Here is a 45,217-nt window from a genome sequence, read left to right as displayed (position 1 = left end):
ATGGGATATCACGATTACTCCAGTTTGATTGGGATCTTATTTTCTTGCAAGTCCCTAAGTAACGATAAGATTGACGGTGGATCTGGCGACGATAGCCTTGTAGGGGGATTTGGCAACGATAGCCTGGTTGGCGGATCTGGCAATGATACGATTAGCGGTGATTTTGGTAACGGTGGTATCCTCACTGGTATTGGTGGAACTGATATTCTCACTGGAGGATCGGGTAACGATGTTTTCGATTTCAACTTTGTTTCCGAGAGTCAGCCTGGTTTGTTACGGGATGCGATCGCTGATTTTGTTGGAAATGGTATCTTTGCAGGCGATCAAATCGATTTATCTACCATCGACGCCAACTCCATTAAAGAGGGCAACCAAGCCTTCACTTTCATCAGGAGTCGCGCATTCTCTGCAATCGGTCAAATCCGTTATTCAGGAGGTATTCTCCAAGGTAGCACTGATGGGGATCTGTCGGCTGAGTTTGAAATTCGGCTTGCAGGAGCGCCACAACTAGTAGCAAGCGACATTATCCTTTAATTTAATATTATCTGCTTTGAAAATAAGGCAGAATGCAGAATTTTGATAATTGAATAGTCGCAAAGAGAGATAAGTTTAGCTTGCCTCTCTTATAGTTTATAGTTATTAAATTGCGCCGCATATACATCAGAAAATCAGGTAATACAATCGCAACAGTTACGATGATGCCACTTAATGAAAAAGATGTCAGAGAATTTGAGAAGGCAAGTTGTGACGTAAGGGATGTAGCTATCACACTGGTTAACAAGGCTTTTAAGTTATTGGCAATTACTTCCTTATACATAACTAGATAAATCACCAAATAAATCTCAATAAGTAAAACCAAGCCTATCTGAACAAAGGTTTCAGATTTTGTTTTAGCGAGAGAAATAAAATCAGGTTAATTACTCTTTCTTATAGATAGAAAAAAATAGGCTTGAAAGTAATACTATAGTCTTGTGATTATGAATAGAATCAAAACGTTCTAAAAACTATGCGCTTCTGTAGGAGGAAATCTGCTTGTTTCATAGCAGCCTACTACTGCAACCAGTAAAGATATAAGGATATCAATCTTGGCATAATTTTGATGCCAATCTCATCAATACATCTAGTGCTTCTCAAATCTTCAAACTTAACAGCAAAGACCTGTTCCAATCAGGTGTGGTTCAGTTATCTTTTCCCACTCGTTATTTCTTTGCCTTGTTTTATCGGCGTTGCTGAATTACAGAGTGAAATTTAAAAATTCAATCTTTGAAACTGTTTCCTTTACACATTTGGGGAAACCAAATTCATACTCTTAATCAGCAACACCGTTTTCTGATGGAAAAGTGACAAGGTTATTTTTTACCCTCTAAGTTCAGGAGAAACTTACTAATGGCAATTGTCAACGGTATCATTTTTAATGACAACAATACCATCAACGGTTCCCCACTTATCCTTCGCCCTACCCTAAATGGGGGTGCTGGCAGCGATGTCCTTAACGGCAATGCCGGCGACGATATCTTAAATGATAATGCTGGCAGCGATATCCTTAACGGCGATGGCCGCGATGATACCATAATAGCCAAATTGTAACGCCAGGGGTGCAGCGATCGCACTGGTCTAATAAGGGAATGGCACTAATACCATTTCTTTGTGAGGCTGCGCCAAACCCTTTTAACTTCTTCTTTCTTTCTTTCTTTCTTTGTGTCCTTTGCGTCCTTTGCGGTTCGTTTTTCTTTCTTGTACTTAAATATGGTTTAGCGCATCTTCATACAGAATTGGTATAAGTTAAAATACAGCCCCAATCCTGGGAGGTTCCGCCTCCAGTAGCTTTAGCATAGTCAGCAGCCCTCTCGAAATACATTTCTAGTCTTAAGACTGGGAATGAATTCAAGTTACACAAATCTTTAAGCTTTTCTTAGTGTCATTGGTCTAAGAAAGCTTTTAACTTATTGGCAATTATTTGTTATATATAACTACAGCAACCACTAAGCAAATATCAATATACAAAACCAACCCGATCTGAACAAAGGGTGATGATTTTATTCTGAACAGAGGATAAAAGAAAGTTAATTATTCTTTTTTATAAATAGAAAAAAGTAAGTTGGAGGGTAATACTATAGTATTGTTATTATAAACACAGTAGCAGGGTCCTCAAATCTATATAATTACGTAGGGATAAATCTACTTATTCCTTGATATTTTCCAACTTAAACGACTAAAAACATAAGGTACAAGGACATCAGATGATTTTTGATACAACCTTGATGTAAACATCATTAAATACATCTAGTACTTCTTAAATATTCTCAAAAATTCTCAAATATTTAGACTTAATAGTAAAGACCTGTTCCAATCAGGTTTGGTTCAAGAATATATTCCCACTCTTGAGCTTTTCACCTTGTTTTTTCAGCATTCCTGAATGAAAGTATGAAATTCCCAAATTCCATGTTTGAAATTGTTTGCTTTATACCTTTGAAGGAAACCAAATTTATACTCTTAATCAACAATGCCGTTTTATAATGGGGAAGTAAAGAGGTAATTTTTTTTCCCTCTAAGTTTAGGAGAAATTCATCAATGGCAACTTCAATATCAATTTCCTCCGGTAGCGGCAGTGTTAGTGTCAGTTCTAGTAGTAGTAGCAGTAGTAGCAATAAGGGTGAGAGCGATATCGTTAACGTTAGTGGTGGCAACAGTACCCTTATAGGTGGTAGTGGCAACAGTTTCCTTAACGGTGGTGGTCGCAACGATAACATCTTTGGTGGTGCTGGCAACGATACTCTTAACGGTGGTGCTGGCAACGATAGGCTGAATGGCGGTACTGGCAAAGATATTCTCACTGGCGGTACTGGGACTGATACTCTCATCGGTGGTGATGGGGATGATGTCCTGACTGGCGGTAGTGGGAATGATATTCTCACTGGAGGATCGGGTAATGATATTTTCAAGTACAACTCAACTTCTGATACTCCACTTTCGTCACGTGACTTAATCACTGACTTTCGTGGAAACGGTAGCTTGCCAGGCGATCGAATTGATCTATTTACTATCGATGCCAACTCCACTATTGGGGGCAACCAAGCTTTCACTTTTATTGGGAGTGCCCAATTCTCCGCACCAGGTCAAATCCGTTATTCAGGAGGTATTATCCAAGGTAGCACTGATGGGGATCTGTCGGCTGAGTTTCAAATTAGGCTTATAGGAGCACCACAAGTAGGGTCAAGTGACTTCATCCTTTAATTTAATATTCCTGCCTTGAAAATAAGGCAGGAGGCAGATCGCTTTTAGCGTCTCCCCTTGGGAGAAGGCAGAAGGCACTAGAGAATGGAAAATATCTCTTTCCCAGTCCTCAGTCCCTAGTCACTATTTTCAAGGCAGATATAATTTTGAAGAAGAACTCTAGTGCAAAGTTAGAGTGTCTCCAGCTTTGCACCGCAATCAATATCAATATACTGAGCTATAAATGTAGAAAGTCAGAGCCTGAACTTGGGGCAATGGCTTTTTTTCATATTTAAATTCGTATTGCTATCCCTAGTATTTCTGACACTCTAGATGCTTAATACACAAGAATCATCCCTATTTTATACAAACGCTTAGATGAAGATTTATTTTAATTAGGGCTGACCAAAAGACACGGTAAAACATAGAGAATTACTCATGTTCGATCGCATCGCCCAGGCATGAGAAAATCAGATAATACAATCGCAACTGTTGCGATGATGGCACGGAAGGAAAAAAGATGTCGGAGAATTTGATCAGCCAAATTGTAACGCAAGGGGTGCAGCGATCGCCTAATCGAGCTATGCTGCGTGCAGTTGGTTTTAAAGATGAAGATTTCAATAAAGCCATTGTAGGCATTGCCAATGGCTACAGCACGATCACTCCCTGTAATATGGGGATAAATCAACTGGCGCAAAGGGCAGAAGTGGGGATTAAAACCGCCGGGGCGATGCCGCAAGTGTTCGGCACAATTACCATTAGCGATGGAATTTCGATGGGAACTGAAGGGATGAAATATTCCTTAGTGTCGCGGGAAGTGATTGCCGATTCCATTGAAACCGCCTGTACCGGACAAAGTATGGATGGTGTGCTAGCCATTGGCGGCTGTGATAAAAATATGCCAGGGGCAATGCTGGCGATCGCCCGGATGAATATCCCTGCTATCTTTGTGTACGGTGGCACAATTAAACCCGGTCACTACAACGGACGCGATTTAACTGTTGTCAGTTCTTTTGAAGCTGTTGGTCAATACAGTGCTGGAAAAATTGATGAAAAGGAATTATTAGAGGTTGAAGGTCGAGCTTGTCCTGGTGCTGGTTCCTGTGGGGGAATGTTCACAGCTAACACCATGTCTTCAGCATTTGAAGCGCTGGGGATGAGTTTACCCTATTCCTCGACAATGGCGGCGGAAGATGCCGAAAAAGCTGACAGCACGGAAAAATCAGCATTCGTCCTAGTCGAAGCGATTCGTAAACAAATCTTGCCTCGTCAAATTATCACCCGCAAATCTATAGAGAATGCCATTTCTGTGATTATGGCAGTCGGTGGTTCGACCAATGCAGTACTGCACTTTTTAGCGATCGCCCGCGCCGCTGATGTAGAGTTAACTATAGACGACTTTGAAACTATCCGCGCCCGCGTTCCCGTTTTGTGTGATTTAAAACCAAGTGGTAAATATGTAGCTACAGATTTGCACAAAGCTGGTGGCATTCCGCAAGTAATGAAGATGCTACTTGTGCATGATTTATTACATGGTGATAGCCTCACCATCAGCGGTCAAACCATTGCAGAGATATTAGCAGACATACCAGAAGAACCATCTGCCAATCAAGATGTGATTCGGACTTGGAATAACCCGATGTATCCTCAAGGACATTTAGCCATCCTCAGAGGTAATTTGGCAACGGAAGGAGCTGTCGCCAAAATTACCGGCGTGAAAAAACCAGTAATTACCGGGCCTGCACGGGTGTTTGAATCCGAAGAAGCCTCTTTAGATGCAATTTTGGCTGGTAAGATTCAAGCTGGTGATATTCTCATAATCCGCTACGAAGGGCCTAAAGGCGGCCCTGGAATGCGAGAAATGTTGGCTCCCACTTCAGCAATTATCGGTGCTGGATTGGGTGATGTGGTGGGATTAATTACCGACGGACGTTTTTCTGGTGGTACTTACGGTATGGTGGTTGGTCATGTTGCTCCAGAAGCAGCAGTTGGTGGTGCGATCGCTCTTGTAGAAGAAGGCGATAGTATTACTATTGATGCACCTGCTCGTTTATTGCAGTTGAATATATCTGAATCAGAATTGGCTCGTCGTCGTGCCAACTGGCAACCCCCCACTCCGCGTTACACTAAAGGCGTGTTGGCGAAATATGCCAAATTGGTATCTTCTAGCAGTATTGGTGCTGTGACAGATTTAGACTTGTTTTAATTAACCTGACATGCTCTGAACTACCTACACTGTACGTCAGGTCAGTGTAGGCTTCCCAATTAATTCAAAGTGCTTTGCGTTGCAATTTTATACTAGTGCATAGAGTTAGAGAGGAGTTTTACTCCTATTTCTAGTAATTTTTACTTAAATTTTATAAGTTTTTGTCAAAATATTGAAGAAGTTTCAGGAAATTTACATAGCGGATATGATGTCAATAGAGAAATCACGGCAATATAGTTGACAGTAAACTGCCTAAAAACCGAAAAGGGTACAAAATGAGTTCTGAATCTAACGTCAAGTTAACGATCGCTCTTGCTAATCCAGACTTAGATGCAGATGAGCAAGAACGCGAAACACGGAATCTCCTGCGAGAAATCAAAAACTTAGATGTAGAAAGCGCTGAACTTGTAGCAGTTACAGAAACTCCTTTAGGATCAAAGGCGTTTGGAGGTTTTCTGCTGGGAGTGTTGCAGGCAGAGGTAAGCCTTGCCAATTTTAAGAAATTGTTGGGATTTTTGGGCGATCGCTTGGGTAACAAAACTATTGAATTAGAAGTCGAGACTAACGGTAAGAAACTCAAGGTGAAAGCTAGCAGTCAGAAAGAATTAGCCGCCGCCATTGAACAAGCACAAAAGTTTGTCGCAGGTAGCTAGCCGATAAATTCCACAAATAAAGGAGAATAGCGACATGGCGAAGGTAGCGCTGCTAATTGGTGTAAGCGAGTATGGAGCAGATATTACTTCATTGCTTGCAGCTACAAAAGATGTGGAGGCAATGCAGCGAGTTTTACTAAACCCAGAAATGGGAGAATTTGCCGAGACGGATGTTACAGCACTAAAAAATCCCAATCGGCAAGAAGTGGAAGATGCGATATACAGACTTTTTGCCAATCGCCAAAAAGAAGACCTGTTGCTGTTTTACTTCTCTGGTCATGGAATAAAAGATGAAAACGGCAAGCTTTACTTATCAAACTGCAATACTCGCAAAGAGAATGGAAGGCTAGTTAAGCACTTAGCACTAGCAGCTAATGTTCTGAACGAAAATATGAATGAAAGCAAATCTGAGAGACAGGTGGTGATTTTGGATTGCTGCTTTAGTGGGGCAATTGCTCGAGATATGACTCCAAGAGATGACAGCACAGTAAATTTGCAAGAGGAGCTAGGCGGAAAAGGACGAGCAATTCTGACTTCTTCCACATCAACTCAGTACTCATTTGAGCAAGAAGGTTCAGAACTTTCAGTTTATACACGCTATCTAGTGGAGGGGATTGAAAAAGGAGCAGCCGATAAAGACGGAGATGGAAGGATTTCTGTTGATGAACTGCATGAATATGCCAGTATTAAAGTCAAGCAAGAAGCCCCAGCAATGACACCTAAAATCTACCCAGTGGAAGAAGGTTATAAAATTTAGCTAGCTAAAGCACCAAAAGGCGATCCAAAGCTTATTTATCACAAACTAGTTCAAGAATTAGCAAAGGAAGGCGGTGGTGAAATTCATGAAATTGATCGCATCACATTAAAAGAGAAACAGGAGAGTCTGCAACTAGCACTTGAGGAGACGGATTCAATAGAAGCTCAGGTTTTAAAACCTTATCAAGAGTACAAAAGAAAATTACAAAAGTATGAAGAAGCGTTCTGTAAGGCAGTAGAATCTGATTCTAGTCTCAGTGATAAAACTCGCACTAAGTTGAAACGTCTTCAGGAACATTTAGTACTCAGGGATGAAGATATAAAACCAATTGAAGACCGAATTTGGAAGAGAGAAGATTCAACAACTCTCGGCGACAAAGATAAAGATATAGCAAAAAGAGAAGATATCAGAATTCCCAAACAGTCAAATGCCTGGACTCAGATAAATCCTCGACCTACCCGAAATAACAATTTTCTACAATATATAGTAGCCAGCGTAATCGGAGTAGTTATTGGTGGTAATTTAGTCTACTTTTTTTTACTGCCCCGAACCTCAAATCCGCCTCACCCGATAGTTCAGACTCCAGTAAATTTCTGTGCTAAAGAGACGTATAGTTTGAATGACAGAATTAGCTTGGGTGAAGAAATTTTATTAAAACAAGATACAAACCCAAATAAAGAAGCTGGAGTGAAAGCATTTTTCAACAGTGATTGTTCAACTGCTATTAAGAAATTCGAGTCATCCCGTCAAGCTAATCGTAAAGAGCGTACAGACCCAGAAGCATTGATTTATTTGAATAACGCTAAGGCTCGTCAGCAAGGAGATAGGCTCAAAATTGCTGTGAGCGTACCCATTGATAATAATCCAGATTTGTCAAAAGAAATGCTACGTGGTGTAGCTCAGGTTCAAGACGAGGTGAATAGTAGCGGCGGTATCAATAGCAAGTTATTGGAGGTAGCGATCGCTAATGATGGTAATGAGCCAGATATAGCCTCAAATATTGCTAGACAGTTTGTTAAAGAAGATAACAACATTTTGGCTGTTGTGGGACCCAACGCTACTCTTGCTTTCAAGAATGCTGCCAATCTGTATTTCCAGAGCGGAAATGGTTTAGTCATGATATCTCCCACTAGTTCTGATCAAAAATTGAATGAGAGTCGATACGAAAATGTATTTCGCACTAGTATCAGTAGTCGCTTAGTGGCAGAACAGCTATCTAATTACGCCATCAAGTATGCTCGTAAAACCAATATTCTTGTTTGTGTATCTTATACAAGTACCGATAATACATCGCTCAAGGATGAGTTTAAAGAAGTAATAAAGAAAGCTGGTGGCAAAATTAATCCCACAAAGTGTAATGTTTCTGCTTCCAATCTTGATCCTTCTATAGTCATTTCTCAAGCTATAAAAACTGGTGCAGACGGTTTGTTATTAACTTTCCCCATAGATGAAAGAAAGAAAGGTCTAGCGGTGGCGCGAGCTAACAAAGGTCAGTTAGCACTATTTAGCAATCCTGGACTGTACACGCAAAAGATTCTAGAGGAGGGGAAAGCCGATGTTGATGGTATGGTACTGGCTGTCCCTTGGCGTCCTCAAGCATTTACTGGTAATCCCTTTGAGCACAATGCTCTAAAACTTTGGGGTGGAACAGTGAATTGGCGAACGGCGACGACTTATGATGCTACTTTGGCGATCGTCACAGGTTTGCGGCAAACTAACAAGCGCAATGAATTGCAGAATGTGTTGCACAATCCAAATTTCTCAGTTGATGGTGCGACAGGAAAGATTCAGTTTTCAGAATCAGGCGATCGCAAAGATAATGCCATCTTCTTAGTCAAAGTTCAACAAATACCTGGCACTGATCAATATGAATTTGTGCCGATTCGACCTTAATTTTGAAGCTTTGTTTAATAGCGATCGCACTTGTTTATTGTGATGTTTCATAATAGCGATCGCACCCAGTATTTGACTTACAGCAACTCGATAAATTCATCAACACTCAGCCCAACCTGTCTGATAATTGCTCATAAAGTTCCTTTATCTAATTCTTGATGATTCGGAACAACCACTTCAGCAAATGGCTCATCTCGACGTAAAATAATGTGGCTTCCACGTTGTCGTAAAACATAAAAACTAGCCTTCCTTAAAGCTTTAATGCACTCTTGACCAGAAAGGATAGGTAATTTGCTCATACATCAACCAAAACAGTTTCCAGATGATCTTCTGGAATAGGCCGACCTTCTTCTTGTAAAATCTCAATATATAGTTCTATAGCTTCCTTGATATTGGTAACAGCTTCTTCTTTGGTCTTCCCTTGACTGATGCAAGCAGGTAAACTCGGACATTCAGCTACCCAGTAACCATCTTCTCCTGGATAAATAATTACTTGTCTCTTCATATATTACTCCTACAAAATAAGTCTTAAGAGTATCTCAAACAAAAAATGCTGGAATCAAAAAAGCCAAAATTCACAACATATCTGGATTTTCCCCTAGTTCTTTTAATCTAGCCGCTAAACGAGCCACCTGTGCAGCCGCCGCTTCTTCTCGTACAGTAGCAGCTTCTGCTTCTGCAACCGCCGCTTGTGCTTGTGCAACAGCAATTTCTGCCTGCCTGACTGCGGCTTGTGCTTGTGCAGCAGCAGCCTCCTCTGGTAACAAAACCAAATTGCTAGCCACATCGTAAAACCGCAACCATATTGCCGTTTCTCTGTCTATTGTTCCCTCAGTCCTCCCCAACCATAAACCTAAACGCTTACACCATAGCCACCCGCGCTCATTTGCTGTCAAAGGCTGATACTGCTGATTATCATCTAAATGCCATCCTTGCAAAGAATTAGGATCAAAGGGGTCATAGACAAAATAATCTGAGGTACGGAAAGTTTGTTCATAAAGTTTTTTCTTAATACCTTTGTCTATTGCTGCCGTAGATGGTGACATTAATTCCATGATTACATCAGGATAACGACCATTTTCTTCCCAGACTACCCAACCTTGTCTTGAGTTATTGCTGTCAACATTTAACACCGCAAAGAAAGCTGGGCCTCGGAAATCACGGTTACGAACCTGGGTACTGCTGTAATAAATAAACATATTGCCCCCAGTGAAAAAATCATTGCGGTCAGCCCAAGCTTGTTGCAATGACCGAATCAAGACATTCATGGCAATACGGTGGCGATTTGATTCCAAGGGTTCACCATCATCAAAAATTAAATCTGTAGGTGGCATGGGGGGTTCCCAGTCCACAACGGCTGTTGGGTTGTTTTCAGTAGTCATGAGCGATCGCCTTTCTCAGAAAGCCTTAAATTTCTATAATAATCTGCCGAGAGCTTCCTAAATTAAGGCGTACGAATTAGAAATGCTTATAAATTATTCTTTACCCAATCTCGAAAATTACGCATAGCTTGACTTCTGCCAATTGTTAAACACTGCTGAACATATTCATTGACTAATTCAACAATTGGGATACCAGGAAAATTAGGACTAGATTCAGATTTTATATATTTACCTTCTTGTAGCAAGTAAATTTCTAAACCTTGTTGTGTATTTCGCCAAAGTTCAGGAACTCTCAAAATTTCATAATTATCAAATCGAGTGCGAGAAGTAATATCAATTTCGATTGCTAAATCTGGTGGTGGATCTACATTTAAATCTATACGATTTTTACCAATGATAGCAGCTTGATTTTGAATATAAAAACTGGTATCTGGTTCTACTGCTTGCCGCATTCGCTCATTTTTAAGTGTTGTAGAACCGAAAGGCTCAAAATCCATTTGGAGTTTATCTAATAAAACTCTTACTAACTCACCAATATATTCTTTATCTTTTTCGTGTTCTGGTAGGGGAACCATAATTTCTAACCAACCATAACTATAAGAAATACGTGCAGCACGCCTTTCTCCCATTTCTTCTAAAATATTTTCTAACTGCTGCCAACTAATATCTTTGAGCAACATTTGCTGACCAGGTTTAACAATAATTTGTTGCAGTTTTAAAAGCATATCACCTCAGAGAGTTGATGTAGTAATTTATGTAGCCGATAGAATTTACAAATCAACTTTCTTAAAGTATATCGCCTCTGAGTATAAGTGTAGATATTATGTAAAAAGATCAATGTAATAGAAGATACATCTGCTACTTGTGAAGCAGCAGCTATTGGCGTAGGTTTTTCGAGACTTGAATTAGTGGCTACCCTTGCTGGTGAGCCGCTTTATAAAGCACACGGGTTTTATAATATTGAACATTTTGAAATATCTCTCCCTAATGGAGCTTGTCTCCCAGTTATTAGGATGTCAAAGCAAATATAAAATTTATATTTTATCTTTAAAATATAGCGGTTTGTATATTCTAAGAGGATGTTATCAGTAATTTTTACTTGTTAAAGGAATACCAATGCTAAACTCTGTTCCACATCCAGGAGTAGAATCAACTTCAATAGTTCCTCGATGTTTGTCTACAACTATTTGATAAGCGATCGCCATTCCTAATCCGATTCCTTTACCCACAGGTTTAGTAGTGAACATATAGTCAAATACTCGTTGCTTTACCTCTTCTGACATCCCAATACCATTATCAGAAATTTGAATAATCACTTGTTTTTCATCAGTGAGTTCAGTCTGAATGCGAATTTGTCCTTCATTCTTTACTAATGACGTAGACGCTTCGCTTTCTTGCAGGGTATGACGAATAACTAATGACTCTTCTATAGCATCAATTGCATTCACTAGAACATTCATAAACACCTGATTGAGTTGCCCTGCATAGCATTCTACTAGGGGTAAATCACCGTACTTCTTAACGATCTGAATTTCTGGTTGATTAGGCGTGGCTGTCAGGCGATGATTCAGAATCATCAGAGTGTTGTCTAATCCTTCATTAATGTCTACAAATTTCATTTCTGCTTCATCAAGGCGTGAAAAATTACGCAGCGATAGTACAATTTGACGAATGCGTTTGGTTCCCACTTGCATTGATGCCATTAGCTTAGGTAAATCTTCTGCCAAAAACTCAATATCAAGGTCTTGGACGCGATCGCTAATTTCTGGGGTAGGATTTGGGTAGGTTTGTTGATAAAGCTTGAGCAAATCGAGGATATCTTGGCTGTAAACGCTTGCATGGTTGAGGTTGGCATGAATAAAATTGGCAGGATTATTGATTTCATGTGCCACCCCAGCAACCAATTGTCCCAGGCTAGACATTTTTTCGGTGTGGATGAGTTGAGCTTGGGTATTTTGCAATTTTTTCAGAGTTTTGCTGAGTTGTTGCGCCTGCTGGCTAGAAATCAAGGCGCGATCGCGAATCTGTTCATATAGTTGCACCTGTCGCCATGCACTAATCAACCCAACTACCAACAATCCTCCCAAAACTGTAGCCAACAGGTTCAACGCCTGTAATGGCGATTCAATATTTTCTTTTGGCACAACTAACGCTACTGACCAATTTGCTTCTCTCAGGGGAGTGTAAGCAACATAGCTCGACTTACCATCCAGTTGAGCCAATTCAATGTTTCTACGTTTAGCTACCATTTTTTGGGTAATTTCAACTAATCTGGGATTGCGCGAGTTGAGGAAACTCTCGGCAGCTTTTTCGGGTGTACCAATTAGTTCCGTATTGGGATGGGCGATGGGAACTCCTTGAGAATTCAGCGCAAAGGCATAGCTACCTTTGCCTTGATGTAAATTGCTGATGACCTCAACTACTCGGTTAATTGGAATTCCTCCCATTAAAACACCTGCTGGCTTTATGCCTGTTTCGGCAGGAATCGGCGAACTAATCTGAATCTGTAACTGTTTGGTTGTGCGTCCAATAATTGGATCGGCTGCTACCGTTTCACCCGCCATACTCCGCTGAAAAAATTCTCGGTCTTTAACATTGAGATGATCTCCGTGAGTATTGATTAATGCACTATCTGATGTAGCCAATGCCATGAGTAAAAACGTTTGTAGCCGCTTGACCTCAGATTGTAGGTAAGGTTCCATTACAGACCAATCTAGCGATCGCACCACAACAGAATTTGCCAAAGTCTTAATTTCTGTCTTCCGAATGGCTAACCAGTTATCAATATCATCCTGACCTTGGTGTGTTTTTAACAGTACTTGTTCCTTGATACTATCGAGCAACAACCCTTTAACAATAGTGTAACTAGTGATAGCTGTAGCACTAATGCTAATGGACAGAATTACCACAATTGATAATAATAGGAAGTTTCGCGATCGCAATTTAAATGAGTAGTAATTTTTGTTAATTAGGGCATACCTTCGAGGGTTGAGTTTTAACCAGCTTTTACATAATTTAAGCATCATTGTCACTTTATTTCCAACTAAAATTTAAATAGCAAAAATGAAAAGTGCTGAGTAATTTATACTTTACTCAGCACGGGCTAAACGCCCCGCTACCGCTAACAGCACTCATTATTGTTGTTGAGTAGAGATTTGAATGACAAACTCTGTGCCTTTTCCAAGTTCGGAAGTACAAGAGAGTGAACCGCCATGTGCTTCTACCACAATTTGACGAGCGATCGCTAATCCTAATCCAGTGCCTTTTCCGACAGGCTTGGTGGTAAATAAATGGTCAAATACTTTTTGTTTAACCTCCGGTGACATTCCCACTCCGTTATCAGTAATCTTAATCAAAACATCCTGACCTGAGTCTGCTACACGAGTTTGAATGGTGATGCAATTGGGGTTAGCAAGAATCGCTTCCAAACTCCGTTCTGTATTGTATTGTTCAAGTGCATCAATGGCATTTGCTAACAAGTTCATAAACACCTGATTAAGTTGTCCAGCAAAGCATTCCACTAGGGGTAGTTTGCCATAATTCTTCACCACCTCAATTGCCGGACGGTTTTCGTTAGCTTTTAAACGGTGTCTGAGAATCAGAATAGTACTGTCAATGCCTTCGTGAATATCAAAAGGAACTTTATAATCCTTATCTGCTCTGGAGAATGTTCGCAAACTGGTACTAATACTGCGGATACGGTGAACACCCAATTTCATTGAGTCCAGCAATTTAGGCAAATCTTCGCGTAAATAATTCAGGTCGATGGCATCAATTTCATCTTGAATATCTGAGCCGGGATTGGGAAACTTTTCTTGATAAAGATTAATTAGTCCAAATAAATCTTTAACATAATCTTTGGCTGGTTCAATATTACCAGCAATAAAGCCCACAGGATTGTTGATTTCATGGGCAACACCTGCTACCAGATTGCCAAGGGCAGACATTTTTTCGCCTTGCACTACTTGCAATTGCATCGTTTGGAGTTCTTCTAATGCTTCTTCTAATTGTTGTTTTTGCTGTTGTAGCAATTGCTGTGCTTGCTGGCGTTCAGTGATGTCTTCAGAGGTACTAAGGATACCAAAAACCTTTTCTTCTTTATCTTTTAAGGGAATTTTATTTGTATTCGACCACTTTTGTTTTCCATCTACTTGCTGCACAGTTTCGATAATGTTGAGTTCAGCTTGTGCAGACTCCATGATGCGGCGATCGCGCGCTACAAAAAAATCTGATTGCTCCCTAGTCCAGGGAAGGTCGTAGTCTGTTTTTCCAATAACATTTTCTGGCACTCCTAGACCCCAAGTTTGAGTAAAGTTATGGTTACAGCCTAAATAAACACTATTGCAGTCTTTCCAGAAAACAGACTGGGGAATATTTTCGATAATTAACCGCAAAAATTGTTCAGTCTGCCCCAGGTTTTCTAGAGTATTTTGTGCTTGCTGATAAAGTCGGGCGTTTTCTAAGGAGATTGCAGCTTGAGTACATAATAGATTGAGAATTTCGACGCGATCGCTAGTAAATGCCCCAGTCATCAGGTTGTTTTCTAAATACAAAATCCCTAACAGTTTTCCTTGATAGAGAATTGGTGTACACAGCAAGCTTTTGGGTTGCTGACGAATGATGTAGGGGTCAGCTATCAACACCGGGTGTAATGTTGTATCAAGGATAACGGTAGGTTGCAGGCTGCGTTTGACGGTGTAAATTAGGCTATGGGGAACGTCTGCACTATCTTCCACAAAAATGGACTGTAACACCTTTGATTGCTGCCCAACTTGAGCAGTCGCCTCAACTACCAATCTATCTTCTTTGAGCAGTAGTAACGCACACTTATCTGCTCCAGCATTTTCAATCACCACTTGCAGCAGCTTCGTAAGTAATTTATCTAGTTCAATTTCACTCGAAAGAGTCTGAGAGGCTTTTAAAACTGTTGCCAAATCTAGCATTACTGATGTATTGCTGCTAGATGTTACTGATTTATTAATGCTTGGGTGGAAGGTAGTAACGCTGTCAATATTTGCGAACGTCTCATTGGGTGTGAGTAGCGATAGTCTTTCAGAGTCACTTCGTGAACGCGTCTGCTGTAAAATAGGGGCTAGAAGTTGTGGATAACGCTGTTCTAAATCATCGACTTTGGCTTTAGCACCCCAGCGAGTGTAACAATAGTAAGCATTAATCAAATATTCTTGGGCAATGCGTTCTTTGCCCCATTCTAAATAAAACTTGGCTGCGAGTTCATTAGCAAGAGCTTCCTCGTTGAGGTATTCGTTTTCTTTAGCTTTAGCAATGGCGCGATCGTAATACTCAATTGCCTCTGCTTTCGTCCCCAAGACTCGACATTTTTCTGCGACAACTAAAGCATGGCGGTGAGCCTGATTACTTGGTGCATGAGCCGCCCAGATGCTGAGTTTTTCTTGATGGACTGTCACCCGCTCTATAATACTGATTTGGTCTGTCTCACTGGCATCTGGATAAACCGCTAATCGAACCAATGCATCGTAGAAGTAAAACAGAGGAAGCAGCACTAGTCCTGTGACTGCACCCAAATACGGTTCTGCCAGTTTGGCGTTTTGTAGAGCTTGTTCATAGTGCTGGAACAGGTAGGAGAGGAACAGTTTCTCGAAATAAACTTGATACAGTCCTGCTCCGTGATTCGTTTTGAGGTAAAGCTGAATTATTTCATCCTCATAGCAGTATTCGCCAAGCAACCGTTCAGGTTCAGCCGCAACCTCCAACAGATTGACTACAACCTGATGATAAATACTTTGTGTGTAGAGACAACTATCCTGGCGCAATTGCTGAATGACCTGGCGATGAGCTTCTATCGTTTGTCTTAAGGCAGATAATTCCTGACCACTCCAGTAAGCTGTGTAGCAATAACACATCAGGCTGAGAGCGACATACTCAATGTCACCGATTTCTAGCCCAGTGGAGTAGGCTTGCAAATATCCTTCCAGGGTATATTTTGCAGGTTCTTGCCAATGTCTGAGGAAGCAGTTAAAGGCAAAAATGGTTTTAGTGGTTAACTTGGGGGCATGGATGCGTTGCAGGAGATTCACCCCCAATTGTCCAAACCGATAGCCTGCGTCAATATCTCCCAATATGGCAACCAAGGTCAACCCATACATTACATAGCCATGAGTCGATTCGGGAGCATTGCCGTATTCTACTGATAAATCGAACTCGGCAAAGATCACCAGGGGCAAAAGCTCAGGGGCAGCTTGATAGGCAGCAGAAATAATGCTGGATAAAATAACCATTGCCGCTTTTTTCTCCGGTGCGGTCATTTGGGGTAATTCCAGTAATGATTCGATTGACCTGCCATTGAGCAAGGTTTGGGTATGCCTCAGTGCCTGTTCGATGTCTGCTGGGGTTGCCCGTTCCGGCAAATGCACTCCCAGATGCTTGAGCATTTTTCGCGCTAATTGCAAGGCTTCTAGCTGCTGATGTTGTGCCATGCAAGCCTGGATTTTAATGCTGTAGATATTTACCCGATCCAGCCAGGATAGGGCATGATTCAGTACTATCTCAGCTAACTGTTCCATCTGTTCAAAATCGGTGCAGAGGTAAGCTGATTCTGTTGCTCCTTCATACAAGATGAGGGCGAGATTGTATTGGCTATGCCAGCAATTACTCGTTAGCATGGCAATACCTGTGTTGAAATAGTCTAAAGCTGCTGCGTAAGCTGTTGCACCCTTGGCTTTATGCCCAGCCGCCAAGTTTAACTGCGCGAGTTCCTGTTGCTCTAGCTGATCGCTAATCAAAGCGGCCCCTTGATTGAGGTGGTTGACGATCGCAAAAATTTTCTCTTCGCCTTCATTTACAGTCGTGGCTTGTTGTAGCAAACGCCCAATGTGCAGGTGAGTAACTTGCTTTTGGTTATCAGGAATTAGTGAATAGGCAGCCTGCTGAATGCGATCGTGAAGAAATTTGTAGCTGCTGGTTATTTGTCCATAGTCATTCTGGCTATTTACCAATGAATGCTGTTGATAAAACTTGTAAACATCACTGGTAGGAATGATAAATCCTTCTTGGAGTGCTTTCCATAATTCATCTGCTGTTGTTGCTTCAGACTGTTCATAGACGATCGCTAATGTGCCTAAATCAAAAGAGTTTCCCACACAAGCCGCTAATTTCAAAACTTCTTGAGTTTCTATTGACAACTTTTTAAGCTGAATTGCCATAAACTCTACTACATCATCGGTAAGAGCGATCGCTCGTACTTGAGCAATATCACATTCCCATCCTCCTTGACTTCCTCGTTGACTAAAAGAAGGGGTAAATGTAATTAGTTGATCTTGGTGTAGCGCTTTAAGAAACTGGGTACTAAAGAAAGGATTACCTTTAGTTTTGCTCAATACCAACTCTGTTAACGGTGCGGCTAACGCTAGGGAGCAACTCAATGTATCAGCAACTAAATGATTAACGGAGATTTGATCGAGGGGAGCTAAGGTAATTGTATTGACTGTAGCACCTAACTTCTGAATCTCTTCTAAAGTCAGCATCAGTGGATGTACTGGGTTGACTTCATTATCTCGATAAGCACCAATTAACAGTAGATAGCCGATGTCAGCTTCACTCATTAACAAATGCATTAACTTTAAAGAAGCAGAATCTGCCCATTGCAGATCATCAATAAAGATCGCCAATGGATGTTCTGATGCAGTGAAGACTTGAGTGAACTTCAAAAACAGCAAATTGAAGCGATTTTGTGCCGCACTACCAGAGAGTTCTGGCGCCGGGGGCTGTTTACCAATCATAATTTCTAGTTCTGGAATCACCTCAATCATCACTTGTCCGTTCTCACCCAAAGCAGAAAGAATTTTGCGCTTCCACTGCTCGAATTGGGCGTCAGTTTCACTCAGCAGTTGCCCGATTAAGTCTCGAAAAGCTTGCACAAAAGCAGAGAAAGGGATGTTGCGCTGGAACTGGTCAAATTTACCTTTAATGAAATAACCCCGTTGTCGCACAATTGGCTTGTGGACTTCGTTCACCACAGCAGTTTTGCCAATGCCAGAGAAGCCTGCTACCAACATAATTTCAGTGCTTCCCTGACTGACTCTCTCAAAGGCATCCAGTAAGCTTTCAACTTCAGCTTGGCGACCGTAAAGTTTTTCTGGGATGATAAAGCGATCGCAAATATCCCGCTCACCTAATTTAAAAGATTTAATCGAGCCAATTTCCTGCAATTGATCCAAACATTTTTCTAAATCAAATTTCAGCCCTAATGCACTCTGATAGCGGTCTTCAGCATTTTTCGCCATCAATTTCATCACAATGTCACAAAGAACTTCGGGAATCTCTTGTTCCCCCCTGCCCCCTCTTCCCCCTATCCCCAGAGGGGGCCCCGAGTCCCCCTGTCCCCTGCCTCCTAATTGTTCTGGTTGCTTAGCAATATGACAGTGAACCAACTCCATCGGATCGTTAGACTCAAAGGGTAGGTGTCCAGCTAGCAATTCATAGAAGGTAACACCGAGGGAATAGTAATCACTGCGATAGTCAATTGCGCGATTCATCCGCCCGGTTTGTTCTGGGGAAAGGTAGGCGAGAGTACCTTCTAAGACATTAGGACTGTGAATTTCCTGGGTTTCTCTGGGTAAAAGAGAGGCAATACTAAAGTCAATCAACTTGACTTGCTGAGTTTCTGGGTTGATGAGGATGTTGGCAGGCTTGATATCTTTGTGGATAACTCGATGGCGATAGAGTCCGTCAAGAGTATTACTCAGAGCGATCGCAATATCCAAGAACTCTGTCAGAGTATATTGGTTGCTCGCCGTTTTTTGGTTGAGCCAATCTCTGAGGGAAATACCACCAAAATCCTCCATCACCAAAGCATAGCTGTTGCGATAAGGTTCCAGGCTGTAGGGACGAACAATACCGGGTAGGTCAAGATTTTTAGCAATAGTGTACTGATTACGAAACAGCAGCAGTTCATTGAAGGTGGGATACTCCTGCTGGAGCAGTTTGATCACAACCGGAAGTCGATCGGCCTCTCGAATTGCACGGTAAACTAAGGTTCTAGAGCCTGCATAAAGTTGTTCGCTAATTCGATAGTTCAAAAGCTTGTCCATCGGCTCAACTGCTGTATTCATACTTCATCAACTCTTGTTAAATCAGCTACTTATTTAAAGTAGTTTGCCCAAAAATCAGCTTTTGCTAACTCAGTTTTATTTTGGGCGATACCGAAAAGCCCGTTGTAGACATCACATTTTACGTGTGTAATCTGTCTGTAGCTTCTTAAGCAAAACTACCGCTATTTCCGGTAAAATCAAGTTCTGAAGACTGTGGATTTGGGAGAAACTTGGGGTGCCTACACTTGGCGTTAACATTGACCACATCGCTACTATCCGGCAAGCGCGGCGGACGGTGGAACCAGACCCGGTAGCGGCGGCGGTACTAGCAGAATTAGCAGGTGCAGATGGAATTACGGTGCATCTGCGCGAAGATCGGCGGCATATCCAAGATCGGGATGTGCGGATATTGCGGCAAACAGTGCGATCGCATCTTAATTTAGAAATGGCCGCTACAGATGAAATGCTAGCGATCGCTCTCGATATCAAACCAGATTACGTGACTTTAGTCCCCGAAAAGCGCGAAGAAGTGACCACAGAAGGCGGACTAAATATTGTCGGGCAAATTGCTAGAATAGGTGAGATAGTCGATAAATTGCAAAGCGCTAGCATTCCAGTTAGTTTATTTATCGATGCCGAACCAGCACAAATTGAAGCATCTGTCAAGGTACAGGCGCGGTTTATTGAATTACACACCGGACAATATGCTGAGGCTAAAGATGAAACAAATCGCCAGCGAGAATTAGCCATATTAGCAAAAGGGTGTGAACAAGCGATTCAAGTCGGATTACGAGTCAACGCTGGTCATGGACTTACCTACTGGAACGTCTATCCGGTGGCTGTGCTTCCAGGCATGGAAGAACTAAACATTGGTCATACCATCATCAGTCGGGCAGCATTAGTAGGTATGGAAAGGGCAGTCCGCGAGATGAAACAAGCTATAAGGGGGGATGGGGGATAGGGAATGGGGCATTGGGCACAAGAGGCAGAGGGGTAGAGGGGCAGAGGGGCAGAGGGGAAAAACTTACTGCAACTTCTCCCCTGCTCCCCTGCTCCCTGTCCCCCGCCCACTCCCATATCTTAAAAGAGGGGTTGTCACTGCGAAATCTAGAAATTGGGATCAAATCTTCAGCAAAAACTTCTATGAGCGCAACACAATCTAACAACCTGCCACTTTGGGTACAGGATCGGGATAAGGTGATAGCAGAAAGCACTGATGTAGAATGGCGCTATCAGACACCGCCTGATTATTCCCGTTCAAATGAGAATCTTGCTAAAGAAAGTATCTACAATCATCTTGAAGGAACACTGGAAGCGATCGTGCAAAACTTGGTGAGAACCTTCGAGATGGAGGTATCCTTCAAAGCTAACCCGCAAGAGTGGTTATCAATTGTAAATGACAACTTTCGCGTCAGTACCAATGGCGGGGTAGAGTATACCGCAGCAGATGTATCAGCCCAAGGTACTTACAATTTATTTATGGCTGATTCAGAACATTACAAAGCTTCAGAAGAAAGTTTTGAATCATCCGCAAAAGTCTTCCACACAACATTCCCCCAAGGATTTCCTTGGGAAGTGCTGGAAGTTTTCTCAGGGCCACCGAATGTAACATTTAAATGGCGGCATTGGGGACATTTTAACGGAGAATACAAAGACCATGCACCTACTGGAGAGACGCTAGAAATTATCGGCATGACTATTGCAAAAGTTACCGATGACTTGAAGATTATTTCTTTAGAACACTATTTTGACAATAATCTGTTCTTGGAAAAGCTAACATCTGGTGGCAAACAGACAAAATCTGAAAACCAGAAAAGTGCTTGTCCGTTCAGTTCTTGGTTCAAGAAATCCCACAAAAGTTAGTTTGTAAGGGTACAGAGTCACTGTGCCCTGAAATTATTCACATAGCAACCAAAGGATGAAAATGCAAACATACCATTACGTTTTGGCAAGTCAACGCTTTCTTCTCCAAGAAGAACCGATACACGAAGTTCTCAAAGAACGCACCCGTAACTACCACGAACAAGAAAAACAAATAGATTTTTGGTTGGTTGAGCAACCAGCTTTCTTGGAAACACCACAGTTTAAAGAGCTAAAGGCAAAGTGTCCCCAACCAGCAGTAGCCATTATTTCTACAAATCCTCAATTTATTACTTGGTTAAAACTGCGTTTAGAGTACGTCATCACTGGAGAATTCCAGGCTCCTTCTGAGGCAATACCAGATGCTTTGGCATCGCTTACTACCGTATCTTAGGCATAGCGCATTGGGCATTGGGCATGGAGAAAAGACCAGGTAGACAAGGAAGACGGGGGAGACAAGGGAGAGACTTGTTCAATAATTCCCCCTTGTCCCCTTGTCTCCTCTGCTCCCCTGCCCCTTTCTTTGCTCCCCATTCCCCATTCCCTAATTTTATTTTTGAGTAACAAAATATATTTTTTGACACATATTTCATCACCATACTGAAGTAGCTAGGTTTTCAGCTTTTTTCTTATAAAATCTTCTAGGACACCTTAATTTACATAATCTAACTTTTGTGCATAGATTTCAGAATTTACCAAGTGTTTTAGGATTAGCGATTGCAGGGTTGATTGGTGGCATGAGTTCTGTACTTGCTCAAAAAACCATTCCCTCTTGTCAACCACCAAATGCGGGTGAGTATCTTTTATTAGTAGTCAGTCCCACAGCAAATAATCAAAAGCAGTTACGTAGCGCCTTACCACCTGAACTTAAAACTATCACCTGCAAATATCTCAACGAAACCGTGACACGAGTCGGGGGCTTTAACAAAATAGACGATGCCAATCGTTGGGCAAGATATGTCAGCAATATTGTTGGCTTGTCTGCCATAATTACCACTCGACCAACAACAACGGCAGATGTGCAGCCACAGTCACAGCCAAGACCACCTCAGCAGACAGTCAGCTATAATCCTCAAGCATTAGGAGAAGGTTATGCAGTACTGGTAGATTATTACAACCGTCCAGAACTAGTAAATAGTGTGCAGCAAGTTGTCGGAGGTAACGTCGGTTTTGTTTCTTATGGACAACGCCCTTACTTGCTAGCAGTTTATACCACTAACCAAAGTGAAGCCTACAATACATTGCAAAAGCTAAACAATGGTGGTTTCGTTGCCAGCCTGGTGGATAGTCGTAAGGTGATTCTGCTGCGCTCGACTGTGCGGTTTTAGTGATATTAAGTTCACTGGCATCCTGATGCGAGCTAACAGATTGGTAATTTGTCAATTGACCGAATTTTAGATTTTAAATTTTGGATTTTAAATTCAAAATTTAAAAAGGTTTTAAGCGAACATATTTATATTCGCTCTGTGAGAAACAAGTTATTTGGAATAAATCCTTTCATCCTTAATCCCCTGAATTTATTCACTGGGTAAATCTAAAATCCAAAATCCAAATTTGATTGACAAATTACCAGTTACTAATTATCAATAGCCGTTCCAACAAAGATTTATTGCCCTAATTCAATAAGCAGACCTAGCTAACCAATAGATAGTTATACCCAAAGCCGATCCAGCGATTACCTGAACTGGTGTATGTCCGAGTAATTCTTTCAGACGGTCTTGGCTAAAATCTGGTTTTTCATGAAATAATTCATCAATCATTTGATTGAGAATACGAGCTTGCTTACCAGCTGCTTGACGAACTCCGGCTGCATCATACATGACAATGATGGCAAAAACGATCGCAACGGCAAAATCAGGAGATGCCCAGCCCAGTGTTTGCCCTACACCAGCGGCTAAAGCCGTAACCAGAGCCGAATGGGCACTGGGCATACCTCCGGTTGTTACCAAAACACGCACATTCAGCTTGCGATTTTTGATGATCTCGACTACGAGCTTTAATGCTTGAGCAATTAAACAAGCTACCAGAGCAACCAGCAGCACCCGGTTGTCTAAAATGTTGCCTATGTCCTGCATGGTATTTTGGTTAGGTTAGTAAATATTAGCAGCAGTTGTTGGTTGAGGAAACATTTAGATTCAACCCAAAATTCCCAAATTAATCTATTACGTTGGAAAAAGACCAACGATTCAAAATAACCTAAAAGCTTACTTGATAAGCTTTTGTAATTTTGAATCAGTGAATTTTTAATTTCGCTGGGCAGTAGTAGTACAGTATGCTGTAAATAAACTACCCATTGCCAATCAATAAAATACTTGTAGTATGAGAATTCCGAATTACCCAAAGCGTTACTAGTTATTACGGCTGGTAATAAAATGAGCGATCGCTTGGAGTGGTTTGGCTCTGTCTCCAAATGGTTCTAATTCCACACAAGCTGCTTTAACTAGCTCTTGGGCTTTTGAGCGCGATTCCTCAAGTCCCCAAAGGCTAGGATAGGTGACTTTCTTTGCTCTTTGGTCTTTGCCAGCTGTTTTACCTAATTGCTCTTGGGTAGAAGTGATATCCAAAATATCATCGATGATTTGGAATGCTAGCCCAATATTTTGGGCATAACGGGTTAGTCGCTGCACATCTTCAGGTGATGCATTAGTTATCAGCCCGCCACAAACTACGCAAGCTTCCAAAAGGGCAGCTGTTTTGTGTTTATGAATGAAATTTAGGGTTTCTAGGGAAATATCAGATTTACCTTCTGACTCTAAATCGACAATTTGACCGCCGACCAAACCACCTGCCCCCAATGCCCGACCAAGACGGGCAATGACCTGCAAGACTACCTCTCTCTTAACGTTTTGGGGGGTTTGAATGGCAACAAACTCAAAGGCGAGAGCCAACAAGCCATCTCCAGCCAAAATCGCCACATCTTCGCCATAGACCTTATGATTCGTCAGCTGACCACGACGGTAATCGTCATTATCCATCGCTGGGAGGTCATCATGAATCAACGACATTGTGTGGATCATCTCTACAGCACAAGCCGTTGGCATGGCCATCTCGATGGTTCCACCCATCATTTCACAGGTAGCAAGGCAAAGAATGGGACGTATACGCTTGCCTCCAGCTAATAACGAGTAGCGCATCGACTCATAAATCTTTTCTGGATAAACGATCGGGATAGCCTGATCCAAAGCATTATCACAAAGCTTTTGTCGCTCTTTTAGATAGGCTGCTAAGTTAAATGTGGCTTCCTCTGGTGGTGTCTTTTGAACGTTATCAGTTGCTACCATTCTTTAATTCCTGACATTTTGGGATTTTTGCCTTATACGTCACAATTTTAAGGTGCTGTGGAGCTAAAAAAAATGAAGAGTTAGGAGTTAAGAGTTAGGAGTTAGCAATAATAATTCTTAACTTTTAACTCATCACTCCTCAATCTCTTACCGCCCTGGAATAGCTGGTAAATGTATTTTCCAACAATATGGCAACAGTCATCGGGCCAACACCACCAGGAACTGGGGTGATAAATCCTGCTACATCAGCGGTTGATTCAAAATGGACATCGCCAATGAGGCGACTTTTGCCATTAGCATCGGTGACGCGATTCATTCCCACATCTACCACAACAGCGTCCGGTTTCACCATATCAGCAGTAATAAGTCCAGGACGACCTACTGCTGCAATTAGAATATCAGCATTTTGGGTGATGCTTTTTAGGTCATGCGATCGCGAGTGAGCGATCGTGACTGTGGCATCAGCTTCTAATAGCATTAGCGCCATCGGTTTACCCACCAAAATACTGCGCCCCACGACTACTGCTTGTTTTCCCTGCAAAGGAATCTCATATTCTTGTAAAAGCCGCATCACACCAGCCGGAGTGCAGCTACGTAAACCGCTTTCTCCCCGTACTAGTCGCCCCAAGTTAACTGGGTGCAGTCCATCAGCATCTTTATCGGGATCAATTTGATGTAGCAAAGTTACAGCATCGAGGTGGTTAGGTAAGGGCAACTGCACAAGAATGCCATCCACTCTTTCATCGTGGTTGAGTGCAGCAATTACCTCTTCTAACTCTCCAAGGGTAGTTTGGGTAGGAAAATGTTTACCAAAAGAAGCGATCCCGACTTTAGCGCAGGCTTTTTCTTTATTGCGTACATAAGCTGCTGATGCTGGGTTATCACCAACCATCAACACTGCTAAACCAGGTGGTCGTCCAATTTTTGGTTGTAATTGTTTAATAGCAACAGAAAGTTCTTGCTGAATTTTTGCTGCTATTGCTTTCCCATCAAGGAGTTTGGCAGTTTTTGTTTCCATGAAAATTCCCAGCTATGTTCGCTTGTTGTCCAAAGTCCAAAATTAAAATATTGATTCTTAACTCTTGACTTTCGACTATTATTGTGTTGCTGTTTGATGTCGTAGCGTTTCTCTCACAGTAAATCCATAATGTTTATTTTCTCAGATCAACGGCATCATCTGAAGAATAAAGAATTGGAGAGTGGGGAGTGCGTAAGGGACAGGGAGCTAGGGAGCAGGGGAGCAGGGGAGCAGGGGAGCAGGGGAGAAGTTGCAGTAAGTTTTTCCCCTCTGCTCCTCTGCCCCTCTGCCTCTTGTGCCCAATGCCCAATGCCCCATGCCCAAAATAAATAAATCGGTGGCTTTAATGCGACAAACAAGAAACTTTTTCCTTTCATTCTTGTACGGGCACAGTATTGTTACTTACCGTTTGGGGTTGATTTTTTTCCTGATAACAGGACTTTGTAGTTGTGGTAACTTGACATCACCTGGCTTGCGTGGGTCTGGCTTAAAAATTGGGACAAATGTCACTCCAATTGGAGAAATTAAACCAAAACAAGACAATCAGGCTATAGTTTACATCCAAGGTCGGGTAGAAAAGCAAGCTCCCCTGATCAAACAGTGGGCTTATAAAATTAAAGACTCAACGGGCAAAATTTGGGTTGTCACCAATCAAAAAAATCTGGGTGAAGGTTCAGAAGTTGTAATTAAGGGTAAAGTTCGCTACCGAAGTATTCCCTTAGCTGGCAAAGAATTGGGGGAAGTTTATTTAGAAGAAGATTAATCAGCAATTAAAAATGAAAATATGAACAATCAACAGGTGCACGTAGCGATCGCAATTCTATACCACAAAAACAAGTTTCTCATGCAACTGCGTGATAACATTCCCGGAATTCTCTACCCTGGTTACTGGGCGCTGTTTGGCGGTCACATCGAACCGGGTGAAACGCCAGATGTAGCGGTAAAACGAGAAATATTAGAAGAAATCGGTTATAATTTACCACCTTTTGTTGAATTTCGCTGTTATCCAAATGAAAGGGTTGTCCGTCATGTCTTTCATGCACCACTCTTGGTGGAATTAAATCAACTGGTTCTGAATGAAGGCTGGGATATGGCGTTATTTACACCAGAAAATATTCGCCAAGGTAACTGTTATTCACAAAATGCTGGTGAAGTGCGACCTTTAGGAGCAATGCATCAGAAAATTATGTTGGATTTTATTGAGAAAAATCCAACATAATTTGGGAATGGGGCATTGGGCATTGGGTATGGTTATTTTCCTTATCTCCCTCATCTCCCATTCTTCACATTCCTAAAAGCCAAAATAAAGTTAGAACGAACTCTTATGGGGTTATCACTAATGCAATCAGCAAACAAACTGCCACGATGGTTAACTATAGGATTGGCATTTCCTATTGCCATTCTCAACGGCTGGCTATTGCTCCAGGTTATACAGTATTTTCAACCATTAGTTAGCATTATTGCCGCCGCCATCCTGCTGGCTTTTGTCTTGAACTATCCAATCCAGTTTCTCCAGGAACAAGGAGTAAAACCCAACTTAGCAATCGGGGGAGTATTACTTTTGACTCTGGTGGTTTTAGTAGCTTTAGGCATCACCTTGGTTCCCCTGATTATTCAACAGCTAGTTGAACTAGCTAATATTTTGCCCAGTTGGATTGATTCTGGTACTCAGCAGCTGCAAGCTTTTCAGGATTGGGCGTTAAGTCAACAGCAACTTCCGATTAATTTAAGTGGTTTATTTACCCAAGTTCTGGAACGATTATCTAACCAACTTCAGTCCTTCACTGGTAGAATTCTTGGTTTTGCCGTGGATACCATTGGTATTGTCCTGAATGTGCTGCTAGCGGTAGTGCTGACTATCTACCTAATATTGAACGGTGAACGTCTTTGGGACGGAATTTTTCAGTGGTTTCCACCTAATATTGGGTCACGAGTACGGGAATTACTGCGAGAGGATTTCCACAATTACTTCATCGGTCAAGCAACATTGGGAGCTGTGTTAGGCGTGACAATTACCCTGGTGTTTTTGGCGCTGCAAGTTCCCTTGGCTCTACTGTTTGGCATTGGTATTGGCTTATTTTCACTCTTCCCCTTTGGTACGGGAGTCGGTATCGCCATAGTAAGTTTGTTGGTAGCGCTGCAAAATTTTTGGTTAGGAGTAGAAGTCTTAGGTGTAGCTGTTGCGATCGACCAAGTTAATTCTAATATTATTGCACCTCGAATTCTCAGTAATTTGACTGGCTTAAATCCTGTGTGGGTGGTGATTTCTTTGTTGTTGGGTGCAAAGTTGGGAGGAGTACTGGGTTTGTTAATTGCGATCCCTATTGCTAGTTTTATCAAGGATATAACAGATAGCTGGCGGGCTGGAGAGTTTAATAAGATAGAGGATATAGAGTCAGAACCTGTGACGGTAAAAAGTGAGAGAGCAGGAACTTATAGCTAAAATTCAATCATTCTGATTAACTGAAAAACTGGTGCGATAGTTCATAAATAAACTGCAAAATCCTCCTGATTTAAGATGTCAACAAACAAGAAGCTATTACTTTGTGGATCAATAATTTTTCAGAAATAAAAATAATGGCAAAAAACTGGAGCGTAGGCTTAGACAGCCGTAGGCATCGCTATTTACATCTAAGTAAAAATTTGGCGAAACATTAATCAATAATAAACCTGTACAAAAGCATCATAAAATTCATTTTCATCAAGGGAATAATGGAATACAATGCTTGCAGAACATGACTGCGAAGCTCTACGCCAGAAAACCTAAGCAGTCAGTATTTTGAAAAAATGAAAAGTTGTTTAAAACTTACTTTTAATAATGGGCAAACAGCATTAGCTACTCAAGTTGAGCAGCCAGAAGAATTGCCTTATGCTCTTAAGACCATAGGGCTGTGCAGTTCGCGCTCTGTTTTAGTAGTAGTGGGGGGTGCAAGTAATATCAGTGAAGCTGACTTTCTCCGTATTCAACGGTTATTTGTGGAAGTTTTAGCCCCCATCGCCGAAACTTTAGGGGCTTATGTCGTGGATGGAGGTACGGACGCAGGAATTATGCGAATGATGGGTGCGGCCCGTACCCAAATAGGTGCTAAGTTTGCTTTAGTTGGTGTGACACCTGAAGGCAAAGTGGCTTTACCTAATCATTCGGAAACTGCTGCTGATTTAACACTGTTAGAGCCAAACCATACTCATTTTGTACTAGTTCCTGGGAATAATTGGGGCGACGAGTCTCCTTGGATATCTTGTGTTGCGACTATGCTGGCCAATGATGCACCTTCGATGACAGTACTCTTGAACGGTGGTGAAATTACCTTTAAGGATGCCTTTTCTAGCGTTAATAGCGGCAGGGTAGTTCTTGTGATTGCTGGTAGTGGTAGAACCGCAGATATACTTGTAGATGCTTTGTGTGGAAAGGCTACTGATGAACGAGCCAAAAAGCTAGCTAAATCTGGTACATTACAATACATCGACTTAATCGACATAGAGAAAGGAGCTGAGAATTTAGGCAAAGTAATTAAGGGGTTACTTTCTAATTAGGAGTAAAAAATGGCAAAAAAAGATAGTTATCACGAATTTTTAAAAGAAGATTTTAACCAGTTATTTGCAGGTATTAACTTAGGTGATGTGCACAAACATTTTTTGCGATCGCGCTGGTTAGACCAAGTACTCTGGATGGAAAGTAAGGCGAATTTCTCGCGCGATCGCCATTATTTATTACGGGTAACAACTATTATTGGTGGTGTAGTTCTCCCGGCATTGGTAAGTCTAAATATTAACACTAATTTCAAACCTAACAATAGGGATATCATTATGTGGTCAACTTTTGGTTTGAGCCAAATAGTTGCTATTAGTGCTGCCATTGAAGAGTTTTTTCACTATGGAGAACGCTGGCGACACTATCGCCGAACAGTTGAATCTTTGAAAACCCAAGGCTGGCAATTCTCACAATTGACAGGCCCTTATCGTATTTATCCAAGTCACGAACAGGCATTTAATCTATTTGCAAGTCATGTAGAAGATATTATTCAGCGAGATGTGGAAATATATGCCACTCAAGTTGTACAAGAAAAGAAAGAAGAAAAACATAATCAGGAAGACCATATCCTTCTGCAAAATACAAAGATAACCAATTTAGAAGACAAGAAAGACGAAGAATAAAATTGATTCAATAAACTCTCCCCTGTTAGATAAAAATATAATAATAGTTAGAAATAAAGTCCAGGAGAGTAGACCTCTTGCAAAAGTCCCTAACACCCCACCCCCAACCCCTCCCCTTAGCAAGGGGAGGGGAGACAAAGCGTAGCTTTGGCAGGGTGGGGTTCTTATTTTTGATTTATGCAAGAGGTCTAGTAATTTACTTATAGACTTTATCTGATTGCAATAAATTAACGTGATTTCAACGAATAAAAAACTAAAAAGTATAACTTGTAAAGATTAAAACAGTGTTTATTGAGAATCAGGTCAAGACAGTGGACAATCAATCAGGAATGAAAAAAGAGATAAAAAAGCTGAGTATTAACATTTAGATATGGTTCCTAAAGGATTAGAAGGTGCTGTTGTTATTGCTAGAACTTCGCTTGGCACGTTTTTGCTGGTACATCAACTCATCTGCCTGCAATATCAGTTTTTCCAATGAAACATCTTCATTGATAACGCACTCTTGAACTCCAATACTCATTGATAGATGATAACTTCTACCTCGATTCTGATTAAATAAATCAATATTAGTTTGTAGGCGAACACTAATTCCATTCGTACGATCTGAACATTTAGGAATGAATACGACAAACTCATCACCCCCCCATCGAGCAACGATGTCAGAATCTCGATAGGTTTGACTTAGTAGGTCTGCGGCGTCTACTATTACCCGATCTCCAACTTCATGTCCAAACGTATCATTGATTTGCTTCAATCCATCTATATCTATAAATAGGAGACAACAGGGCTTTTGTAGCCGATGGGCTAGCTTTAATTGCTGATCTGCAAATAGAAAAAAGCCTCGTCGATTGTAGACTCCGGTTAATTCATCCGTTAGAGATAAGCGCCGAACTTCTGCCTCAGCTTTTTGATGCCCTTCTATTTCTTTTTCTAGTGCAGCAGTTCGATTGTGGACTCTTTGTTCTAATTCATTATAAATCTGCACGTTTTCCATTGCGACAGCCGTTGTGTCTGCCAATGCCTGTAATAGCTTTACTTTTTTTTCCGTTGGCTGATATAAAGTTGCCCAATATGTTCCAATTGCACCGATGGGGTTACATGCTCGGATCGGCACCATTGCCAAGCTTTTTACAAAAGTCGGTTGGTAGGCTGTAAATGGAATCCGTTCATCTCCATAAATATCACTAATCACAACGGGCTGACGGTTTCGCATCGTATGCCCACTAATGCACATACTCATCGGGAATCGTTGCCCTTTCCATAAGGGAGCGATCGCATCTTCATCTGCGTAATAACATTGCTCTCCATCTCGTAGCACAAAACTAGCCCCATCTGCCCCAGTCAATTCACGCGCAGATTTTCGCACAATCTCCATAATTTGCTCTAGCGTCCGTGCCAATGACAATGCTTGAACAACCTCAATTAAATGCTCCATCCCCTGAACATAAGATATTTCAGCTTTGACATCATTAGAATCAGAAATGATGACAGGTGAAGCAGAGCTTTGAAAATTCATGCGCTTCCACCAATAAAAAACGATCAAAAATTAGTTGAGACTGCGATCGTGATCGCAATCTCTTCATTCTTAAAAACAAGGCAAAGGTATCTTATTTTTATAATGCTTACTGAGCAAAAGTTTCAAGCATTATTTATTTTTGGGAGTAAATTTTAAACCCCTGCTGGGCATGGATTACAGAATTTAAATGCGTTTGCCCTGATTCTAAAAAATTTCCCATTTTATTCTATTAGAGATATTACGGATTTTTTTAACGATCTATCTAAAGAAAGATTGCAAGACTATCTTGATATGTTAAGTTAGCATGATTTTTGCGAATAAAATAGAAAGCTTATTTTAAGTATAGATAAACACTAAGTATATTGATTGATTTGACATAGAAATTCTGTGACGTAGATAATTTCTATGCCATCTGAAAACTAATGTGGCAGAAAAACGGCAGTTGGGGCGTTTTTTGAGTTCATCAAACTCAGGTTAAATTAATTTTCTAAAATTTGGATTTCATCAAGTTGATTAATCACCACATCTGCACCTCGGACGTTATCTGACTTACCTACCCAAGTGATACCAATACAACCTGCGGCTTTAGCATTACGCGCCATTTGCATATCACCAACTGAATCACCCACCATCAATGTAGCGTTCGGTTCAACTCCCAAAGCTTGGCAAGCTTGCAAAAATAGCACTGGATCTGGTTTACTCGGCCCTTCATCTACGCCCATTTCTAACTGGATATAATCACTTAACTGGTGATTGGCTACAAAATTACGTACTTCTTCAGTTGTCGCAGCCGAGAGGATGCCAAGTTTTAGACCGCCCTCACGTAGGTATTTCAAAATTTCTAGGCTACCTACAAACAGTGGTGAAGGAGTTTGTCCAATGTATTTTTCCGCTTCATCCAAAGCTTGACGGGCTATTTTTAAGCACTCAAACCATCCTCTTCCTGTTTCGGCAATATATGCCGCAGCCGCAATTTCTGTTTCACGGCGGCTTGCTACTGATATTAAACCTGCGGGATCTAGAAGATTGCCATTGATGCCAAATGCCATTAATAGGGGTTCCCCAGTTCCAGGAATTTGAGCATCTATTAATCTTGCTGCCTTTTGTGCTAGCGATCGCAAATACGTTTCTGAATCTTCTAGAGTACCGTTTTTGTCAAACAAAATTGCCTGGATACGATCAAAAGTGATATTTCTACATTTAATGGTTGCCATAATATTTAACTTATAATTACTCCCAACTCTTCACTTTACCGATTCTCCACATAAAAAAAGAGGGAAAAACCCTCTTTATAAAATGATTTAATACTCTTACTTAAAAACAAGTAAAACTATAAAAAATCTATTACTCTTCAATAGCTGCTGGAACTGCTGGAATTTCCTCTTCAGTTTCCGTCGCTGGTGTAATCTCTGTTTCAATTTCCGCAACTACTGGAATATCTTCTTCAAGTTCTACTGCTGGTGGAATATCTTCTTCAAGTTCTGCTGCTGGTGGAATATCTTCTTCAAGTTCTGTTGCTGGTGGAATATCTTCGTCTGCAACAACTTCCGCAGGTGTAGCCGCCGCAGCAGTAGCACCTTGCTGCTTGGCTAATAGCTGTTCGCGATACTTAGCAGCCATTTCTTCTGCCTTATCGTAGACCAAATCCCGGTTTTTAATCATGTCGCCGGGTTCGGGTTCTAGCTGCTTGGTAGATAGGGAAATGCGACCCCTTTCTGCATCCAAGTCAATGATCATAACTTTCACTTCATCATTGACATTGAACACGCTATGAGGTGTATCAATATGTTCGTGAGAAATCTCAGAAATATGCAGTAGACCACTGACGCCGCCAATGTCGATGAAAGCACCGTAGGGTTTGATACCACGAACAGTACCAATTACTACTTCGCCGACTTCTAGGCGGTTCATCTTACGCTCAACCAGCGCCCGACGGTGAGATAGAACGAGGCGATTACGTTCTTCGTCTACCTCTAGGAATTTCAACGGCAGATCCTCGCCTACCAATTCTTCTTTAGGTTTGCGGGTACTGATGTGGGAACCTGGGATAAAGCCACGTAATCCCTCAATTCGTACCAATGCTCCACCGCGATTGGTTGCAAATACACCAGAACGGACAGTAGCATCTTCTGCTTGCAACTGCCGCACGCGTTCCCAAGCCCGCATATATTCAATACGGCGAATGGAAAGGGTTAATTGACCATCTTCGTTTTCATCGGTAAGGATGAAAAATTCGCGCGTTTCGTTTGACTGTAATACTTCTTCCGGGCTATCCACCCGGTTAATAGACATTTCTTGTATAGGTATATATGCTGCGGTTTTAGCACCAATGTCAATCAGAGCGCCGCGCGGCTCTATACTGAAAACTGTTCCTGGGACAACATCACCAGGGCTAAAATGATAATCGTATTTGTCAAGTAGAGCAGCGAAATCTTCGTGAGTGAATCCAATTTCTGTAGCGGTTAAATTCTGATTGACCATGCTGATTTGTTCCTGGTTCTAGTCTCCGTAAAGGTGGTGCGACAAGCGCGATGCGTTATGTAAGCAGTACTATGGCAGCTTACACAAAACATCCTTTTTCATCCTAGCGCAGAAAAGCTAGCATTAACACATATCTACTCCCAAGATTGGAAATTATATCACAATATAAAAATGATTTGTCATTTACTTAGTAGTAAAAACCAACAAAGGACGAACACAATAATATCCGTTGCCACCATGCTTAGTAGCAACGGATATTAAGATTAAATCCGCTTAAAAGTCTGTGGATAGGATCTACTTATCTTTTGGTTTCTCAAAACGAGGGGGTTCGCGAAATGCGATCGCAAAGAAGAGAGTACCTATACACAGAGTAAAAATCAAGATGTACGCAACGCTTTCCATATTACGATTTCCTCTTTATCCAGCCATTAGTTAAAGTTTTTAATGCTGAGTCAACTGAGTGCTGAGTCGGAGCCTTAACTCAGAACTCAGCACTCAGCACTGAGAATTAAAGGGCTTCCTTCCGGCGGGTTGACTTGTCACCCACTTTCTGGAACAGACCCCACTCAACTTGCTCTTCAAGATCCGCGTCAACACCAGCAAATACGTCTCGGTAGATTGTCCGAGCGCCATGCCAGAGATGACCAAAGAAGAACAGCAAAGCAAATACGGCGTGTCCAAAGGTAAACCAACCTCTAGGACTGGTGCGGAATACACCATCAGAGTTCAAGGTTTCCCGGTCAAATTCAAAGATTTCACCGCCTTGAGCCTTACGGGCGTACTTCTTCACATCAGCTGGTTCTGTAAAGGTCTGACCATTCAGATTGCCACCGTAGAAACTAACGGTGACACCAGATTGCTCGAAGCTATATTTAGATTCTGCTCGACGGAAGGGAATGTCAGCACGGACAATTCCATCTGCGTCGGTTAAGACCACTGGGAAGGTTTCAAAGAAGTTTGGGAGACGACGTACAGTCAATTCCCGCCCTTCAGAATCTTTGAATACGGCGTGACCTTGCCAAGATTGGGCAATGCCATCACCCTTCACCATTGGCCCTGTACGGAATAGACCGCCTTTAGCGGGGCTATTACCGACATAATCATAGAAAGCCAATTTTTCAGGAATCTGCGACCAAGCTTGCTCAAGGTTTACACCTTGGGCAACGTTTGTTTGGACGCGGCGCTGAATTTCTTGACGGAAGTAGTTCTGATCCCATTGATAGCGGGTAGGGCCAAACAATTCGATGGGTGTGGCGGCGTTACCGTACCACATAGTACCAGCAACAACGAAAGCAGCGAAGAAGACTGCTGCAATACTGCTAGAAAGTACTGTTTCAATGTTCCCCATCCGCAAGGCTTTGTAGAGCCGTTCAGGGGGTCTAACTGTGAGGTGGAATAAGCCTGCAATAATACCAACAACACCAGCGGCAATGTGGTGAGCCGCAATGCCACCAGGGTTATAGGGGTTAAAACCATCTGGGCCCCATTCTGGTGCTACTGCCTGGGCAGCGCCAGTTATACCATAAGCGTCAGAAACCCATATTCCCGGCCCAAATAGTCCGGTGACGTGAAAAGCACCAAATCCAAAACAAAGTAGACCAGATAAGAACAGGTGAATGCCAAACATTTTTGGCAAATCTAGAGCGGGTTCACCAGTGCGGGGATCTCTAAAAAGTTCCAAATCCCAGTAAACCCAGTGCCATACGGCGGCTAGAAATAGCAGACCGGAAAGAACAATATGAGCGGCAGCAACACCCTCAAATGACCAGAAGCCAGGATCACTTCCTGCGCCACCAGTAACGTTCCAACCACCCCAAGATTGAGTAACACCCAAACGTGACATGAACGGCAAGACGAACATTCCTTGACGCCACATCGGATTGAGAACTGGATCGCTAGGGTCAAAAACAGCTAGTTCGTAGAGTGCCATCGAACCAGCCCAGCCTGCTACTAAGGCTGTGTGCATTAGGTGTACAGAAATCAGTCGCCCTGGATCATTCAGAACGACTGTATGTACTCGGTACCAGGGTAGTCCCATCGACTACGCTCCTCCTCGATGAGTTAGTTTACAAAGCAATTTTCTTACTGAGGTTATGAGAGACGAAAATCGCTACTCATAAAACTCTCTCTTGTTTTTTGTTATTGCCAGAGCCAGAGTATTACCACAGCTTAGTCTTAATAAGTCAGACAGCGTGGGTGCTTTGGCAATGCTTACTCGCTTCGGGAGGTTTACCTATGTAGGGTAGCCATCGCCAAGCAAAAATGAGAATGTTTTAAAAAGTGTAACTATTGATGGAATTGTTTGCAAGCGTGTAAATTGATGCGATCGCGTAGCATGTCCAAGTTTTTTCGCTACCAATAGCCGTCTAGGATGAAATTTGCTTATCTTTTCTTTACGATGAGAGGGGAGCAGGGGAGCAGGGGAGAAGAGAAGTTGTAGTAAGTTTTATCCCCTCTGCCCCTCTGCACCTCTGCCTCTTGTGCCCCATGCCCACTATCTACTGAACCACCAAGTGGATATTTTGCAGTTGACACTTCGCCTCGGCTGTACCCAGGCGTTCGATTACCTGTTCGGCGCTCATCAGACGCTTGAGTACTACTTGACCGATGGTCTGACTACCAATTACTGGTGTTGTTGGCTTCACTTCCACGGTTAAAACGGCTTCTTCAACTCGATGAAGCCAGAGCAATTCATTTTCTTCGACTAAACAAATATTCATTCGCTGAATATCTGGTTGGCGTCGCCATGCAGTTATTTGCCAGAGTCCATCAGATGCCCAAACTCTTGCAACTGCCCATCCCTCAGATAGAAAGAAATACTTCACGGTCTTAGTCCCACTATTAGACTTTCAATCTGCTGTTAACAATATCGCGATCGCCTTAGTCGCTGATGTTCAAACACTCTTCTTTTTCAGAATACAGCCGATCTTGACGATAAACAGCTCTATCGATGTCTGTTCCCAAGCAGCAACAAGTAAAATTTCAACGTACACTAATTGGGCTAAGTGTCAAAGCTTAACAAGACCTATTTTCCTAGTAATGTATGAATTTACGACAATTTTAGCCAATATTAAAATTTTTAATTAAATAAAAACTTTTCAATACTTAACAAATTTTAAATATTTAAATGTCAAATTCTGTATTTTATCAATGATTTTTTGTAACAAAATAGTGCGTAGGCATAGCCCGTACTTCTCTACAAGAGGCTGCGCCAACGGCAAGCTCACTGACCATCGTAGACATCACACAGTAGCAATAAACTTAATTATGAAGTTGAGTATCCGCCACAAATTTTTGATTTAGATGGCTATAGAGTCATTTAATGTAGAGTCAAGTTCTCTCTCACTTGGCTGTACAAGTTCTGTTTTTTATACGTATATACTTAGCCGTAGGCATTGCCAACTAAAGCACGCGTTCCATTGAAACAAGAACCATTATAAATTGTGAAGATTCAGCACAAGAGTCACAAATGTAGTAAAATTGCTGACCGCTGATATCAAATATATTATTGCTATGACCTGGTTTTCCTTGTTCGTGAAACGGTGGGGTCGGATTACACAATTCCTATCTTTGTTCTGTCTATGTTTATTTTTAGTTGTTAGTTGCACTCCTCGTCCACAGCCAACTACGCCGCCATCTGGTTCTGTAAATACCCCTACAGGTGATGGTCGTATTACTATAGGTACAACAGCCAAGCCAAGAACCCTTGATCCGGCTGATGCTTATGAGTTAGCATCATTGGGTTTGGTGTTTAATATGAGCGATCGCCTCTACAACTACGAACCAGGAAGCACCGAAATTAAACCCCAACTAGCTACAGCATTACCCAAAGTCAGTCAAGACGGCTTAACTTATACCATCCCCTTACGTCAGGGAGTAGTTTTTCACGATGGGACTCCCTTCAATGCTCAAGCAATGGCCTTTACCATCCAGCGGTTTATTGAAAATAAAGGAAAACCCTCATTTTTACTAGCTGATATAGTAGATTCGATAAAACCTACAAGCGAGTATGAGTTGACAATCAAGCTGAAAAAGTCCTTTGCAGCTTTTCCCTCACTGTTGGCATTTCCTGGAATTTGTGCAGTTTCGCCAAAAGCTTACGAAGTCGGCGCTGGTAAATTCAAGCCGAATATTTTTGTGGGAACTGGCCCTTACAAATTAGGACAGTATGGTACTGATTCCATCCGATTTGATGTGTTTGATAAATATTGGGGAGAAAAACCAGGTAACAAGGGTGTTAATCTCCAAATTCAAACTAGTCCAGTCAATTTGTTTAATGCTTTTCGTACAGGTGCAGTCGATGTAGCTTATCTGTCACTGCAACCAGATCAAAATCGGAGCTTGGAAGAAGGTGGTAAAAAAGGGGATTGGCAAGCGATCGCAGCTGAAGGTAGTGTAGTAAGTTATCTGGTATTAAACCGGAATCAAAAGCCTTTAGATAAATTAGAGGTAAGACAAGCGATCGCATCCATAATTGACCGTCCACTTTTAAACGAGCGAGTATTACTTGGTCAAGCAGATCCGCTTTATAGTATGATTCCCACAACGTTTAAAGTTTCTGTGCCATTATTCAAAGATAAATATGGTGATGCTAACTTCGATCAAGCTAAAAAATTATTAACTACTGCTGGCTTCTCCAAAGAAAATCCTGCAAAAGTGCAAGTTTGGTATCCTTCTAGTTCACCTACTCGGAGTTTGGCAGCACAGACACTCAAATCTCTTGTGGATGTCAAAATGGATGGAATACTGCAATTTGAAGTTACCCAAGCGGAAGGGCCTGCCTTTTTTAAAGACATTGCCAAGGGTTTGTATCCGGCAGCTTTACTTGATTGGTATCCAGACTTTTTAGATCCAGATAATTACGTCCAGCCGTTTTTATCTTGTGACAAAGGTTCAGTTGCTAAAGGATGCGAAGATGGAGGCAGTCAAACTCAGGGTTCGTTCTACTATAACGAAGCTATAAATAAACTGATTGATGGGCAACGCAAAGAACAAAACCCCGAAGCGCGTCAGAAAATTTTTAACGAAATTCAAACGCAAGTTACTACTGATGTACCTTACGTTCCCTTATGGCAAAACAAAGACTATGTATTTGCCCGAAATGGTGTTAATGGCGTAGAACTTAACCCTACCCAAATTTTGGTTTACCAGACACTTAAAAAGTAGTCATTAGTCATTAGTCATTAGTAATAACTGTTGACTATTGACTTTTGACTATTCGATAAAAATTTTCTTGTTCAATATCTATCTATTTGATAGCTAAAATAGTTCCCAAACGTGCTTTGTGAATTTTAAAATTTAAATTACTTATGTCTCGTTCTAAAGCTTTACAATATTACATTGTTTCTCGGTTGCTTCTTGCGCCACTTCAGCTATTAACTATCATCACCATTGTATTTCTTTTACTAAGAGCAACACCAGGAGATCCAGCAGATGCAATTCTTGGTGGACGTGCGCCAGAAGCAGCTAAAGAAGAATTGCGAAAACAACTCGGTTTAAACCTTCCCCTGTGGCTACAGTACCTAAATTATTTGGGAAGCATACTGCGCTTTGACTTGGGAACCTCTTTAATGAGCCGGGGACAAAATGTTTGGGATATCATTGGGCAATATTTCCCGGCGACAGTGGAGTTAGCAGTATGTAGTATGGCGGTTGCACTCATCGTCGGAATTGCGGTTGGGACTCTTTCGGCTTCCCGTCCTGGGACATATTTTGATGTCGGCGGGCGCTTATTTGGGATCATCACCTACGCACTTCCGATGTTTTGGGCGGGAATGCTTTTGCAGTTGATTTTCTCAGTCCAATTGGGTTGGTTTCCTAATTCCAATCGCTTTCCGCCCAATCTCCCGGCTCCCACTCCTGTCACTGGATTGTATACAATTGATAGCCTACTGGGTGGAAACTTCACCCAGTTTTTGGCATCTTTGCACCATCTGGCCCTACCAAGTCTCACACTAGGAATTTTGCTCAGTGGGATTTTTGAGCGAATTGTGCGAGTGAATTTAAAGCAAACCTTGCAAGCAGATTATGTAGAAGCGGCTAGAGCTAGAGGTATTGGTGAAAATAAGATTTTAGCCTCCCACGCTTTAAAAAATGCGCTAATTCCAGTGATTACAGTCTTGGGATTAACCTTTGCATCTCTCTTGGGTGGGGCGATTTTGACAGAGGTAACATTTTCTTGGCCTGGTTTGGCTAATCGACTTTATCAAGCGATCGCCGATCGCGATTATCCCACAGTCCAGGGAGTGCTAGTCTTTTTTGGTGCGATCGTTGTCAGCGCCAGCATTTTAATTGATATTTTAAATGCTTATGTAGATCCGCGAATTCGGTATTAAGCTGTTTGACATTTTATTAATCTTCTTGAGAAATACCACTGGCTAAAATACCAAGAATTTTATTCACATCTTTGAGATAATATTCGCTTAAATCAATGCTCAATGTTTGTTTTTCTAGTTTAATGAATTGCCATATACTGCCCGTTGTGACTGCTCCGTAAATTATTTTAATCTCAGTTGCAGCTTGCTCATTAAATATTTGGGCTGCTACCATTTCCGCCGCACACTGACCCAAACCCCCATTAATATTTTCTTTTTTAGCTTCTACAATTGTAATTACTGGTGCTGTCAAAATTAGAATTTCTGGAGATTTAGTAATAATAAAATCGCAAGTGCCGTTTAATCCTTTGCTATTATCAACAGTAAAATCTACCCCAGAAAATAAACCAATTTGCTCGCGTAATTGTCGGCGCAAGTCAACTAAAATTGGCGCAATAATTAACTCAGAACGCGCTTTTTCACTATTACTACCTAAAGCAATATCCAGGTTATAATTAAGTGTTTCTACAAGTAAATTACTCGCTGCTAATTCAGGAACAGCAGCGAAAATATCGCGTTTTTCTAACGTGGTTAAACTAAACTCTTGTTTTGCTTTAGCTAAACTAAACTCGCTGTAAGCCATAAAACTATTCCTCACTTTCGCTTTTAAATAGAAGACTGAAATTACTGTCCAACATCCAAGTTAAAGTAGAAACTACCGTCAACAATTCTGTTGCTACCAACATACTTGATAATGGGTATGTTGACTTGGTGCTGTCCTGGTTCAAGCTTCCAAATTTTTTGGAAGTTACCAATATTATGACAAGCAGCATAAATCGGGAAGTTACTAGGAGTGAAAAGTCCATTTTTATAACTCTGGACTCCATGTTTAAATAAATATCCTCTGACTTCTACTTTATTGAGTAGAGTTTGAGATGGGATGCAATAATAGACGTTTGATAATCTTAGAGTATCTCCAGATTTGAGAAATAGGCGATCGCGATTTTTTACTTGCTGAGGTTCGTTGCTATTAACCTGCACTGTAAGATTAGCGACACAGACTTTATCAGCAAGAACTTTGTCACATATTGCAGAGGTGGCGGTGACAAAAGGCTTTGGTTCTGAAGAAGATTTTTTATCCCGCTCAATTAATGCAGGTGCTACCGTAGCTAGTATGGCGCCGGTAGCAGCGATGAGAGCAAGTACAAGCTGTTGTCTAAAAGTTGCCATTTTTCAAACTCCTCAACTTTTTTTGGTGTAACACCATCATCACTTGAGACATAAGCTCTATAGGTAGGCGCTAGTAGGGAGTTTGAGTGATTAAATTGTTGTAAGGGAAAGTAGGCAAATGTATGTTTGTAGGGTAAAGTAGTACACTACTGACTGATTTTAACTTTGCTCTGTTAATTCCCTTACATTTAATGGACTCACAAAAAGCATTAACATTCATTAATAAGCTACTTGCAAAGGATAAGCAAGTCTTAAATGACTTAGAACAAAAGCTCTTTTTAGGGATGTGGCAAGGGAAGGAGTATAGAGAGATTGTTAATGATGGTTCTTATAGTGAAGAACATGTGAGAGATGTGGGTGCAAAGTTATGCAAAAAGATTACACAACTTTTAGAAATACAAGTTAAAAAAAGAAATTTTAAAAATCCAATAAAAGAAGGATATCAAAAGTATTCAGAACAAGCTTCACTTTCCCAAGAACTAGTTGTAGAAGCAACTAATCCACCAATAAAAGATGAATTATACTCAGCTAATCTATTGCCGCAAAATCATAATCCTTTTATTCCACAACACGGCAGAATAGAAGACTCACAACAGTTTTTTGGCAGAGGACACGAAATATCACGGGTATTTGAAGTACTTAACAGTAATAGTAGTGTCGCGCTCATAGGAGAAGAAGGAATCGGCAAGTCATCTTTATTATGGGTGATTTGCCAACAGGCAGAAAATTATTTACAGTTACCACGCGAGCCAGTTTTTTTAGATTTAAATAATGGAGTTCATGATGAAGATGAATTCTACTTTGCTTTGTGCGATAAAATTGGTATTCCTGAAAGCAAAGGCTATAGACTAACTCGCAATTTGCAAAAGAAAAAAGTGCTATTAGCTATAGATAATTTAGGAAAATTAATCGAAAACGGCTTTACTCGCCAAGTTAGGGATCAATTGCGCGGTTTAGCTGAAGGGCGTGATGCTTCTTTGCGGTTGATTTTAGCTGCTAGCGAACCTCTGGACAAGCTATTTAACGACAGTCAGGATAATGGCAAAACATCTCCACTGGCAGGTATTTGCCAAGAAGAACACATTCATCCTTGGGATGAAGGCACTATGCGTGCTTTTATTACCAACCATTTGGCTAACACTTCAGTGAGTTTTACTGAAGACAAAATCATCCAACTCATCCAAGAAAGTGGCGGACATCCTCGCAAACTGATGCAACTGTGCTATAGAACTTATTCGCAGTATATGGAGAGTGTGCGATGAGTGATACCCTTTTGACCTCTCCCTCAACCCCTTCCTTACAAGGGAAGCAAGATTACTTCTACTCTCGCTTACTTTATAGGAAGGTAGCTGGGAAGGTTAGGTTCTTCACGGTTAATGATGGAGGCTGAATTGACCCCTGTACCCCGCCTAGACTTAGCACCCAAGTTAAAGCATCCTCTCTCTCTATGGAACCCGCTGGATTATCTGCGCCTTTTGTACTGGGTGTTTTTCTTTCCGCAGGCTTTGCGGTGGTATGTGGATACATTCGGGGGTGGGTATATTCCTGAAAGAGAAATGAATTGGCGAAAGGGATGGGAGTTATTATCTCAAAATGCTATCCAACGCCAGTTACTTTTTCAAGGATTAGTTTTAACAGTAATTACACCCGTAGCTATAGGCTTAATTTTTCAGACTTTAAATGTTCACGTTAACTGGTTAGGCATGGTGTTAGGCGTGGCGTTAGGCGTGGCGTTAGGCGTGGCGAGAGGCGTGGCGTTCGGTGTGGCGTTCGGTGTGGCGTTCGGTGTGGCGTTCGGTGTGGCGTCAGGCGTGGCGTCAGGCGTGACGAGAGGCGTGACGAGAGGCGTGTTCAATGGGATGCTCGGTGTGTTGAGCGTGGCGTTAGGCGTGTTCAACCTGTTCAATGGGGTGTCCGGCGTGTTCAACGTGGCGTTAGGCGTGTTCAACGTGGCGTTAGGCGTGGCGGTACTGCGTCCAGAAACTTGGCTTATTGGCTCACTTTTAAACCTGCGAATCATCCAAAACGGTAGTTGGCTATTCTCTCGCATTACTCCGCTTCCTCTTCCTAATCTTGTCTGGCGCTTGGAAAATTGGCTACAAAATGATTGGGAAATAGGTTTACATAATACTAATGAATTGCTGGCATATACCTTACAATTCATTCCTGTTATCCAAGCAGTCAATAGAGTACTTGCCAAAATCCCCTCAGAAGAAATTATTAGGACTGTCTCTCGACTAGCAGCAAATCCCTTTGATTGGAATATAGTACATTTTGCCTCAGTTTCTCTAGATGAAATCCTAAAATCAACGTTTATCAAAAGTTTCTTCCCCTCCTCCTTGTTCTTTTTCTTAGCTTGTTCTTGGGGAGAGGGTTTACAGCCTCGTCTTAATACAGATACTCGCTTATATATTCCTGCTCGTGTTGCTGCCGCTGGTTTTTGGTATCTACATGAAAAACAACCAGCGAAAGCAGTAAAGGCTTTTAAAATAGTGCGTTCTCTTCTCTATGGCGAGGAAATGTTTACCCTTGCCCAAACTCTAGAGGCATTTCAGAAGGCTCAAACATCAGCGTCTATTGCAGCTATCCAAGTTCCTCCTTTTCCCCAGGAACCGCTTTTACGTTCAATTACCTGGAAAGTGCTTGCTAATCTGCGTCGAGTTGTTGAGGATGTTCAGTTTGTTAACCGCAGCATCTCACGTTCAGCCAGGTCTTTAGCTCTGAATCGAGCATTAGGCGAACTGACAAAGATCCTAAATCAAGCCGACACATTACCACAAGCAGAGCAAGGGTTAATAATAGATATCGCTCAAACTTGGCAAAAAAGCCTTTTACAAATTGCTGGTGAAGTGGGAGAAATTTCCATCACCAAACCTGTGGTTAATCCTTATGTTGTAGGCAACCCCGTTGAAGGTCATCTCTTTGTTGGGCGAGAAGATGTCATTAGACAGTTAGAAGAACTTTGGGTGATGGGTAATCAACTCCAGTCTATAGTTCTCTACGGTCACAGGCGCATGGGCAAAACTTCTATTCTGCTTAACGCTGCTCAATGTCTAGGCTCACAAATACAGCTAGCTTATGTCAACTTGCTACGTTTGGGAGATAGTCCCCAAGGTGTGGGTGAGGTGCTAATGGCAATTTGTGATGAAATTTCTCAAACTGTAAAACTTCCACCCCCAACTGACGCTGATTTACTAAATCTCCCCTACCGGACTTTTGAACGCTATTTAAAACAGGTTGAAGCAAACCTAAACGGTGGGTTAATCATTGCCTTAGACGAGTTTGAGAAAATTGAAAATTTAATTGAAGCGAAAAAAATCCCTATCGACTTTATGGGTTTTCTACGCGGTTTAGTGCAAATGAGTTCTAAAATCGCCTTTGCATTTGCTGGTTTGCACACCTTAGAAGAGATGACAGCAGATTATTTTCAACCCTTCTTTGCCAGTGTCATTCCTATTCATGTAGGCTTTCAAGAACGTGCAGCTACCCACCAAATTATTGCTAACCCAGGTAATGAAGACTTCCCCCTCGACTACATTTGGGAAGCTTTAGATGAAATTTATGCTTTAACACACGGTCAACCATATTTAGTGCAACTGCTGGGTTTTCAGCTAGTACGCCGCTACAATGACTTTGTTTTTGAGCAAGGACGATCGCGTGACCCAGTTTTCACAGTAGAAGACGTGGAAGCAGTTATCAATAACCCTGAGTTTTTCAAACGGGGACGCTACTACTTTGATGGGGTTTGGGGTCAGGCGGCGCGGGGTGCTGATGGTCAACAAGCAATTGTACAAGTGCTTGCACCTCATCCAGAAGGGCTAAGTCTGGATGCCTTAGCTCAATCTACAGGTCTGAACGATACCAATTTACAGGAAGCGCTGAATACTCTGAAGCGTCATGATGTCGTTGAAGAAATTCAGGGAAACTGGCGGATTATGGTAGAACTGTTTCGCCGTTGGGTTTTGCAGCAGTAGAGTACGAGCGATCGCATTTGCTATTTCGGCGACAGCATTTGTTATTTCGGAGTACGCATTTGTTATTTCGGGGTACTCATTTGTTATTTCGGGGTACTCATTTGTTATTTCGGAGTACGCATTTGTTATTTCGGAGTACTCATTTGTTATTTCGGGGTACGCATTTGTTATTTCGGGGTACTCATTTGTTATTTCGGGGTACTCATTTGTTATTTC

Annotated in this window: 36 protein-coding genes and 1 pseudogene; 20 read left to right on the top strand and 17 right to left on the bottom strand. The window is 41.7% G+C overall.

What is annotated here, in order from left to right:
* The 7 genes and pseudogenes from HWQ40_RS13965 to HWQ40_RS13935 all read left to right on the top strand — a co-directional run.
* Positions 1 to 534, top strand: a pseudogene (locus HWQ40_RS13965) (hypothetical protein); the annotation flags it as partial.
* 852 nt (positions 535 to 1,386) lie between these two features.
* A complete protein-coding gene (locus HWQ40_RS13960; RefSeq protein ID WP_292778645.1) occupies positions 1,387 to 1,587 on the top strand; it encodes a hypothetical protein in 201 nt (66 codons plus the stop codon).
* Positions 1,588 to 2,571: 984 nt separating this feature from the next.
* Entirely contained in the window at positions 2,572 to 3,234 is a 663-nt protein-coding gene (locus tag HWQ40_RS13955) for a calcium-binding protein (protein WP_292778643.1), read from the top strand.
* A 499-nt stretch (positions 3,235 to 3,733) separates the two neighbouring features.
* A complete protein-coding gene (gene ilvD, locus HWQ40_RS13950; protein WP_292778641.1) occupies positions 3,734 to 5,419 on the top strand; it encodes a dihydroxy-acid dehydratase in 1,686 nt (561 codons plus the stop codon).
* 275 nt (positions 5,420 to 5,694) lie between these two features.
* Entirely contained in the window at positions 5,695 to 6,072 is a 378-nt protein-coding gene (locus HWQ40_RS13945; RefSeq protein WP_292778639.1) for a hypothetical protein, read from the top strand.
* A gap of 34 nt (positions 6,073 to 6,106) precedes the next feature.
* The gene (locus HWQ40_RS13940; protein ID WP_292778637.1) at positions 6,107 to 6,829 is read left to right on the top strand and encodes a caspase family protein; all 723 of its coding nucleotides are present in this window, start codon (positions 6,107 to 6,109) and stop codon (positions 6,827 to 6,829) included.
* A gap of 276 nt (positions 6,830 to 7,105) precedes the next feature.
* Positions 7,106 to 8,722, top strand: coding sequence for an ABC transporter substrate-binding protein (locus HWQ40_RS13935; RefSeq protein ID WP_292778635.1), 1,617 nt, complete (start codon positions 7,106 to 7,108; stop codon positions 8,720 to 8,722).
* A 131-nt stretch (positions 8,723 to 8,853) separates the two neighbouring features.
* Here the strand turns inward: HWQ40_RS13935 and HWQ40_RS13930 are convergent, their stop codons facing one another.
* From HWQ40_RS13930 to HWQ40_RS13905, 6 genes are all read right to left on the bottom strand, one after another.
* On the bottom strand, positions 8,854 to 9,021 hold the full coding sequence (locus tag HWQ40_RS13930) for a type II toxin-antitoxin system HicA family toxin (protein ID WP_292778633.1): 168 nt from the start codon (positions 9,019 to 9,021) through the stop codon (positions 8,854 to 8,856).
* Complete coding sequence (locus tag HWQ40_RS13925; RefSeq protein ID WP_292778631.1) at positions 9,018 to 9,227, bottom strand: type II toxin-antitoxin system HicB family antitoxin; 210 nt, start codon at positions 9,225 to 9,227, stop codon at positions 9,018 to 9,020. The genes HWQ40_RS13930 and HWQ40_RS13925 overlap by 4 nt, the downstream gene beginning before the upstream one ends.
* A gap of 70 nt (positions 9,228 to 9,297) precedes the next feature.
* Positions 9,298 to 10,104 (bottom strand): Uma2 family endonuclease, encoded by an 807-nt coding sequence (locus tag HWQ40_RS13920; RefSeq protein WP_292778629.1) that lies wholly within the window; start codon positions 10,102 to 10,104, stop codon positions 9,298 to 9,300.
* Between the two features lie 86 nt (positions 10,105 to 10,190).
* Positions 10,191 to 10,829, bottom strand: a complete 639-nt coding sequence (locus HWQ40_RS13915) for a Uma2 family endonuclease (protein WP_292778627.1) — start codon at positions 10,827 to 10,829, stop codon at positions 10,191 to 10,193.
* Positions 10,830 to 11,189: 360 nt separating this feature from the next.
* The gene (locus tag HWQ40_RS13910; protein WP_292778625.1) at positions 11,190 to 13,130 is read right to left on the bottom strand and encodes an ATP-binding protein; all 1,941 of its coding nucleotides are present in this window, start codon (positions 13,128 to 13,130) and stop codon (positions 11,190 to 11,192) included.
* Between the two features lie 108 nt (positions 13,131 to 13,238).
* The gene (locus HWQ40_RS13905; RefSeq protein ID WP_292778623.1) at positions 13,239 to 19,193 is read right to left on the bottom strand and encodes an AAA family ATPase; all 5,955 of its coding nucleotides are present in this window, start codon (positions 19,191 to 19,193) and stop codon (positions 13,239 to 13,241) included.
* Positions 19,194 to 19,407: 214 nt separating this feature from the next.
* Between HWQ40_RS13905 and HWQ40_RS13900 the strand changes: the two genes are divergently transcribed.
* The 4 genes from HWQ40_RS13900 (at position 19,408) to HWQ40_RS13885 (ending at position 22,360) form a co-directional block, all read left to right on the top strand.
* Entirely contained in the window at positions 19,408 to 20,133 is a 726-nt protein-coding gene (locus tag HWQ40_RS13900) for a pyridoxine 5'-phosphate synthase (RefSeq protein WP_292778621.1), read from the top strand.
* Positions 20,134 to 20,315: 182 nt separating this feature from the next.
* Complete coding sequence (locus tag HWQ40_RS13895) at positions 20,316 to 21,035, top strand: SnoaL-like polyketide cyclase (RefSeq protein ID WP_292778620.1); 720 nt, start codon at positions 20,316 to 20,318, stop codon at positions 21,033 to 21,035.
* Positions 21,036 to 21,096: 61 nt separating this feature from the next.
* Positions 21,097 to 21,426, top strand: a complete 330-nt coding sequence (locus tag HWQ40_RS13890) for an MgPME-cyclase complex family protein (RefSeq protein ID WP_292778619.1) — start codon at positions 21,097 to 21,099, stop codon at positions 21,424 to 21,426.
* Positions 21,427 to 21,706: 280 nt separating this feature from the next.
* The gene (locus tag HWQ40_RS13885; RefSeq protein ID WP_292778618.1) at positions 21,707 to 22,360 is read left to right on the top strand and encodes a hypothetical protein; all 654 of its coding nucleotides are present in this window, start codon (positions 21,707 to 21,709) and stop codon (positions 22,358 to 22,360) included.
* A 291-nt stretch (positions 22,361 to 22,651) separates the two neighbouring features.
* Here HWQ40_RS13885 and HWQ40_RS13880 read toward each other — a convergent pair whose 3' ends face one another.
* The 3 genes from HWQ40_RS13880 to folD form a co-directional block, all read right to left on the bottom strand.
* Entirely contained in the window at positions 22,652 to 23,107 is a 456-nt protein-coding gene (locus tag HWQ40_RS13880; RefSeq protein ID WP_292778617.1) for a divergent PAP2 family protein, read from the bottom strand.
* Positions 23,108 to 23,380: 273 nt separating this feature from the next.
* Entirely contained in the window at positions 23,381 to 24,313 is a 933-nt protein-coding gene (gene crtE, locus HWQ40_RS13875; protein WP_292778615.1) for a geranylgeranyl diphosphate synthase CrtE, read from the bottom strand.
* 139 nt (positions 24,314 to 24,452) lie between these two features.
* Positions 24,453 to 25,331, bottom strand: a complete 879-nt coding sequence (gene folD / locus HWQ40_RS13870) for a bifunctional methylenetetrahydrofolate dehydrogenase/methenyltetrahydrofolate cyclohydrolase FolD (RefSeq protein ID WP_292778613.1) — start codon at positions 25,329 to 25,331, stop codon at positions 24,453 to 24,455.
* Between the two features lie 457 nt (positions 25,332 to 25,788).
* On the opposite strand from folD, the gene HWQ40_RS13865 reads away from it, so the two are divergent.
* From HWQ40_RS13865 to HWQ40_RS13845, 5 genes are all read left to right on the top strand, one after another.
* On the top strand, positions 25,789 to 26,094 hold the full coding sequence (locus HWQ40_RS13865; protein ID WP_366933986.1) for a hypothetical protein: 306 nt from the start codon (positions 25,789 to 25,791) through the stop codon (positions 26,092 to 26,094).
* 21 nt (positions 26,095 to 26,115) lie between these two features.
* The gene (locus HWQ40_RS13860; RefSeq protein WP_292778609.1) at positions 26,116 to 26,550 is read left to right on the top strand and encodes an NUDIX hydrolase; all 435 of its coding nucleotides are present in this window, start codon (positions 26,116 to 26,118) and stop codon (positions 26,548 to 26,550) included.
* 120 nt (positions 26,551 to 26,670) lie between these two features.
* Positions 26,671 to 27,774: an AI-2E family transporter gene (locus HWQ40_RS13855; protein WP_292778607.1), complete on the top strand. Its 1,104-nt coding sequence runs from the start codon at positions 26,671 to 26,673 to the stop codon at positions 27,772 to 27,774.
* Between the two features lie 344 nt (positions 27,775 to 28,118).
* Positions 28,119 to 28,865 carry a hypothetical protein gene (locus HWQ40_RS13850; protein WP_292778605.1) on the top strand — a complete coding sequence of 249 codons (747 nt, stop codon included), beginning with the start codon at positions 28,119 to 28,121 and terminating at the stop codon, positions 28,863 to 28,865.
* Positions 28,866 to 28,874: 9 nt separating this feature from the next.
* Positions 28,875 to 29,486, top strand: a complete 612-nt coding sequence (locus HWQ40_RS13845; protein ID WP_292778603.1) for a DUF4231 domain-containing protein — start codon at positions 28,875 to 28,877, stop codon at positions 29,484 to 29,486.
* A 385-nt stretch (positions 29,487 to 29,871) separates the two neighbouring features.
* Here HWQ40_RS13845 and HWQ40_RS13840 read toward each other — a convergent pair whose 3' ends face one another.
* The 6 genes from HWQ40_RS13840 to HWQ40_RS13815 form a co-directional block, all read right to left on the bottom strand.
* The gene (locus HWQ40_RS13840) at positions 29,872 to 31,002 is read right to left on the bottom strand and encodes a sensor domain-containing diguanylate cyclase (RefSeq protein WP_292778601.1); all 1,131 of its coding nucleotides are present in this window, start codon (positions 31,000 to 31,002) and stop codon (positions 29,872 to 29,874) included.
* A 479-nt stretch (positions 31,003 to 31,481) separates the two neighbouring features.
* On the bottom strand, positions 31,482 to 32,216 hold the full coding sequence (locus tag HWQ40_RS13835) for an HAD family hydrolase (protein WP_292778599.1): 735 nt from the start codon (positions 32,214 to 32,216) through the stop codon (positions 31,482 to 31,484).
* A gap of 130 nt (positions 32,217 to 32,346) precedes the next feature.
* Complete coding sequence (locus tag HWQ40_RS13830) at positions 32,347 to 33,483, bottom strand: 30S ribosomal protein S1 (RefSeq protein WP_292778597.1); 1,137 nt, start codon at positions 33,481 to 33,483, stop codon at positions 32,347 to 32,349.
* Between the two features lie 294 nt (positions 33,484 to 33,777).
* Entirely contained in the window at positions 33,778 to 33,885 is a 108-nt protein-coding gene (locus HWQ40_RS13825) for a photosystem II reaction center protein T (RefSeq protein ID WP_084227385.1), read from the bottom strand.
* A gap of 106 nt (positions 33,886 to 33,991) precedes the next feature.
* On the bottom strand, positions 33,992 to 35,521 hold the full coding sequence (psbB, locus tag HWQ40_RS13820; RefSeq protein ID WP_292778595.1) for a photosystem II chlorophyll-binding protein CP47: 1,530 nt from the start codon (positions 35,519 to 35,521) through the stop codon (positions 33,992 to 33,994).
* A 460-nt stretch (positions 35,522 to 35,981) separates the two neighbouring features.
* Positions 35,982 to 36,308: a hypothetical protein gene (locus HWQ40_RS13815; protein ID WP_292778593.1), complete on the bottom strand. Its 327-nt coding sequence runs from the start codon at positions 36,306 to 36,308 to the stop codon at positions 35,982 to 35,984.
* Positions 36,309 to 36,996: 688 nt separating this feature from the next.
* Between HWQ40_RS13815 and HWQ40_RS13810 the strand changes: the two genes are divergently transcribed.
* Positions 36,997 to 38,649 carry an ABC transporter substrate-binding protein gene (locus HWQ40_RS13810; RefSeq protein WP_292778591.1) on the top strand — a complete coding sequence of 551 codons (1,653 nt, stop codon included), beginning with the start codon at positions 36,997 to 36,999 and terminating at the stop codon, positions 38,647 to 38,649.
* Between the two features lie 143 nt (positions 38,650 to 38,792).
* On the top strand, positions 38,793 to 39,818 hold the full coding sequence (locus tag HWQ40_RS13805) for an ABC transporter permease (RefSeq protein WP_292778588.1): 1,026 nt from the start codon (positions 38,793 to 38,795) through the stop codon (positions 39,816 to 39,818).
* 16 nt (positions 39,819 to 39,834) lie between these two features.
* Here HWQ40_RS13805 and HWQ40_RS13800 read toward each other — a convergent pair whose 3' ends face one another.
* On the bottom strand, positions 39,835 to 40,440 hold the full coding sequence (locus HWQ40_RS13800) for a hypothetical protein (RefSeq protein ID WP_292778586.1): 606 nt from the start codon (positions 40,438 to 40,440) through the stop codon (positions 39,835 to 39,837).
* A gap of 41 nt (positions 40,441 to 40,481) precedes the next feature.
* Positions 40,482 to 41,027, bottom strand: coding sequence for a hypothetical protein (locus tag HWQ40_RS13795; protein WP_292778584.1), 546 nt, complete (start codon positions 41,025 to 41,027; stop codon positions 40,482 to 40,484).
* Between the two features lie 191 nt (positions 41,028 to 41,218).
* Between HWQ40_RS13795 and HWQ40_RS13790 the strand changes: the two genes are divergently transcribed.
* Positions 41,219 to 42,289, top strand: a complete 1,071-nt coding sequence (locus HWQ40_RS13790; RefSeq protein ID WP_292778582.1) for an ATP-binding protein — start codon at positions 41,219 to 41,221, stop codon at positions 42,287 to 42,289.
* A gap of 114 nt (positions 42,290 to 42,403) precedes the next feature.
* Complete coding sequence (locus HWQ40_RS13785; RefSeq protein WP_292778580.1) at positions 42,404 to 45,001, top strand: ATP-binding protein; 2,598 nt, start codon at positions 42,404 to 42,406, stop codon at positions 44,999 to 45,001.
* Positions 45,002 to 45,217: the final 216 nt, after the last annotated feature.

The sequence above is a fragment of the Nostoc sp. NMS9 genome, assembly GCF_017114995.1.
Lineage (GTDB): Bacteria > Cyanobacteriota > Cyanobacteriia > Cyanobacteriales > Nostocaceae > Nostoc.
Note: the sequence above shows the minus strand (reverse complement) of the source record. Positions and strands in the feature narration are given on the sequence as shown.

Excerpts from the sequence above, each read along its gene's own strand:
- HWQ40_RS13960 (WP_292778645.1), top strand. The coding sequence starts at position 1,387 with ATGGCAATTGTCAACGGTATCATTTTTAATGACAACAATACCATCAAC.
- HWQ40_RS13955 (WP_292778643.1), top strand. The coding sequence starts at position 2,572 with ATGGCAACTTCAATATCAATTTCCTCCGGTAGCGGCAGTGTTAGTGTC.
- ilvD (WP_292778641.1), top strand. The coding sequence starts at position 3,734 with ATGTCGGAGAATTTGATCAGCCAAATTGTAACGCAAGGGGTGCAGCGA.
- HWQ40_RS13945 (WP_292778639.1), top strand. The coding sequence starts at position 5,695 with ATGAGTTCTGAATCTAACGTCAAGTTAACGATCGCTCTTGCTAATCCA.
- HWQ40_RS13940 (WP_292778637.1), top strand. The coding sequence starts at position 6,107 with ATGGCGAAGGTAGCGCTGCTAATTGGTGTAAGCGAGTATGGAGCAGAT.
- HWQ40_RS13930 (WP_292778633.1), bottom strand. The coding sequence starts at position 9,021 with ATGAGCAAATTACCTATCCTTTCTGGTCAAGAGTGCATTAAAGCTTTA.
- HWQ40_RS13925 (WP_292778631.1), bottom strand. The coding sequence starts at position 9,227 with ATGAAGAGACAAGTAATTATTTATCCAGGAGAAGATGGTTACTGGGTA.
- HWQ40_RS13920 (WP_292778629.1), bottom strand. The coding sequence starts at position 10,104 with ATGACTACTGAAAACAACCCAACAGCCGTTGTGGACTGGGAACCCCCC.
- HWQ40_RS13915 (WP_292778627.1), bottom strand. The coding sequence starts at position 10,829 with ATGCTTTTAAAACTGCAACAAATTATTGTTAAACCTGGTCAGCAAATG.
- HWQ40_RS13910 (WP_292778625.1), bottom strand. The coding sequence starts at position 13,130 with ATGATGCTTAAATTATGTAAAAGCTGGTTAAAACTCAACCCTCGAAGG.
- HWQ40_RS13905 (WP_292778623.1), bottom strand. The coding sequence starts at position 19,193 with ATGAATACAGCAGTTGAGCCGATGGACAAGCTTTTGAACTATCGAATT.
- HWQ40_RS13895 (WP_292778620.1), top strand. The coding sequence starts at position 20,316 with ATGAGCGCAACACAATCTAACAACCTGCCACTTTGGGTACAGGATCGG.
- HWQ40_RS13890 (WP_292778619.1), top strand. The coding sequence starts at position 21,097 with ATGCAAACATACCATTACGTTTTGGCAAGTCAACGCTTTCTTCTCCAA.
- HWQ40_RS13880 (WP_292778617.1), bottom strand. The coding sequence starts at position 23,107 with ATGCAGGACATAGGCAACATTTTAGACAACCGGGTGCTGCTGGTTGCT.
- crtE (WP_292778615.1), bottom strand. The coding sequence starts at position 24,313 with ATGGTAGCAACTGATAACGTTCAAAAGACACCACCAGAGGAAGCCACA.
- folD (WP_292778613.1), bottom strand. The coding sequence starts at position 25,331 with ATGGAAACAAAAACTGCCAAACTCCTTGATGGGAAAGCAATAGCAGCA.
- HWQ40_RS13860 (WP_292778609.1), top strand. The coding sequence starts at position 26,116 with ATGAACAATCAACAGGTGCACGTAGCGATCGCAATTCTATACCACAAA.
- HWQ40_RS13855 (WP_292778607.1), top strand. The coding sequence starts at position 26,671 with ATGCAATCAGCAAACAAACTGCCACGATGGTTAACTATAGGATTGGCA.
- HWQ40_RS13850 (WP_292778605.1), top strand. The coding sequence starts at position 28,119 with ATGAAAAGTTGTTTAAAACTTACTTTTAATAATGGGCAAACAGCATTA.
- HWQ40_RS13845 (WP_292778603.1), top strand. The coding sequence starts at position 28,875 with ATGGCAAAAAAAGATAGTTATCACGAATTTTTAAAAGAAGATTTTAAC.
- HWQ40_RS13840 (WP_292778601.1), bottom strand. The coding sequence starts at position 31,002 with ATGAATTTTCAAAGCTCTGCTTCACCTGTCATCATTTCTGATTCTAAT.
- HWQ40_RS13835 (WP_292778599.1), bottom strand. The coding sequence starts at position 32,216 with ATGGCAACCATTAAATGTAGAAATATCACTTTTGATCGTATCCAGGCA.
- HWQ40_RS13830 (WP_292778597.1), bottom strand. The coding sequence starts at position 33,483 with ATGGTCAATCAGAATTTAACCGCTACAGAAATTGGATTCACTCACGAA.
- HWQ40_RS13825 (WP_084227385.1), bottom strand. The coding sequence starts at position 33,885 with ATGGAAAGCGTTGCGTACATCTTGATTTTTACTCTGTGTATAGGTACT.
- psbB (WP_292778595.1), bottom strand. The coding sequence starts at position 35,521 with ATGGGACTACCCTGGTACCGAGTACATACAGTCGTTCTGAATGATCCA.
- HWQ40_RS13810 (WP_292778591.1), top strand. The coding sequence starts at position 36,997 with ATGACCTGGTTTTCCTTGTTCGTGAAACGGTGGGGTCGGATTACACAA.
- HWQ40_RS13805 (WP_292778588.1), top strand. The coding sequence starts at position 38,793 with ATGTCTCGTTCTAAAGCTTTACAATATTACATTGTTTCTCGGTTGCTT.
- HWQ40_RS13800 (WP_292778586.1), bottom strand. The coding sequence starts at position 40,440 with ATGGCTTACAGCGAGTTTAGTTTAGCTAAAGCAAAACAAGAGTTTAGT.
- HWQ40_RS13795 (WP_292778584.1), bottom strand. The coding sequence starts at position 41,027 with ATGGCAACTTTTAGACAACAGCTTGTACTTGCTCTCATCGCTGCTACC.
- HWQ40_RS13790 (WP_292778582.1), top strand. The coding sequence starts at position 41,219 with ATGGACTCACAAAAAGCATTAACATTCATTAATAAGCTACTTGCAAAG.
- HWQ40_RS13785 (WP_292778580.1), top strand. The coding sequence starts at position 42,404 with ATGATGGAGGCTGAATTGACCCCTGTACCCCGCCTAGACTTAGCACCC.